Below are 55,215 nucleotides of genomic sequence, written 5' to 3' on the forward strand. Positions count from 1 at the left end.
GCAGGCGCTCGAGCTCGGCCCCCGCCTCGTCGGCGTCGCTCTCGAGCGACTTGACCTGCTCGCTCAGCCTGCCTGCGTGCGTGCGCGCCTCGTGGGCCACCTTCTCGAGGTGCTCCGCGTCGGGGGCTCCGGCCTTCTTGGCCTTCTGGAAGGCGCCCATCGCGGCGCCGACCGACTTGCTGACGGTCTTCTGCTCGGCGCGCAGCTTCTCGAACTCGCCGAGGGACGATCGACGGCGCTCGTCGGCAGCGAGGATCGCGTCCACGATCCCCGGGTCCTCACCACGGGCCTGTTGCGAGGCGCGGACCCGGTCGGGTTCGTCGCGCACGAGCTTGATGTCGATCACGCGCGCCAGCCTATCGGCGCGCTGCCGCGCCCCACGACCGAGATACCCCCGCGCCCGACGGCCGCCCGCTCACTCGGGCCGGATCAGGGCGTATGCCGTCACGGCGTCCCCGGGGAGGCCGCGGACGTCGATCTGCACCCTGCCTGCGGGCAGGCCGAGGTGGACCGTCCGCTGGACCGCACCGTCGCACGGGAAGGGCTGGGAGTAGAGCGGCTCGCCGTGCCCCCACGTGCCGGGCGCCGCGTCGTAGACGGCATAGCTCGTGCCGGTCGACGGGCGGCCGGCCGCGCAGGCCACCTCGACCGTGTAGGTGCGGCCCGCGGCGACCGGCACCCCCGGCACGTTGCGGAAGGCCTTGCCGGCGCCCTGCCTCGTCACGACGACGCGCGCCACCTCACCGGCCACGGGCGCCGGGACCGTCACGACCGGCGGGGGCCCGGGGTCGATCGGCGTCAGCGACACCTCCGGTGTCGGAGCAGGCCCCGGCGAGAACCAGCCCGTCTCCGCGGCGGCCTGCGGTTCGCTGCTCGTGCACCCGGCGACCGAGGCCGCAGGGCCCACGCCGAGCAGCACGGCGAGCGCCACCGCCCGACTCCCAGCGACACGCTGTCTCATGCGCCGACTCTAGGTCTCCCCCCGGTCAAGTGGGTATGGCCCTTACTCCGACGTCGAAGGAGCAGACATGAGCGAAAGCACGCAGTCACGCGAGTCGATCGAGACGGCACCGAGCACGGAGGCCGAGCTCGGCTCGCACACCGAGACGGGCGCACCGGCACCGAGCGACCGCAACTCGCTCACCGTCGGCCCGGACGGCCCGATCCTGTTGCACGACCACCACTTCACCAACCAGATGGCGCACTTCAACCGCGAGCGCATCCCCGAGCGCAACGTGCACGCGAAGGGCTCGGGCGCCTTCGGCACGTTCGAGACCACGGAGGACGTGACGGCATACACCAAGGCGGCGCTCTTCCAGCCGGGCGTCAAGACCGAGATGCTCGCGCGCTTCTCGACGGTCGCCGGCGAGCAGGGCAGCCCCGACACGTGGCGCGACCCGCGCGGCTTCGCGCTGAAGTTCTACACGACCGAGGGCAACTACGACCTCGTCGGCAACAACACGCCCATCTTCTTCATCCGCGACACGATGAAGTTCCCGCACTTCATCCGCAGCCAGAAGCGCCGCGGCGGCTCGGGCCTGCGCGACAACCACATGCAGTGGGACTTCTGGAGCCTCAACCCCGAGTCGGCGCACCAGGTCACCTACCTCATGGGCGACCGCGGCATCCCCAAGACCTTCCGCCACATGAACGGATATGGCAGCCACACCTACCTCTGGATCAACGCGGCGGGCGACAAGACTTTCGTGAAGTACCACTTCCACAGCAACCAGGGCGTCGAGGGACTGACGGGCGAGGAGGCGACCCGCATCGCCGGGCAGGACGCCGACCACCACCGGCGCGACCTCTACGAGGCCATCGACGCGGGCGACTTCCCGAGCTGGACATTGTCGATCCAGGCCATGCCCTACGAGGACGCGAAGACCTACCACCTCAACCCCTTCGACCTGACGAAGGTGTGGCCGCACAGCGACTACCCGCTCATCAAGGTCGGCACGATGACCCTGAACCGCAACCCCGACAACTTCTTCGCTCAGATCGAGCAGGCGGCCTTCGAGCCGTCCGCGATCGTCCCGGGCATCGGCTTCTCACCGGACAAAATGCTGCTCGGGCGCGTCTTCGCCTACAGCGACACGCACCGCTACCGCATCGGCCCGAACTACCTGCAGCTGCCGGTCAACCGTCCCCGCGTCGAGAACCTCAACACGTACACGCAGGACGGGCCGATGGCGTACGACCACCGCGGCGACGCCCCGGTCTACGCGCCGAACAGCGAGGGCCGCGGCTACGCCGACCACGTCGGCGAGGTCGAGGAGGGCTGGGAGACCGACGGCGCCATGGTGCGTCAGGCCTACACGCTGCGCGAGGACGACGACGACTTCGGCCAGGCCGGGCGGCTCGTCCGTGAGGTGTGGGACGACGCCCAGCGCGAGGCCTTCACCGAGACGGTCGCCGGGCACCTGCTCGGGGGCGTGAAGCCGCCGGTGCTCGAGCGCGCCTTCGACTACTGGAAGCAGGTCGACGCCGAGACCGGCAAGCAGATCGAGGAGCTCGTCCGGGCCGGCCTCGGCGGCGCCAACCCGGGCGGCGACGCCGACGACGCCAAGGTGGTCACCGACCCCGTCGTCGAGACGGACACGAACGCCGAGCACTGACACCGCCCCGAAGAGGTATGCCGTGTGCCCCCGTCGGGCACACGGCACACCTCTCGTTCGTGGTGGACCGTCGAAAGGCCACGTGTGGCCGGGTCCGGCCAGTCGAGAGGCCACGCCGTGTCGCGAGGATTGGCCTCTCGACGTGCGCGAGGCGACCACACGCGGCCTCTCGACGGTTGGAGCGGGGGGTGGGCTACTTCACCTCGGCGCGGGTGAGGCGCCAGATGCCGACGGCGAGCGGCGCGACGACCCAGAGGGCGACCGACGTGGCGAGGTGCGCCCACTGCTGGCTGGTCAGCGACCCCTGGAAGAGCGGGTTCATCGTCTGGTTCAGGTCGAGCCACGTGGCGGCGTCGCGCAGCCACGAGACCATGGAGCCGAGGATCGACCACGCGGTCGGCAGGACGAAGAAGACGACGACGGCGGCCGGCGTGTTCTTGAAGAGCATGCCGAAGCCGACGCCCTGGGCGATGCCGAGCAGCACGTAGCCACCGGCGCCTAGGAGCACGAGCGCGTCCGTCGACCAGTCGCCGGTGATGCCGCGGAAGGTGATCGCGGCCTGGTGCGCGAGGGCCGCGAGGACGAGCGCGAGGGCGAAGGCGCAGACGCCGACGACGAGCGCCGACAGCAGCTTGGCCCAGGCGATGCGGATGCGGCGCGGCTCGAGCCCGAAGGTGACCAGGCCCGTGCGCTGGCTCCACTCCGACGTCACGGCGAGGATGCCGACGACCGGCAGAATGAGCGCCATCGGCATCGTCGTGGCCTGGAGGTACTCACCGAAGGCGTGCTGGCCGCCCTCGTTGAAGAACATGATCGTCAGGGCGATGGCGATGATCGCGCCGATGCCGATCAGCAGCCAGCGGCCGGCGCGGGTGTCGAGCATCTTGCGCAGCTCGACGTGGACGAGGCGGCCGAAGGGCACCCCGGTGGTGGGGCGTGGGCCGTCGATGCGGCTCGGGACCTTGGCGTGGGTGGGGAGCGCCGACTCGGCGTTCTTGGAGACGGGCGCGGTGGGCGTCGCGGGTGTGGTGGTGGTCGTGGTCGCGGTCATGCCGCCACCTCCTCTCGGGCAGCGTCGGCCGTGAGGTCGAGGAACATCTCCTCGAGACCCCGGCTGTCGGCGCCGCGCAGCTCGGTCAGGACGATCTGGTGGGCGACGGCGACGCGGCCGACGGCGATCGGCTCGGCCTCGACCTGCAGGCCGCCGGTCGGCGTGCGCTGCGCGACGATCGACTGCTCGGCCAGCGCGGCCATGAGCGCGTCGTCGTCGGTGGAGCGGGTGAACGTGCCGGCGCCGGCGAGCAGCTCGTCCTTGGTGCCCTGGGCGACGATCTTGCCGTGGCCGATGACGATGATCTCGTCGGCGACGCGCTCGATCTCGTTGAGCAGGTGCGAGGACAGCAACACCGTGCCGCCCTCGTTGGCGTAGCCCCGCAGCAGGTCGCGCATCCAGCGAATGCCGGCCGGGTCCAGGCCGTTGGCCGGCTCGTCGAGGACGAGGACCTCGGGGTCGCCGAGGAGCGCGTGGGCGATGCCGAGGCGCTGGCGCATGCCGAGGGAGTAGTTGCGGACCCGGCGGTTCGCCTCCTTCTCCGTCAGGCCGACGAGCTCGACCATCTCGTCGACGCGGTGCTTGCCGACTCCCATGAGGATCGCGCCGAGGGTCAGCACCTCGCGGCCGGTGCGGCCGGCGTGCTGCGCCGACGCGTCGAGCAGAAGGCCGACGTGGCGGCCCGGGTTCGGCAGGGCGGCATACGGCCTGCCGAGCACCGTGGCCCGCCCCGAGGTGGCGGGGGTGAGGCCGGCCATGACGCGCATCGCGGTCGTCTTGCCGGCACCGTTGGGTCCGAGGAAGCCGGTGACGAGGCCCGGCTTGACCTCGAACGAGACGTCGTCGACGGCCGTGAACGGGCCGTAGCGCTTGGTGAGTCGCTCCACTGTGATCATGGGCTCCACCCTCCCGAAGGCGGGCGGGGTCGCACATCCGTCACAAGCCTGATTCCGACCCCTAGCAAGGTCGCACCCGACCCTGACCGGAGTCAGGGTCCGTGCTCAGGGTCGGCGGCCCCTGTCGGGTGCGAGAGCAGACCTTGGTCGTATGCCGTCCCGCCGCGTCCGCGCCCCACCCCTCCCACCGACCGCAACAACTCCGCCCCGGCGGACTTATGGCGCCTGAACCACCCCTCCAGGCCTCAACAACTCCGCCCCGGCGGACTTATGGCGCCTGAACCACCCCTCCAGGCCTCAACAACTCCGCCCCGGCGGACTTATGGCGCCCGAACCACCCCTCCAGGCCTCAACAACTCCGCCCCGGCGGGGTTCCGGCGCGGGGGAGCCGGAAAGTGGTGGACGCGCCCGGGGGACGCCCCTTAGGGTCGCTCCCGTGTGGATCTCCTGATGCCTCGAGCCCGCCCGCCGCTGACCCGTCGACCATCGTCCGACGTCACCCGCGGGGCCCTGCCGACCATCAAGGACCTCTCATGTCTTGCACGCTCACCCTCTCCGGCCTCGACGTCGCCTTCGGCGCGCGCACCCTCTTCTCCGGCCTCGACCTGACGCTCGCCGACGGCGACGTGACGGCCGTCGTCGGCCCCAACGGGTCGGGCAAGTCGACGCTCATGCGCACCATCGTCGGCGAGCTGCCCGTCGAGGCCGGCTCGATCCGCCTCGCCCCGCGCGACGCGACGATCGGCTGGCTCCCGCAGGTCGCGCCCGACCCGTCCGAGACGCTGCTGACGTATGCCCGTCGGCGCACCGGCGTCACCGCGGCGGACGCCGAGCTCGAGTCTGCGTCCGCAGCCATCGCGGCCGGTGACGAGGGCAGCGAGGACCGTTACGCCACGGCGCTCGAGCGCTGGCTCGCCCTCGGCGCCGCCGACCTCGACGAACGCCTGCCCGAGGTGGCCGCCCGGGTCGGGCTGCACGTCGCCACGGACCGTCCGCTCGGGACCCTCTCCGGCGGGCAGGCCGCTCGGGCCTGCCTCGTCGCGGTGCTGCTCAGCCAGTACGACGTGCTCCTGCTCGACGAGCCGACCAACGACCTCGACGCGCGGGGCCTCACCCTCATGGCCGACTTCGTCCGGACCCACGAGGGACCGATCCTCATCGCGAGCCACGACCGCACCTTCCTCGACGCGGTGGCGACGAGCGTCGTCGAGCTCGACGTCAAGCAGCAGCGCATCGGCCACTACGCCGGCGGTTGGAGCTCGTTCGTCGAGCAACGAAAGCTCGCCCGCGCGCACGCGTGGGAGGCCTACGAGGGGTATGCCGCCGAGCGCGACTCGCTGCTCGCGCAGTCCCGGCAACGTCACGACTGGGCCGACAGGGGCCGGCGCAACGTCGCCCTCGGCACGGAGCCGGACAAGCACATCCGCGAGAAGCACAAGGCCCGGGCCGACCGTCAGGCCGCCAAGGGCGGCCGACTCGAGCGGGCCGCCGACCGGCTCGACGCCGTGGAGCAGCCGCGCAAGGAGTGGCAGCTGCGCTACGCCATCACCGAGGGGCGCCCCTCCGCCGACGTCGTGGCGACCCTGTCCGACGCGGTCGTCGAACGGCACGGCTTCCGGCTCGGCCCGGTCAACCTCGTCGTCGGTCGGGGCGACCGCATCGCCGTCGTGGGCGAGAACGGCTCGGGCAAGACGACGCTGCTGGGCGCCCTGCTCGGTGACCTGCCGCTCGTCTCGGGGCGTCAGTCCCTCGGCACCCGCGTCGCCGTCGGGGTCATCGACCAGCGCCGGCACCTGCTCGACGACGACGCGACGGTCCTCGACGTCGTGCGGCGCGAGCTCGGTCCCGACCCGAAGACGTCCAGGGAGTGGCCGGTCGCCGACGTGCGCACGCTGCTCGCGAAGTTCGGGCTCGGGTCCGAGCACGTGCCACGGCCCGCGCGGAGCCTGTCGATGGGCGAGCGCACCCGGGCCCTCATGGCGCTCTTCCAAGGCCGCGAGGTCAACGTCCTCGTCCTCGACGAGCCGACCAACCACCTCGACGTCGACGCCATCGAGCAGCTCGAGGCCGCCGTCGCAGCCTTCGGGGGGACCGTGCTCGTGGTCAGCCACGACGAGAGCCTGCTGGACGGCATACGCCTCACCCACCGGTGGGTGGTCGCACGGGGCCGCGTGCGCGTCGAGACGCTGTGAGGCCGGCGACAGCGGTGGCCGCTCGAACGCTGGGGGCGCTCGCCCGACGTCTCAGCGCGTCACGCTGCGGGTGCGGCTCCAGCGCCACACGCCCGTGACGATCACGGCGCCGACGATCGAGCCGATGATGCCGCTCGCACGCAGCTGGATGCCGTCACCCGCGAGCAGGCTCGCGAGCAGGCCGCCGACGAACGAGCCGACGAGGCCCGCGACGATCGCCATCGTCCAGTCGATGCTCTTGCCCTCCCGGCCCAGGAGGAGCTGGGCTGCGGCGCCGACGAGCATGCCGAGGAGGATCATGCCGATGATGAGCATGCTCTGAGCCTAGGGCTGCATCTCCTCCCGGCACAGGTGTTCGGCGAGAAAGCACCTCCCGCTGGCGCCCGATCTGGGCCACTCTGGACCCATGCCAGCCACCACGGTCGTCCTCTTCGGCGCCACGGGAGACCTCGCCAAGCGCAAGCTGCTCCCGGGCATGCTGCACCTGCACGAGTCGCAGCTGCTCGAGGGCCTGCGGGTCGTCGCGACGTCGCTCGACGAGCTGAGCCGTGACGAGTTCCTCGACCTCGTATTCGCCTCCATCCGCGAGCACTCGAGCCACTCCGTCACCGACGATGACCTGCGCGAGTTCGCCGACCGCATCCACTGGGTGCCGGGCAGCGCTGGACCGCAAGGGATTCGGGCTGCGGTCGACGAGTCCGAGGCCATCCTCGGAGAGGGCGCGCGACGTCTGCACTATCTCTCGGTGCCGCCCAAGGCGGCGCTGACGGTCGTGCGCCAGCTCGCCGCCGGCGGCCTGGTCGAGCGCAGCCGGATCATCATGGAGAAGCCGTTCGGCACCGATCTCGCGAGCGCCCGAGCGCTCAACGCCGAGCTGCACGAGGTCTTCGACGAGGAGCAGATCTTCCGCATCGACCACTTCCTCGGCAAGGAAGCGGCGCAGAACATCCTCGCCTTTCGTTTCGCGAACGGGCTCTTCGAGCCGATCTGGCACCGCAACCACATCGACCACATCCAGATCGACGTGCCCGAGACGCTCGGCCTGGCGCAGCGGGCCGACTTCTACGAGAGCACCGGCGCCTACCGCGACATGGTCGTCACCCACCTCTTCCAGGTCCTGGCCTTCACGGCCATGGAGCCACCGACCGCGCTCGAGCCGGCGGCCATCAGCGAGGAGAAGAACAAGGTCTTCCGGTCGATGTCACCGATCGAGCCGCACGACGTCGTGCGCGGACAGTACGTCGGCTACCGCGACGTCCCGGGCGTCAGGCACGACAGCCAGACCGAGACGTTCGTCGCGCTCAAGTGCTTCGTGGACAACTGGCGCTGGGCCGGCGTGCCGTTCTACCTGCGCACCGGCAAGCGACTGGCCGAGGGTGCGCGCATCATCTCGATCGCGTTCAAGGAGCCGCCGCGCTCGATGTTCCCGGCGGGCTCGGGCGTCGGGGACAACGGCCCCGACCACCTCACCTTCGACCTCGCCGACCGGTCGCGGATGTCCCTGTCGTTCTACGGCAAACGTCCCGGCCCGGGGATGAAGCTCGACAAGCTGTCGATGCAGTTCTCCATGGGCGAGACCGACTGGGCCGGAGCGGTGCTCGAGGCCTACGAGCGACTCATCTACGACGCCGCCCGCGGCGACCGCACGCTCTTCACCTCGGCCGAGGGCATCGAGCGGCTCTGGGAGATCTCCCAGCCGCTCCTCGACAACCCGCCCGTCGTGCGGCCCTACGACCCCGGCACGTGGGGCCCCAACCAGATCCACCAGCTCGTCGCCCCGTTCACCTGGCGACTGCCGTTCGAGCGCCGATGGCGGGACCCGAACCTCGCCGGGGCCTGAGCTGCACCGACCGAGGGCGTATGCCGTGAGGCGTGGTCAGCGCGGCCCGTCGACGGCGCGCTGCAGGGTGAATCCCCTGAACGGGTAGCGCTCCATGCTGTTCATGCCGAACATGTGCACGACCCCCTGACGCGCCGGGCCGGTCGCCCGTGACGGCTGGCAGGGTGCGACCCCTCGGGCCCGCACGGGCGGCCTGCGGTCTCGCAGATCGCCCACGTGGTCGGTGATCCTCGTTCGACAGCCGGACACGCCTGCTGTGCCGGATAGTGGGTGGTGGCTTCTCGAGGGATCGCCTGCCCGGCAAGGCGTGGCGACCGGTGCGAGTGGAGACCCGTTCCAGAGGAGGCGGGAGCATGTCGGGGTCGGAGACCGTCGGGCGGGACGTGGAGCGCGCGTCTGTCTCCGCGTTCGTCGCCGGGGTGCCCGACTCACCTTCCGCGCTGGTGCTGGAGGGTGAAGCGGGCATCGGCAAGTCGACGCTCTGGCTCGAGGGCGTGGCCCAGGCTCGGGCTCGGGGGCTGAGGGTGCTCTCGTCGCGGCCGGCCGAGGCGGAGCGGACCCTTGTCCATGTCGGCCTCGGCGATCTGCTCGAAGAGGTCCTCGACGAGGCGCTGCCGACCTTGGCGGCCCCCCGGCGCAGTGCGCTCGGCGTCGCGATGCTCCGAGACCCGGGCTCCGGCGCCCCGGTGGACCACCGTGCCGTCGCCCTCGCGGTGCGCGATGTGCTCCAGCAGCTCGGCGAGCACGCACCGGTCCTGGTTGCCGTCGATGACGTCCAGTGGCTGGATGCGTCCTCATCCGCCGCGCTCGCCTTTGCGTTCCGCAGGCTCCGGACCAGTCCGGTTCTGGTGCTGCTCACTCGGCGGCTGCTCGACAGTCCGCAGCCCCACCCGGTTGAGGACGCGCTCCCTCCAGAGCACCTGCTGCGCCTGCCGGTCGGGCCGCTGAGCGTCGGAGCCCTGCACCGTCTGCTCCTCGACCGCCTCGGGACCAGCTTCGGCCGGCAGACTTTGCTGCGTATCCGTGAGCAGTCGCGCGGGAACCCGTTCTTCGCCATGGAGCTGGCCCGGGTCCTGAGTACGGACCGCACCCCGTCAGAGCCGTTCCCGGTGCCGAAGACGCTCGAGGACCTGCTGGGTGCGAGGATCGCCGGGCTGCCCGGCCCGACCCTGCAGGCCTTGTCCTTCGTGGCGGCGTTCGGCTCGCTCCCGGAGTCCATGCTGCAGCGGACCGGGATCGAGCCCAGCGTCGTCCAACCTGCCGTCGCTGCGCACGTCATCGAGCTGATCGACGGGACGATCCGGTTCACCCACCCGCTGCTGGCCTCGGTCGTGTACCGCGACCTCGGCGAAAGCCGGTGGCGAGTTCACGCGACGGTGGCTCGACTGTCCGAGGACCCTCTGGTCCGGGCCCGCCACCTGGCCCTGTCACAGGACCACGCGAACGCCGAGGTGGCGTGCGTGCTCGACGAAGCGGTGGTGCTGGCGCGCGAGCGCGGGGCGGTGGCGGCCGCGGCGGAGCTCGCCGAGCATGCCCTCAGGCTGACCCCGTCGGACGAGCCCGAGGCACGATGTCGCCGAACGCTGGCTTCGGCTCGGACCCATCAGGTCGCCGGGGAGTGGACGCGCGCGCGGACCATGGCCACCGACCTCATGGAGCAGACGGAGCTGGGCTACTGGCGCGCGGAGGCCCTGGTTCTTCTGGCCGAGCTGAGCGTCGACAGGGTCGCCGAGTTCCTCCTCGAGGCGTTGAGGGAGACGAGCTCACCCGCGCTCCAGTCGATGATCCACTGCCGGCTGGCCTGGGCGATGCGCTTCCAGCCGGGATTCGACCATGCGGCTGCGGCCCTCGAGCTCGCCGAGGGGTTGGGCGACGCTGGGCTTCGATCGCGGGCCCGGGCTGTCCAGGCGATCCTCGACTGGTTCGCCGGCCCCGCACCGACGCCGGCCGATCTGGTATCCCTCACCCAGCACCTGCCGAGCTCCCTCGGCGGAGAACGGCTGGTGCAGGAGGCGACGCTGGCGATCGTGCACACCCTGGCGCCCGTCTCGACAAGAGGACAGGCCCGCGCCCTGTTCGACGGCGAGTACGCCGCGTGGTCGGAACGGGACGAGCCACGGAGTGCTCGCGCGCTGTGGGGACTCGCCTGGGTCGAGTTCTGGGCGGTGCACTGGGAGCTCGCTGGGCAGCATGCCGCCCACGCCCACGAGATCGCCAGCCAGTACGGCCACGAGGTGCCGCAGGACCACCTGCCGATCGCCGTCATCGCCGTGCATCGAGGTGAGCTGGAGCTGGCCCGCGAGCACACCGAGCGCGCGATGGTCCTGGCCGACGAGCAGTTCGGCTTCCACCCGCCCCAGCACGTGGCGGTGCTGGGCATTGTCGCCCGGTGGAGTGGGGATCCTTCCGCCGCTCTCGGTCATCTCGCCCAGGCCGACCGGACGGCGGCCGTGCTGGGCTGGAGCGAGCCGAGCGTGCGGTGGTGGACGCCGGACCACGTCGAGCTCCTCCTCGAGCACGGCCGCGTCGACGACGCCGTCGACCTCCTCGACCTCTGGGCCACGGACGCAACCCGCACCGCACGTGAGTGGACGCTGGCTCACGTGACCCGATGTCGCGGATTCGTCGCGGCGGCCATCGGGGACGTCGAGGGTGCCCTGGCGCTGCTGGGGCAGGCCGTCACCGAGCATGGTGCCGTCGGTGATCCCTTCGGCCGTGCCCGCGCGCAGCTGATGCTCGGCACGGTCAGGCGGCGCGCCCGGCAGAAGAGCCCGGCCCGAGCGGCGACCGCGGACGCCCTCGAGACCTTCGAGGCGCTCGGCGCCGGCTGCTGGGCCGAGACGGCCCGCGCCGAGCTCGGCCACATCGGTGGGCGCACGCGCGCCGACGGACTGTCACCGGCCGAGCAGCGCGTCGCCTCGCTCGTGGCCGAGGGTCGGACCAACCGCGAGATCGCAGCCGCCCTGTTCCTCGCGGAGCGCACCGTGGCGAGCCACCTGACCCACATCTACCTCAAGCTCGGCGTGCGGTCGCGCACGGAGCTCGCCGGCCGGTTCCACACCGCTGACCAGCCATAGAGCGCAATGTCGAGGGGTTCTGACGATTCCTCCCGACCGGCCACCGCCCTACCGTCAGGCATGCCGAACTACGTCGTCGAGACCTACCTCTCTCGGGAAGAGACGCGAGAGCGCCGTGCCCGTGAGGCCCGGGTCCGAGCGGCTGCGGCGAAGCTGACGCGGGAGGGCACGACCGTCCGATTCGAGTTCGTGATCCACGTCCCCGAGGACGAGACCTCCTTCTACGTCTTCCGCGCGCCGTCGGCACACCACTCTGCGCTGACCGCGCAGGGCGCCGGGCTCGACCCGATCCGTGTGGTCGAGGCCCTCATGTCGAAAGGGACGGAACAATGAGACGGAAACTGATCGTGGCGGCTGTTCTGGGGCTCTCGGGCGCCGCCCTCTACGGCGGGGCCGCCAGTGCGACCCCACCCTCGGGCGTCACCAACCCACCATGGTCGCCGGTCGTCGGGCGTTTCCAGGGCGGGATCGATGTCAAGGCCAAGACCGACGTGGACCCCGGTGCCGCCAAGGAGTTCTGGAGGGTCAGGATCTCTGCCCAAGGAGCCACCGATGTCCACATCCTCGAGAACATCATCGCGCCGGGAGGCACCTTCGGCTGGCACAGCCATCCGGGACCCAGCCTGGTGATCGTCAAGTCAGGCATGCTGAGCGTCTACCACGCACCCTCCTGCAAGCCGCAGCTGTACGGGCCCGGGTCCCCGCTCGGATCGACCTTCGTGGACGAAGGTGGGGACCTGCACGTCGTGCGCAACAACACCAAGGTCGTTGACCACGTCTACGTGGTCTCGTTCGTGCCGGCGGGCTTCCCTCGACGCATCGACAAGCCGAATCCCAACCCGGCCGTCTGCCCCAACTGAAGGCCTGACGCAAGGCACGCGGGCACGCGCAGTGGTCGCGTGCCCGCGCCTGGTGGACTCCCCGTCAGGGGCGGCCGTGGTCGCGGGCAGCCGAGGCCCGCCCGCTGAACATGGTCCGTTCAGCCTCGCTCCGTGTCAGCCCGGCCGCACGCTCGAACGCGTCGCCCGCTTCCGTATGCCGTCCGCCGCGGTCGAGCAGGTCGCCGCGCACCGCGTGCAGGTGCGGGTAGCCCGCAAGACGCCCCGAAGCCACGACCGCGTCGATGATCGCGAGCCCCGCGTCTGGCCCTGACGAGAAGCCCACGGCGACTGCGCGGTTCACCTCGACAACCGGAGACGGCCAGATGGCGGCGAGCACGGCGTAGAGATCCGCGACGCGCCTCCAGTCCGTGTCCTCTGCGCTCAGGGCGCGCGCATGGCACGCGGCAATCCCGGCCTGGACCGTGTAGGGCCCGAGCGGCCGCTCGAACTCCTCGGCGCGCCTGAGGGAGGCAAGGCCGCGCCTGATGAGGAGCCGGTCCCACCGGCGGCGGTCCTGGTCGGGTAGCAGCACCGGCTCTCCCCCCTGACCGACGCGGGCCGGCAGTCGCGATGCCTGCAGCTCCATGAGCGCCAGCAGGCCGTGCACCTCCGGTTCCTCGGGCGTGAGGACGGCGAGGAGACGGCCGAGGCGCATCGCCTCCTGGCAGAGCGCAGGCCGCACCCAGTCCTCTCCGGCCGTGGCGGCATACCCCTCGTTGTAGACGAGGTAGACGACCTCGAGGACGGACGAGAGACGAGTGGCGAGCTCGTCGCGTGACGGCAGCTCGAAGCGGATCTGCTTGTCGCTCAATGTCTTCTTGGCGCGAACGATGCGCTGAGCCATGGTCGCCTCGGGGACGAGGAAGGCTCGGGCGATCTCGTCTGTCGACAGCCCGGCGAGGCAGCGCAGCGTCAGGGCGACCCGCGACTCGAGCGACAGCACCGGGTGGCACGCGGTGAGGACGAGTCGCAGCAGGTCGTCACCGATGTGGTCGTCCAGGGCGTCGACGTGGCCGTCCGAGTCGACGCCGGACTCATCGGCCGTGAGGTCCCGCGCGAGGACGGCAACCTTGCGCTCGTGGGTCGCCGTGCGACGGTGGGCGTCGATGGCCCGACGCCTGGCGGTCGTCATGAGCCAGCCCCCCGGGTTGGGTGGGATGCCGGAAGCCGGCCACTGCTCGAGCGCCGCGACCAGCGCCTCCTGGGCGCTGTCCTCCGCGAGCGCCACATCGCCGGTCACGCGGGCAAGGCTCGCGATGAGGCGACCGGACTCGATGCGCCAGACCGCCTCGACGGCGCGCCGCGCGGCAGCCTCACCCCCGGTCTGGCCCGACGCGTCCGTCACCCCTCGACCCTAGGCCGCGGACCCACCCCGAACGGACGAGCTGACGTCACTGCGGCGGTCCGAAATCCTCCGGCCCCATGATCTTGATGACGTCCGACTCGCCCTGCCATCCGGGCCACAGGTCGGCGTGGAGCTGCATGAAGCGCGACGTCCACTCGACGGCCTCCTCCTTGGAGCGCACGTCGTAGACGGCATACGAGATGTATTCCTTGGCTTCCGTGAACGGGCCGTCCATGACGGACAGCTCACCTCCGGCGACGGTGACGCGCGCACCTGCGGCGCTGGGCGCCAGGCCGGCGTTGTCGAGCAGCGCACCCGACGCCGTGGCCTCGCCGCCGAGGTTCATGATCGCCGCCATGAGACCGTCGGGCGGCGGACCGGCTGGCTGGGTGCCCTTGAGGACGCTGATGTAACGCATGGGAATCTCCTTGTCGTCTGGGTCTGGTCGGTCAGGACCGCGTGGGTGCGGGTCCGTCGGCGAGCGAGCGGTAGAGGTGGACGGCGACGACGGCGAGCCAGGAGAAGACGAGGACCACCGCACCGGTGAAGAGCAGGTTGGCTGCGACGCTACCCGCGCCGGAGGCCACGCAGAGGAAGCCGCCGATGAAGACGACACCGGTCACTCGCGAGAAGAGGGAGACCCGACGTCCGCCCTCGGCCCTGAACCGACGCCCGAGCACGAAGCACGCGGCTGCGATCGCGACGAAGCCGACGCCTGCGGCCGCGAAGTGCCCGATGCCGTGGGCGGTCACGACGCCGACGCCCTCCGGCGTCCCGACAGGGAAGCCGAGCGCCGGGTCCGCACGCAGGAGGCCGGCAGCCACGAGACCGGCGCCGAAGACGCTGGTGAGCCGTGGAGCCCACCGGTCGCCAGGCCCACCCGCAAGCGCGCGCCGCAGACCGACCGCGAAGGCGAGCAGCATCAGGCCGGTGAGGACGAAGTTGCTGACCTGCACCCAGCCGAGGTCGCCGTTCTCGAGGAGGCTCCACTCGTGGCGGGTGAGGTCGAATCCCGGGCGGGTGACGGCCTGGCCCAGCGAGACGAGGACGTAGAACGGACCAGCGACGGCGCCCCAGCCGAGCAGGCTGCGGGTGACGTGCATCGGCGTCCACCCGTCGCCGCACTTGGCCACGCTGGGGATGGTGCCGGTCTGGGTGTGTCGAGATTCGGTGGTGGTCATGGTGCCCTCCCGGGTCAGGGGGCGCCGGCCTGGTGCCGTGCGCCGTCACCCCTTCCACGAGTGGGACGACCCCCGATCGACATCCGCGACGAAGAAGTTTCCGGACGGCCCGACCCCGGCATCACTCCCCGGGGTAGACGACCCCGGTCTGACGGCGTACGTCGTCCATCGTCTCCATGACGCGCAGCGTCGTCGCGTGCGGCAGGAGCGGTGACTCGGTCTCGCCGGCGACGAGGCAGCGGGCGAACTCGGCCGCCTCGTAGGAGAAGCCGCGCACGTCGTCGGTGAGCCCGCCTGGCCGCTCGTCGAGGACCTCGTTGGTGCGGCTCACGAGCCGGATCGTCGAGCCGGCGCCGTAGAACGTGCCGGACAGCTCGAGCCGCGCCTCGGTGCCCGCGACGACGGCGGTGCACGGCGTCACGCCGGCCATCGTGCAGGACAGGACGCCGTGGCCTCCCCCGGCTCCGGTGACCGTGATGGTCGTCGTGGCATCGACGCCGAGGTCGGTCAGCGTGCCGGCCGCCGACACGGACGTCGGGGCGCCGAGCACGAGGTCGGCGAACGACACGGGGTAGACGCCGAGGTCGAGCAGCGCCCCGCCCGCGAGCTCCGGCTGCGAGAGCCGGGCCGGGCCGTCGGGGTAGAGCCGCTGACCGTGGTCGGCGAAGACGCCGACGAGCCCGCCGATGAGGCCGGTCTCGACGACGTGGCGCACGACGTCGTAGTGCGGCAGGAAGCGGCTCCACATGGCCTCGACGACGAGCAGCCCCTGCCGGTCGGCGGCCGCGAGCACCTCGCGGGCCTCGGCGGCGCTGCGCGTGAAGGCCTTCTCGACGAGGACCGGCTTGCCGACCTCGAGGGCGAGCAGTGCGTGGTCGCGGTGCTCGGAGTGCGGCGACGCGACGTAGATCGCGTCGACCTCCGTGTCGGCGACGAGCTCCTCGTAGGAGCCGTAGGCGCGCGGGATCGCGAACTCGTCGGCGAAGTCCTGGGCGCGCTCACGGCTGCGCGAGCCGACGGCGACGACCGAGGAGGCCGTGCCGACCGCGACGGCGTCGGCGAAGGCGTGCGCGATCCCTCCGGGCGCCAGGACGCCCCAGCGGATGGCCGGCGCGTCGTGCGGGTCGGGCGTGCGCGGCTCGGGCAGCCGGAGGGCGACGTCGATGGGCAGGGTCATGCGATCACGTCCCAGAGGTGGTGGCGGATGTCGTGGGCGAAGTAGAGCGAGAGCGTGCGGGCCGTGAACGTCGACCCGTTGCTGCGCAGGGCCGGCCACTCCCACTGCGTACCCGTCGGGAGGGCGTATGCCGTCGCCGCCCTCTCGAACGCGACCGTGACCTCGCGTGCCACGACGTCCGGGTCGCACCGCCAGTACTGCCGCTCGAGGGCCGTCTCGTCCTGGTCCCAGTTGGCGAAGTGCACGAGGGAGCCACCGGCACCGAGGATCTGCTCGAGCCTCGCGCGCATGACGTCGCAGACGTCGCGCACGTGGCAGACGTACTCGAGCGGCGACCACACGCCCTCGGCCGGGCGGGCGCGCACGTCGTCGCGGCGCAGCGCCGCGGCATACCTCTTCCCGGCGTCGCGGAGGATCGCGGGGACGTCGGCGGGATCGGTGGCCGTGGCGTCGAAGCCGCAGTCGGGGCACGGCCGGGTCAGGACCCACGTCCAGTCCGCGTCGTCGGGCGTCGAGGGCCCGGGGTCGGTGATCGGCTCGCTCATGCGCTCAGGGTATGGGGAGCCGCGGGCGTTTCCGACGTCTGTTCAGGACCCGTTCACGCTCGGGATACCGTATGTCTTCGTGCTCAAGGACTACCTGCCGTGGATCATCGCCGGCCTCGTCGTGCTGGCGCTGGTGGTCGGAGGGCTGGTCCTGACCCGCGTCGTGCCCGAGGCGACCGCGACGCGACGACGCCGCCCGCGCCCTCACCGGGACCACTTCCGGGCCGGCGACGAGGCGCCGGCGCCGCTCAAGCGCGCCGGCGTCGTCATCAACCCCACGAAGTTCCCCGACCTGCCCGCGGTGCGCGCGCGGATCACTGCCGCGTGTCTCGCGAACGGCTGGGGCGAGCCGCTCTTCTACGAGACGACCATGGAGGACCCCGGCCAGGGGCAGGCCGCGCAGGCCGTGCGTGACGGCGCCGACATCGTCTGCACCCTCGGCGGCGACGGCACGGTGCGCAACGTCGCCGGCGCGCTCGTCGGCACCGAGACGGCTCTCGGCATCCTGCCCGCGGGAACCGGCAACCTGCTGGCCCGCAACCTCGACCTGCCCGTCGCGCTCGAGACGGCCGTCACCGTCGCCCTGACGGGCCGCAACCGCCGCATCGACGTCGGCGAGCTCGTCATCGGCGCGGCGCCGATGGACGACGCCCCCGACGAGTCGGGCGACCCCGAGACCCACTCCTTCCTCGTCATGGCCGGCATCGGGATGGACGCGCAGATCATGGCCGGCACCAACGAGAACCTCAAGGCCAAGGTGGGCTGGCCGGCATACATGGTCTCCGGGCTCAAGCACCTCGTGTCGCCCGAGTTCCGCATCTCCGTCAAGGTCGACGACGAGCTCGAGTTCCGCCGCCGTGCCCGCATGGTCGTCATCGGCAACTGCGGACGTCTCCTCGGCGGTCTCGTGCTCATGCCGAACGCGCGCGTCGACGACGGACAGCTCGACGCGGTCATCGCGTCACCGCGTGGCGTCGTCGGCTGGGTGCCGGTCGCGACCCGCGTCGCCACCCGTCAGCGCAAGGGTCACCCGACCCTCGACCACAAGGCGTGCAAGGAGGTCCGGGTGCGCACCGACCGTCCGGTCCCCGTCCAGATCGACGGTGACGTCATCGGCGAGGCGAGCGAGGTCAGTGCCACGGTGCGTCCCGGCTGCCTCACGGTGCGCGTCAGCCAGTAGCGGCCAGAGCGGCGTGCTTGCCCGACCACCTGCCGTCGGTGCCAGAGTTGCCACATGAGCACGCCAGCCTCCTTCTCCGGCTTCCCGGCCGGTGCCCTGTCGTTCTATGCCGAGCTCGAGGACCGCAACTCCCGGGACTGGTGGCTCGCCCACAAGGACGTCTACGAGCGCGACGTCCGTGAGCCGATGCTCGCCCTCCTCGACGGCCTCGAGGAGGAGTTCGGTGAGGCCAAGCTCTTCCGGCCGAACCGCGACGTGCGCTTCAGCGCCGACAAGTCGCCCTACAAGACGCACCAGGGTGCGCTCGTCGGATCCGGCACGGTCCTCGGCTACTACGTGCAGGTGAGTGCGGACGGCCTGCGGGCCGGTGGCGGCTTCCGTGCGGCGAGCCCCGCACAGACCGCGCGCTTCCGCGCCGCCGTCGACGCGCCGTCGAGCGGTTTGGAGCTCGAGTCCATCCTGGCCGCCCTGCGCGGCAAGCGTTTCGACGTGCTCGGCGAGCAGGTGAAGACGACACCGAGGGGGTATGCCGCCGACCACCCGCGCATCGAGACGCTGCGTCACAAGGAGCTCATGGTCATGCACGACTTCGGCGCGCCGGCCTGGCTCGGCACGAAGCGGGCCTTGACCGAGGTTCGCAACACCTGGCGCTCGGTGCGCCCGCTGACGGCCTGGCTGGAGGAGCACGTCGGCGCCGACGTGCCGGTCCGCCTCCACTGAGGTGTTCGCTCGGGTCATCCGACCTTGCGCGCGACGACGCCGAACATCGTCACGGAGAAGAACGCCGTCCCAGCGCTGGCGGCTGCCATCGCATCGGCCAGGAACTGGTCGGCCTCCGCGCGGGACAGTGCCCCCTCCTCCACCGCGGCATCGGCGTTGCGGTGGATCAGACCGCTGCCGAGCAGGGCACGCGGCGGCATGACGAGCGCTGCCGAGCCGATGTCGTCGTCGACGACCAGCCCCGCGACGCGGAGCTGGCTCGGCAGGTGCCGGGCCGCGAACGGGTTGGCCATGCGCCGCCAGTTCGCCTCGGCGTAGCGGCGGACGAGGTCGGGGTCGCCGGGGTGGCTGATGACGGTCCCCCAGTCGCTGTCCAGCACGGCCACCCGTCCGTCGGGTGCGAGGACGCGCGCGAACTCGTGGGCCGCGGCCTGCGGGTCGGGGAGGTGCTGGAAGACGCGTTCGCACCGCAGCACGTGGACGGCGCCGTCGGCGAAGGGCAGGTCCGCGGCGTCCCCGTCCATGAGGGTCGCGGCCGACCCGGTCAGGGCCGCCCGGCGCGACCCCTCCTCCCGGAGGCCCGGGTTCGGCTCGATGCCCACCGCACGCCCGTCGGGGGCCACCGCCTCGGCGAGGCGCCGCAGCTCGGTGCCGGTGCCGGCGCCGACGTCGACGACGGACTCCCCCGGCTGAGGCGCGAGGGCTTCGAAGGCCCAGTCGCGCAGCCGGCGGACCGCCGGCTGCTGCTCCTGCGCGTCGAGGAGCGCGACGAGGGTGGCGACGCGGGCCGCGCCGCCCTCACCGATCCGCTCGCGCGTGAACATGCTCGGCGCGGCTCCCGACCCTTCCTGGTGAGGAGTCGGGACCGACGAAGGGGTCACGCCTCCAGCATGCTGCTCGGCCCCCGGGTCGAAGCCCCGTTTGCGGATAACCGTCGGGGTGGGCGCTACGTTGGCCCGGTGACCCAGCGCAGCGTCCCGGTCGACGCGTACATCATCGGTGCCGGCCCGGGCGGGCTGGCCACGGCCGCCGCCCTCGAGGCCCGTGGGTTGCACGGCGTCGTCCTCGAACGGAGCAACGGCGTCGGCACGTCGTGGCGCGGGCACTACGACCGCCTGCACCTGCACACGCCGCGTGAGCTCTCCGGCCTGCCCGGCTTCCCCATCCCCAAGGAGATGGGCCGCTGGGTCTCTCGCGACGACGTCGTGCGCTACCTCGAGCTGTATGCCGCCCACCACCGACTCGATGTCCGCCTGAACACCGAGGTGCGCCGTGTCGACCGGTCCTCGGACGGCGACTCGTGGACCCTCACCCTCGCGGACGGGACGACCCTGACCGCCCCGTACGCCGTCGTCGCGACCGGGTTCAACCACACACCGCGCGAGCCGGATACGCCTGGGCTGCAGGACTATTCCGGTGAGGTCGTGATGGCCCGCGACTACCGCAACGGGTCGGCACACGCCGGCAAGGACGTCCTCGTCGTCGGCACGGGCAACACCGGCACCGAGCTCGCCGTCGACCTCGTCGAGCACGGCGCTGCGCGCGTGCGCCTGGCCGTCCGCACCGTGCCGCACATCCTGCGCCGCAACACCGGGCCGTATGCCGCGCAGTACACCGGCATCGCCGTGCGCCATCTGCCCACGGCCCTCGTCGACCGGGTCGCGCCGGTCGTGGAGCGCATCCAGACCCCGGACCTGTCGGCGCAGGGGCTGCCGCGCCCGGACACCGGCCTGCTGACCCGCGTCGAGCGCGACAACGCGATCCCGGTGCAGGACGTCGGCATCATCGACGCGATCCGGTCCGGGGCGGTCGAGCCGGTCGCCGCGCTCCGCGAGTTCGACCGCGACAGCGTCGTGCTCGCGGACGGCACGCGCCTTCGGCCCGACCTCGTCGTCCTCGCGACCGGGTACGCCCAGGGACTCGCGCCGCTCATCGGCCACCTCGGCGTCCTCGACGACAAGGGCCGCCCCGTCGAGCGCGGGGGACGCACGGCGCGGGGCGCGAAGGGGCTCTGGTTCACCGGCTACACCAACCCCATCTCCGGGATGCTGCGGGAGATCTCGATCGATGCCCGCAAGATCGCCCTCGCCATGGCCCTGCGCAAGCGCCAGGAGATCAAGGCCCTGCGCCGCCAGGCCGCCTGACCCGGGACTACTCAGGGGCGGTGCTGGCCGCCGAGGTTGAGGAAGGCGGCGGCGACGTCGTCGGTCTCGGCGACGGCGCGGGCGAGCGCCTCGTCGCTCGGCAGGCCGGACGCCAGCAGCTCGTGGTGTCGCGTCATCGTGGACGCCGCGACATCGTCGGGCACGGGCGAGACCGCCGCGACGACTGACCGCGCCCCGAGGGAGAGCAGCGACACGGCGAGACCGAGGGACTCGTGACCGGGGCGAGCAGACGTCAGGCCGACCTCGCACGCCGAGAGCACCACGTGGTCGGCGCACACGCCGGTGGGCTGCAGTTCGTGGGCGAAGACCGGCCCGTCGTGGAGCACGAGCGACGAGAACAGGGGCGACTCGACCTGGTGCGTGCCGTGGGCGGCGACGTGGACGACGCCGGGCCGGGACAGGGCACCGACGAGTTCGTCCCGCCGGGAGGGCTCCACGAGGCGGGCCCCGTCGCCCCACGTGCCGACGATCGCCCGACCCTCGCTCGACGCGCGCGGCACGGAAGGGCCGACGCTGACGTGGACCTCGGAGGCACCGGAGGCACCGGGCGCGTCGTCACGTGCGACACCCCGCCGCGCGAAGGAGGTCAGCGACAAGGCAACGGTGAACGGCCGCCCGACCATGGAGGGCAGCAGCGCCCACGGGAGCGCTGAGAGCTCGGGACAGGTCACGACGACGAGCCCGCGGTCGGAACGCCACGGCCGAAGCAGGGCATCGTCGAGCTCGGCCGCGCTCGCCCGAAGCGAGGACCAGACGGCTCCCGCGAGCGGACCGAGGTGGTGCGTGGCGGCAGCACGGAGGTCGACGCGTACGCGCTGGGCCAGCTCGGCGGCGCGGTCGGCCGCCATGAGCTCCCGCATGGTCGCCCGGCCGCCCACGATGCCGACCGCACCGATGCGGCCGCGGTGCCGGAAGAACCACACGAGGTCGCGGTCGACCCGCCCGAGGTGCTCGCGAGCCTCGCGCACCCGCACCGGGGCAGCACGGGTCGTCCCGACGGTGCGGCTCAGGGCCCAGTCACGGTCGCGGATCTGCCGTTCGAGGCGCGAGGCGTGGTCGTGCAGCTCCCGGACCTGCGCGGGGTCGTTCTCACCGCGCAGGTGGCCGCGTACGGACCGCAGCTGTTCCGTGAGCTGGGCGAGCTGCTCGTCGTCGGGTCGCCCGAGGGACGGGAGCCGATCCGTCGCGCTGCGCCACCGTTCGAGGGCCTCCAGCACTGAGGCGCTGCCGCGCGGCACGGCGAGCTCGAGGTCCAGCTCGGACAACCGGGCGCCGTGCACCGCGCGAGCCGTGCGCAGGTCGAGGCTCGCGCTGCCCTGCTGGCCGGCCGCGAGCCGGCGGGACGCCCGCACGAGGATGCGCCGGGCCGGGGTGACGTCGCCCGTGGCCACGAGCGTCATCGCCGTCACGACCGCCGCGTCGAGCTCGTCGGACAGCGAGCCGGTCGAGACCCGCTCGAGGCTGAGCAGGCGGGTGTTCGCGGCCGCCGCGTCCCCGGCGAGCAGGAGCGCCTGCGCCGCGACGACGCGAGCGCTGTCAGCGAGCTCCGGGTCTCCGAGCTCCGCCGCCGTCTCGGTGAGCTCGTCGGCCGTCGCGGCCGCAGCGAGAGCGCCCGTGGTGTCGCCCGTAGTGTCCCCCACGAGAGGCGGGACCGGCTCGGCCTCTGGCTGTCCCTGCGCGCGACGCGTCCTCCGCTGCCGGTCGAGGTCCACGAGCAGCTCGACGAGTCTCGCCTTGGCGGCCCACGCGGTCGCCCCGATGCGCCCGTAGGTCTCGCGGGCCGACACCGCGGCACCCGTGGCGAGGTCCAGGTGCCCGAGGAGCCGGTGGGCGCGGGCCAGGGCGAGCTCGAACTCCGCTCGCATCTGGTCGTGCCCGTCGCCGGCGAGCTCGGCAAGTCCCGCGTGCAGTGCCTCCACGGCCTCCTTCACGAGCCCGGCCTCGAGCAGGACCTGGGCGCGGTCCAGCCGTGCCGGCCCCTTGAAGACGTCGGCCTCGAGCTCCTGGGCGCGAGCCATGCCGGCCAGCGACCGCGGGATGTCACCGAGGAGGTATGCCGCATACCCCTCGTTGTGACGAGCCATGAACTCCTGCTCGGCCCCTCCCAGCTGGTGCGCGAGGCGCGCCGCCTCCGCGAACGACTCGAGCGCCTTCTGCGGCCGCAGCAGCTCGAAGGCCAGCATCCCCCGGCTCAGGTGCACCGAGCACTGCTCGCGCTCGGTGAAGGCATCGAGCCGGCGCACGGCCCCCTCGAGTCCGTCCCAGGCCGAGGCGAGGTCACCGACGCGGCCGTGGATGTTGGCGCGCTGGTAGTCCAGGCGCGCCCGGAGCCGGTCGTCGCCGAGGTCCTCGACGAGCTCCTCGGCCTCCGCGAGCCGCGCTGACGCCGTCTCGAGCCCCGACAGCATGAACTCGGTCAGGGCCAGCGTGATGAGCGTCTTGCAGCGCAGCTCCAGCCGCTCAGCCGAGGGAGCCGATCCGGCCACCCGGTCGATCTCGTCCAGTGCCGCCGTCAGCGAGCGCGCGGCGTCGACCGGCCTCCCGGCCATGTTGTCCGCGGCGCCCTGCTCGCGCAGGGCGCGGGCACTGTCGAGCAGATCGATGGCTCCCGCCCGGCCTCTCACTCAGGGCCGGTCACCACGTGTGTCGGGATCGTCAGATCTGGATCGTCGGGGTGATGACCGGTCTCGTGTCCTCGTTGCCCGGGTCGGTCACGACGAAGTGCACCGGCCCATGGGGTAGATCATCCAGAACGAAGCGGCCGTTCGCATCCGAAATCACCGAGCTGCTCCCCTCCGCCGTCACGGCCTGGACCCGGGCGCCGGGTGTCGTGACCCAGCCATCGACGCGGACGCGGTCCTCGAGCTCGTCGGAGTCCATCGGGCCGGCCGAGACCATGAGGCTCAGCGAGGCAGCCGTGAAGGTCACCGACTCCGTGGGAGTCGGCTCGACCGTGACCTCCGCGCCCCGCGTCGTCAGCAGCGCGGAGTCCATCAGCTCGGCGACCTCGGCGTGCAGCGCGTGCACCGTGATCGCGAACTTGACCCGCTCGGCGAGGTCGCTCGGCACGGGGTCGGCGTGACCGAAGAGGTCCCGCACGTGGCCCAGGTTGGCGATGTCGCGGGCATCGATGGCGTCCGTGTGCGATGTCATGTCAGACCGCCCATCCGGGGTCGGAGCCGAGGGTGGTCCTCAGCTTCTGGAGGCAGCGGCCGCGGGTCGGGCCGATGCTGCCGACGGGCATGCCCAACGACTCCGCGATGGCGGCATAGTCAGGACGGTCGGCGAACGCGATGACCCGGAGCAGCTCCTGGCACCGCGGGGTGAGGGTCGAGACGTGCCTCCACAGCACGCGCTGGCGCTCGGAGAGGATCGACTGCGCCTCGGGGTCGAGCTGTTGCGCCGGTGGCTCCGGCACCTCCTCGACGCCGAGCTCGCGCCGGGCCCCGCGCGCCAGGCGCCAGACCTCGCGCTTGACGACGACGACGAGCCAGCCGAGCACCGCCGCCGGCTCGTTGATCGAGTCGGCCCGGTCGACGAGCTGGAGGAAGGCGGTCTGGATGGCGTCCTCGCACGTCGCCGGCGCGCCGCCCTGGGAACGCGCAGCGTTCCACAGCACGGGCGTCACGAGGTCGACAAGCTCCGAGAGCCGCTCCCGGTCACCAGCGCGGTAGGCGGAGAACGCTTGACCAGCGAGGGTCCCGAGGCCGTCGGGTGCGGTGGGGGTGGGTGTCATGACCGCGTCCTCGCGATGCAGGTGCGCAGCGCCCGGATGGCCCGTTTGCGCATGGTGGACGACGAGACGTCGGTGAGGCCGCCCTCGTCGATGAGGGCCGCAGCCAGCTCGGCCGCGAAGACCGGAGTGGCGAACGACGTGCCGCTCCACACGCCGAAACCCCCCGTGTAGTCGTCCGGGTCGACCGTGCAGCGGACCGTGCCGTCGGACGAGTCCTGGGCCGAGGGCTGACCCATGCCGTTCGTGAGGGGCAGGGTGCTGACGACGGAGACCCCGGAGCGCACCGCGCTGACGACCGTGAGGTTGTTGGAGAAGAGCGCCACGGTCGTGCCGTCGGGGTTGGTCGCGCCGACGCTGGCGAGCGGCGGCACCGACGCCCGGGTGATCCGCTGCGGAGGGGCGGCCGCGAGCGCTGCCGGGACGAAGGGCGCGTCGGTGCCGTCGTTGCCGACGCCGGCGACCACGAGGACCCCGTTGTCGGCGAACCGGTCGAGCAGGTCGGCTACGGGTCCGGACGTGTAGGTGCGGTCCTCGGCGTAGTAGCCGAGCGACAGGGACAGCACGTCGACGACCTCAGCCGCGTCGTCGTTCTCCTGTCCGTGCACGTGCCGGTCGAGCAGGGCCTGCAGGACGTCGAGCATGACGCTCTCGTCGACGACGCCGTCGTCGCCCATGACCGGGATCGACAGGATCGTCGCCTCGGGGCAGCCCTGCCGGACCAGCCCGGCGATGAACGTCGCGTGTCCCTGGAGCAGCCCGACGGGCTCGGCCGGCGCCGGCGCCGAGATCGGCGACTCGCCGGGCCCCGTGAGGAGGGGCACGAGCCGGCCGTCCTTGAGCTCCATCCGGACGACTCCCTCGTCGTCCGTGAACCACGGGTGCGCGGCGATCGCCGTGTCGGGGACGACGACGACCGGTCTGCGATCGACGGGGCGTGCTCGCAGACGCGGGTCGGGCAGCGCGAGGGCGACCGGCATACGGCCTCCGCGCCCCGGCACGGCGTACTCCTGGAGGGCCGACCCCCCGACGCCACCCCAGTAGCCACCCACGCCGCCCCAGTAACCGCCCACGCCACCCCAGTAGCCGACCCCGCCCCAGTAGCCCACGCCACCCCAGTAGCCGGCCGGGCGGAGCACGTGCTCGAGACTCAGCTGCTCGGCGACCGGGTCTCCGGCCTGGCGCAGTCGCTGGAGCACGCTCCACGCGTCGACGGGGTCGATCGAGCGGGTCGGCGTCAGCGTGATGCTCGTGCCCCACGTGGGCTGGTCGAGGTCACGCGGGCTCCCGTCGGGCCGCGGCGTCACCCGGAAGTCGAGCTCGAGCCTGGCGAGGGCCGCGCGCAGCTCGTCGAGTCCTCGGGGCCGTCCGCCACCCGTCGCACTGCGCACGAGCAGGCGGTCGGAGAGGTAGAGCGCGGGAAGGGGCGGGCGGCCGTCGGTCAGGCGCATCGCCGTGGCCGGGTCGAGCGCACGGACGGGCGGTCGCTCGGGGCGACGTGAGCCGTCGCCTGCACCGTCGCCGTTCGCGCCCTGCGGGACGTCGGGACCCGACTCTGACATCGACAACCTCCTGAGGGGCGGGCTGGTGTTGAAAGACCCTTACACCCGACTGAGTGTGCGTATGCGGTTTCCTGATACATCCAGCCCTCCGAAAACTCTTTGTCCGGGGATGTATCACCACGGGAGCCGGTGACTCTGGGTGTTCAGGGGAACGGTCATCGGGTGCCTCGGGGGCGCTGCGGAGGGGCAGCAGGCCCGGTGACTGCAGGGACCGGGACTTCCATGGGGGCGGTCCCGTCGTGGGGCGTCGGGCCTGGCAGCACCGGCGCCCCCTCCCCCTGCCCACAGGAGGGGACGAACCGCAGAACGGGGGCGTATGCCGTTGCCGCGCGTCGCGCCCCTGGGCTCGCCACCCGTGGCGCATACTGGGCGGACGTGAGCGGACGTCGGGGCCGCCGCGTGAGTTCGGGGAGTCAGATGCAGGTCAGGGCAGGCGTTCGCAGCACCGGAAGCCGGCGGGGCGGATTCGCCTCCGTCGCAATGGCGGTCGTCCTGGGCATGACGTTGTCGGCGTGCAGCACGGCACCGCAGACCACGGCGACGGGGTCGTCGACGGCGCAGCAGACGACGCCGACCCCCGCGGCGACCACACCGGCCGGTGACGACACGACCGGCCCCATCCCGACGGTCACGGCCGACCCGCTCACCCCGACGAAGCCGACGCCGAGCGCGCCCGTCACTGCGAGCGCCACGCGCACCACCACCGTGCCCACCCCGACGGTGACGACGCCGGCCCCGGGTCCGACGACCGATCCCGGCAGCGTGGCGGGCTCGTGCGAGCGGACCCTGCCGGGATACCCCGTGCTCGAGCCCGGCGCGAAGGGGGCGGCGGTGCGGACCCTGCAGTGCTTCCTCGACGACGGCGCCTACGGGCCCGTGGCCGTCGACGGCGTCTACGGCGCCCAGACGCGAGCGGCCGTCAAGAAGGTCGAGGCGAGCTTCGAGGGCCCGCGGCCCGCACCCGGCCGCATCGACGCCAGCATGTGGGTGCTGCTCATCTCACGCTCGCTCGGCACCCAGACCCTCAAGGTCGGGTCGAAGGGCGCCGAGGTCGTGACGCTCCAGCGGGCGCTCCGCGCAGCCGGCGGCACCATCACCGTCGACGGCGACTTCGGCGCTGAGACCAAGAAGGTCGTCCAGCGCTTCCAGCAGGCCAACCGGGTCGGGGACGACGGTGTCGTCGGCGAGGAGACGCTCTTCCTGCTCAAGATGGGCGCGACGATCGGCTGACCCGGCCGTTCGGGCGCGACGTCGGACGGCTCAGGCCCGCAGGTCGTCGAGCCAGGCCCGGGCCTGGTCGAAGTCCTCGTCGGAGGTGCCTGGACGCGCGTCGGGGCGACCGCCGTCGGCCCGCGGGTAGGACCCGAGGAAGCGCACCTCGGCGCAGACCCGGCGCAGACCCATCAGCGTCTCGCCGACCCGGGCGTCGAGGAGGTGGCCCTCGAAGTCGATGGAGAAGCAGTACGACCCCATCGCCGCCCCGGTCGGTCGCGACTCGAGCCGCGTCATGTTGACGCCGCGGACCGCGAACTGCTCGAGCAGCTCGAGCAGGCCACCCGCGTGGTCCTCGCGCTGGAAGAGCACGACGGTGGTCTTGTCGGCGCCGGTCGGCTCGGGCAGCGTGCCCGGGCGCGCGACGAGGACGAAGCGCGTGACGGCCGACGCGTTGTCGCCGATGTCCTCGGCGAGGACCTCGAGCCCCTCGTTGTGCGCGGCGACGGGAGCACACACCCCGGCGTCGAACATGACCTCGCCGGGCTGGCCCAGTGCCGCCGCGCTCGCCGCCGTCGACAGTGTCGGGACGTACTCCGCGCCCGGCAGGTGCCCACTCATCCAGCCCCGCACCTGGGCCCAGGCGTGCGAGTGGGTGCCGACGGTGCGGACCCGGTCGAGCGGCATACCCGGTCGGGCGCACAGCACGAAGGTGATGGGGACGAGCACCTCGCCGATGACGACGAGCGGCTCGCCCGTCGCGAGCGAGTCGAGGGTCGCGGAGACGCCGCCCTCGACGGAGTTCTCGATCGGCACCATCGCCGCGTCGATGTCGCCGGCGCGCAGGGCCGACAGGGCGGCGTCGACAGACCCGAAAGGCAGGTGATCCCGCCCCTCGGCGGCGTCCCACGCGTCGAGCGCCATCTGCGTGAACGTGCCGCGGGGACCGAGGTAGCCGAAGCGGTGCAGCTCGGCGGGCGTGCGGGGCGGCGTCACGACGCGTCCTTCGTCAGGTCGGGCCGGCCGGCCGGCCGCACGGAGCGGCTCGAGCCCGGCTCGTCCTTGGTGGCCGAGGCCAGCGCCTGCTGCTCCTCGGGGGTCAGGGTGATGCTCGACCGGCCGCCGACGATGCCCTTGGCATACGTGCGGGACTCGCCACGGGCGTGGATCGAGCTGAGGACGATGCCGTCGCCGAGATCGTCGACGATCGCGGCGGAGAACGACAGGCGCCCACCCATGTCTCCGAACGCGTCGTAGCGCACGACGGCGACGTTGCGCAGGCTCTGGCGCACGTCGTCCTCCGCGCTCGCGACGTGCTCCCGCAGCGCGGCCAGCTCGGCCGTGAGTCGGTCGATGCGGTGGTTCTGGGTGGCGGCCACGCGCGCGATGTCGGTCTGTCCGCCGTCGTCGAGCGCGGCGAAGTCGCGTCGCACCCCAGCCAGCCGCTGCTGCGCGGCGACGGCGAGCGCGAGGGCGAGCAGCGCGACGGCGACGGCCACGATGGCCAGGGTCGTCAGCGTCGAGGCGTCCACGATCGGCAAGGGTAGCCGCGCAGGTGGCGCGGGGCCCGTCGGTTCCAGCCCGTGACCGTGCCGGGGGCCGACAGGCCCGGTTTGTAGTCTGTCCCCCGTGATCCGCCGCCACCCCGTCAAGACGCTCGTCGTCCTGCTCCTGGCACTGGTGGCTGCTCTCACCCTCGCCTATGCCGGGCGCACCACCGTCCCCGTGCCGCCCACGACGCCGCCGCAGCCGGGCCAGTCGCTCGTCGTCGTGGGGCTCGGGGGCCTGTCGTGGGACGACGTCTCGGCCGAGGACACCCCGATCCTCTGGGGACTGCTCCGCGACGGCTCGGCAGCCTCGGTGTCGGTCAAGAGCCTGCGCCTGACGACGTGCCCCACCGACGGCTGGGCCACGGTCTCCGCCGGTGAGGCGGCCGGACCGGACACGACCGAGGCGCGCCCGCAGTGCTCCCCGCTCCCCTCGGTCACGGGCGACGCCGCCTCCGGCTTCCGGATCAGCGGCTTCAGCGCCCTGGCGACCGCGTCCCGCGAGGCGGAGTTCCGGGCCCAGCTGGGCCTGCTCGGCGACAGCTTCGCGGCCCAGAAGACGTGCATCCAGGCGGTCGGACCGGGGGCCGCCCTCGCCGCCGCGACCTCCGACGGCAAGGTCGCGAAGTACTCCCCGTTCCAGGCGACCACCCTCGTGTCCGACCTCGCCCAGTGCCCGGTCAGCATCGTGGACGTCGGCGGCATCGACACGACCGACCCCAACCCGACGCGACACCTCGAACGGATCAACGGCCTCGAGCGCCGCATCGAGTTCGTCATGGACGCCATGCCCAGCGGCGCCGACCTCGTGGTGGCGGGGCTCGCCGACCGCGACCAGCAGGAACGACTGCGGCTGCTCACGGCGAGCGGTCCCCACTACGGACCGGGTCTGCTCGCGTCCGCCTCCACCCGACTCACCGGCGTCGCCCAGCTGTCCGACATCACGGCCACGATCCTCCAGCGTGGAGGCGTCGAGGCGAAGTCCGAGATCGGCGGCCGGGCCCTGAGCGTCGTCCCCTCGGCGAACAACAGCGAGTCGACCGCCGCCAGCAAGCTCACGGCGCTCACCGACATCGACACCAAGGCCGACGCGATGCACCGCATCGTCGCGCCCTTCCTCATCCTCTGGCTCGCCGGCACCGTCGTCGCCATGTTCGTCCTGTGGCTGGTCGTCCGACGGGCCCGACCGTGGAACCGACGGTTCACGCGGGCGCGTGTGCTGCGCCTGGCGCGGCTCGTGGGGCTCGTCTCGGCGGCGATGCCCGCCGCCACCTTCCTGGCGAACCTCGTGCCGTGGTGGCGGGCGTCGACGAACACCGTCGCGCTCGTCGCGATGCTCCTCGTCCTCGTGCTCGTCGTCAGCGCCCTGCTCGCCCTCGCCTGCCTGAAGGGCCCGTGGAGCAGCTCGGCTCTCGGTCCGCTGGCGGCGATGTCGGCCATCACCGCGGGGGTCATCGGCATCGACCTGCTCACGGGGTCGCGCCTGCAGATCTCCTCGATCTTCGGGCTCCAACCGCTCGTCGGCGGTCGCTTCTACGGCATGGGCAACGTCGCCTTCGCGTTGTATGCCGCCGCCGTCCTGCTCCTGTGCGCTGCCCTCGCGCACGCGCTCGTCCGCCGGAACGCGCCGCGCCTCGCCGTGTTCGCCGTCGTCGTCGTGGGCGGCGTGGCGCTCGCCGTCGACGTGCTCCCGGCGTGGGGGGCCGACTTCGGCGGCCCCATCGCGCTGGTGCCCGCGCTCGGCTTCCTGCTCATGGGCGTCGTGGGGTGGCGCACCTCGGTGCGCAACGTCTCCATCGTCCTGCTCGTCGCCGGCCTCGTCGTCGGACTCGTGTGCTACCTCGACTGGCGACGGCCCGAGGCGGAGCGCTCGCACCCGGGGCGCTTCCTCCAGACGGTCATCGACGGCGGGGCCTGGGACGTCATCTCCCGCAAGCTGTGGGCCAACGTCTCCCTCTCGGTGCACCTGCCGGTCCTGCTCGTCCTCGTCGTCGCGCTCATGGTCGTCGGGGTCATCATCGTGCTGCGGCCCGGCACCTTCGGCACGGAGCCGCTGCGGCGCCTGCTCGAGGAGGCCCCGATCATGCGCCGCGGCCTGCTCTCGGTCATCGTCATGGCCGTCATCGGTTTCCTCACCAACGACTCCGGCGCGGCGATCCCGCCGGTGGCCGCGATCTTCACCGTGCCGCTCGTCGTCTCCGCGGTCATGCACTTCCTGTCCATCGAGGCACGCAACGCGCCGGTGCGCCGACGTCGCGACCGCCACCTCTGACCCGTTCCGGGGCCATGGAGCCGGTCAAGGCCGCCCTCGCGGCCCGTTCAGCCCGGGCCGAGGCGACGGCGCAGCCGGCGGACGCCGAGGGCCAGGGCGACGTCGCGATACTGCGCGGCGCGGTGCACCTGGGCGCGCCAGTCGGCGCCGGTGACCCGGTGCTGCAGGTCGCACGGCACCTCGAGCACGGTCAGGCCGGCATCGAGCACGTCGACGGTCATGCCCACCTCGACGCCCCAGCCGCGGGCGAAGGGCGTCGCGGCAGCGATCGCGGCCGGCGAGAGGCAGCGCATCCCCGAGAGGGGCTGCTTCGCGGACCAGCCGGTCAGCTCCTCGATGCCGCGCCGGGCGAGGCCGACGACCAGTCCGTGCCCTCCGGCGCTGCCCTGCTGCGCAGGCAAGGTCGCGATGGTGAGGTCGGCCTCGCCGCGGGCGACGGGTCCCACGAGCGCGCCGACGGCCTGGGCTGATGCCTCGAGGTCGGCGTCGACAAAGAGCACCGCTGTGCTGTCGTCGAGCCGCCCGACGCGGCGCAGCCCGGTGACGCGACCGAGGCCGCTCATCATGGCGTCTGCCTTGCCGTGGTTGCGCGGGAGGCGGACCACCTCGGCACCCGCGCGGGCGGCGATGGCGGCGGTGCCGTCGGTCGAGCCGTCGTCGACGACCACGACGACACGGACGCCGGGGATCGTTCGCACCCCGCAGATCGTGGCGGCGATCCGCGCCGACTCGTCCTTGGCCGGGATGACGACGGCGACGGACAGGGGCGGGGTCGTCATCGTCACCCGTCCTCTCAGCGCAGGGTGACCTGGCGGTTGGTCAGCCCGGCCCTGGCACCGCGCTCGGCGGCCGTGAGCGGCTCGGTGGCAGCGGCGGCGGCGTCGATCTTCGTCCTCATGGCCGCGACGGGAGCCTCGAAGTCGGCGGCCTCGGACTCGGGGTCGACCTCCCACACCGGGATGAGCAGACCGCTCGAGCGGAAGCAGCCGAGCAGACGGCCGTTCTCGCCGAGGTGGCTCTCACCGGCCGCGTGCAGGCGAGCCAGGGCGCCCGTGGCCGCGTCCTCGTCGAACGGCAGCACCCAGCGGACGTAGGTGCGTTCGCCGATGCGGCACCAGAAGGCCGACGGCGCGGCCTCGAGCTTCACGGTCGGGATGGCCGACTCGTTGGCGCGCTCGAGGGACTCCTTGCCGTCGGCGTCGAGGTCGGCGTCCGCGACCCAGAAGTCGAAGCCCTCGTGCAGCTGCATCTCGAAGGGCGCGTCGGTGTCGAGGACGTCCTGCAGGCGCGGGGTGTCCGCCATCGAGACCGGCAGCGTCGCGACGGGCGAACCGGCCTCGGCGACGGCTGCGAGCGCGATGGCCTGCGCGATGTCACGGCTCGTGTCGCCACTGCCGTTGCCGGACTGGATGCCGACGACGACCTCACCGCTCTCGCGGTGCAGGCCCGGCCAGGCGAGCGGGAGCACGGTCGCGATCGTCACCTCGTCGGGAGCGCCCTCGGGCGCCTTGCCCTTGGCGAAACGCACCGTCGCGGTCGCGGCCGGGACGATCTCGCGCATCGCCACCCAGTCGGTCTCGTTGGGCAGGCCCTCGAAGGGACGGGCCACGAACGGGGCCGGAAGCGGACGTGCGGAACGGTCAGCGCGCTCGCCGCGCGGTCGACGTGATGCCTTACCCATGCGCGCCACCCTAGTGGCCGGACCGTGGTCAGCCGAACGCGGTCGCGAGCGGCGCGAGTGCCAGCACGTCGTCCGGTACGTCGAGCCCCACCGGGGCGATGAACGCCGTCGTCACACCCCGCTCGGCGAGGCCGGCGAGGCGGACGGCGTGCTCGGTCGCGGTGCCCGCGTGGTGCCGGGCCGCGAACGTCGCTGCCGGGTCCCGGCCGCGGTGGCGCTCGACGCGTGACCAGACGTCGTCACGGTCCCGGCCGACGAGAGGCAGGTCCAGGACCGTCGCGTGGACCGTCGACGGGTCGCGGCCGCCCTCTCGCACCATGGCGAGGTAGCGCTCGACCTTGGCGAGCCCCACCTCGTCGGACGGCACGTTGCAGCCGTCCCCGAGACGAGCCGCGATGCGCAGCGTGCGGTCACCCCCACCGCCGACGATCAGCGGGAGGTCACCGACCGGCCGGGGGTACGACGTCGTCTCGGGGAGCGAGACCCGCTGTCCGGCATACGGCTTGGTGCCCGGCGCCCAGAGGGCCCTCATGGTCTCGATCGACTGCTCCAGCGCGTCGAGGCGCGCTCTCGCAGAGGGAAACCCGAGGCCGTATGCCGCGTGCTCGCGTTCCCACCAGCCCGCACCGACCCCGACGAACGCTCTCCCGCCCGTCAGGGCCGACAGCGTCGCCGCGGCCTTGGCCGTGATGCCGGGGGCCCGGAAGGTCACCGGCGTCACGAGCGTCCCGAGCTGGAGCCGCGTCGTCGAGGCGGCCAGCGCGCCGAGCGTCACCCACGGCTCGGGGATCGGGTCCCAGGCGCGCCCGACCTGCGGGATCTGGATGAGGTGGTCCATGAGCGCGATGCCGGCGAGCCCGGCCTCCTCGGCGGCAGCCGCCATGTCGCGCAGCCATGCGAGGAGGTCTCCGTCGGCCGGGAAGCGTGACAGCTGGAGCACGACCCCGCGCAGGCCGGATCGGATGAGAGGGTCCGCGAACTCCGGGCGGCGTGCCGTGTCGCCAGGCTCGGATGGGTCCGGCGTGGGTTCATCGGGTGTCACCCGGACGACCTGCCACCCCTCCGCCTCGAGCAGGTCCGCGGTGGCGGCGACCGAGGCGAGCTGGCTCGTGAGGACGCGGGCCGGGACCGGGCGCTCACGAGCGGCGTTGCGCGAACGGCATACGGCCGCAGGCGTTTCGAGGACGACGGCGACGGCCGGAAGACCGGCGGTCCGGGCTGCGGCCAGCCAGCGGCGGCGCCTGACCACGTCGGTGCCGAGCGTGTCGACGACGGTGGTCAGCCCGCGCCCGACGCGGGCCGAGACGACCTGCTCGAGAAGGGCGAACGCGTCGACCGTGGCGTCGAGGTCGTGCTCACCGCTGCCGACGACCCCGCGCAGCAGGTCCGAGGAGACGACCTCGGCAGGGCGGTAGCGGGACGACGCCCAGGTCGACTTGCCCGAGCCCGACGCACCGACCAGCACGACGAGGGCCGGGTCGGGCAGCAGCACGGCGGCGGGTCTCCGCGCCAGTCAGTGCGAGCGGCGTCGGGAGGGGCCGCCGAGCGAGGCCCACACCGTGCGCCCGTGGGGCTCCTCGATGACACCCCACTCGTGGGCCAGGGACCGGACGATGCGCAGGCCGCGGCCGCCGGGCGCCCAGGTCGTGGGCGGGGCAGGACGAGGGACGGTCGGGCCGCCGCCGTCGGAGACCTCGACCTCGACGACGTTGTTCTTGACCTTCCAGTGGATGCGGATCGCACCGTCGGACAGCGGCCTGGCGTGGCGGATGGCGTTGGCGACGAGCTCACTGACGACGATCTCGGCCTCGTCGATCACCTGCGGCACCACCTCGCGGGCCACGAGGTCCTCGACGAGCTCCTTGCGGATGCGCGGGGCCGCGGACGGCGCCCACTGGATGCGGACCGTGCGCTTGTCGCCCAGCGGCGCCGCTGGGACGTTGCTCATCGTGGATCTCCTCGCGATCGTCTCGGCTCGTCCGACACCGCCACCGGCTGTGCCCGCCGAACCGTCCCCCTGTGTGCTCGCCACGTCACGTCCTCCTCACGAGCGCGCCGCGTACCGCGGTCGACGAACCGTAACCAAACCTGTGCCGTACCTCAATGGAGTGTGACTTTTTTCCGTGGCACGTGTCCGGCGATTCCGTCAGATCGGGTCATCTAGTGCATTGCCTAGAAGTGCCGATACGACGTCATCGCCGTCAGCCCAGGCGGCATGTCATTCGCTCCTTACCCGATCCAGAACCCCTTGCACATGAGACAGTCGCGATATATCGTCGACCTATCGCGACTGTTCGTGAGTCGCGTTCGGACAAAGGAGAACCACCATGCACGGACACCGACACACCAGACGAGAATCCGGCTGGGACGGCGGCTGGGGAGGTGGCTGGGGAGGTCAGGGCAGCGGCCCCGGCTTCGGACCCGGCCGCGGCCCGTGGGGCGGTCCCGGAGGACCCGGCGGCCGTGGCCGCCCCGGCCCTCCCCCGTGGGTCGCCGACCTCGTCCGCCACTTCGGCGGCCCCGGCGTCGGCCCGGAGTTCGGCGGTCGCCGCGGACCCCGCGCGCGTCGCGGGGACGTCCGCGCCGCCATCCTCGACGTCCTGGCCGGCGACGAGATGAACGGCTACCAGCTGATCCAGCAGATCTCGGAGCGCACGGGCGGGGCCTGGAAGCCCAGCCCGGGGTCGGTCTACCCGACCGTCCAGCAGCTCGAGGACGAGGGCCTCGTCGAGGGCCGCGACGTCGAGGGCCGGCGACTGCTGCGCCTCACCGACGCGGGCCGCGCCTACGTCGAGGAGAACGCCGACGAGATGGCCGCGACCTGGCGGCCCTTCGAGGAGCAGCCCGACGAGGAGGCGCCCCGACCCACCGGCGGTGCAGGCGACCTCATGCCTCTCGTCGGCCAGGTCATGGGCGGCATGTGGCAGGTCGTCACGACCGGCACCTCGCAGCAGCGGGCCGAGGCCGCGGAGATCCTCACGGAGACCCGGCGCAAGCTCTACCGCCTGCTCGCCGACGGCGACCCCGAGTGAGCTGACCCTTCGGCCGCCGCACCCCGAGCGCGTCAGTCGCGCTCGGGGTGCAGCACGAAGAAGCCGAGGTCGCGGCCCCCGGCGCGCTCCTCGTAGGCCGTGTAGCCGCGGTAGAACTCCAGCGCCGCCTCGCGCACGCGCTCCCGGTCGGGGCCCTGCACCTGCTCGGCCCGCACCCGGTGGACCACACCGTCGACCTCGAGGGAGGCCTGCGGGTGGGCGCGGAGGTTGAAGTACCACGCCGGTGGCCGCTCGGAGCCGTAGTGCGAGGCGATGACGCCCCACCCGTCCTCGAGCGGGGCGAGCATGAGCGGCACGGTGCGCGGCTGCCCCGACCGGGCGCCGGTCGTCGTCAGCATCCCGACCGGGACGGCGGCGAGCCACTGGCTCGGCAGGGTGCGGCCGGGGGCGAGGCGGTGCCCGAGCCCGTCGAGCCGGTGGAGCACGCGCTTGGACACCCAGGCCCCGGGGCGCGACGCCACGAGCCCGCGCAGCGATCGCTGGACCGGGTTGGCCTCGTCGACACGGCGCAGCTGCATGCCTGCAGCGTAGGACCGACCCGGGTGCGGCGGGCCGTCCGGCAGGATGGTCAGGTGCTCTCGTCCGCGCCCTCCGACCGCTCCGGCCCGTCTGGCCTCCTCGTCGCCGGCACGTCGTCCGATGCCGGGAAGTCCGTCGTCGTCGCGGGTCTGTGCCGGGCTCTCGCTCGGCGCGGGGTGGAGGTCGCGCCCTTCAAGGCGCAGAACATGTCGAACAACTCGATGGTCTGCCTCGACGGCGGCGAGATCGGCCGGGCGCAGTACCTCCAGGCGCAGGCCGCCCGCCTCGAGCCCACGACGGCGATGAACCCCGTGCTGCTCAAGCCGGGCACCGACCGCCGGGCGTTCGTCGTCGTGCGCGGCGAGCCCGCGGGCACCCTCGAGGCTGGGCAGTATGCCGCCGGGCGCGCCCACCTGGCCGAGGCCGCCTTCGCCGCCTACCGCGAGCTCGCCGACTCCTACGAGCTCGTCGTGTGTGAGGGCGCGGGCTCGCCGGCGGAGATCAACCTCCGCGCGGGTGACTACGTCAACATGGGCCTGGCCCGCGAGTTCGGCCTGCCGGTCGTGGTCGTCGGCGACATCGACCGCGGCGGCATCCTCGCCTCGCTCTACGGCACGTGGGCTCTGCTCGACGAGGACGACCGCGCGTTGCTGAAGTCCTTTGTCATCAACAAGTTCCGGGGCGACGCATCGGTGCTCGAACCGGGGCTGGAGGCGATCACGGAGCGCACCGGAGTGCCGTTCCACGGCGTCATCCCGTGGCTGCTCGACGTGTGGCTCGACAGCGAGGACACCCTCGAGGTCGCCCACTGGCGCGCCTCCACCGCCTCGTCCACGTCGTCGCGCGAGCGGCTCAAGGTGGCCGTCATCCGGCTACCGCGCATCTCGAACGCGACCGACGTCGATGCGCTGGCCATCGAGCCGGGCATCGACGTCCTCGTGACCATCGATCCGGCTGTCGCCGAGTCCGCCGACCTGCTCGTCCTGCCCGGATCACGTTCGACTGCAAGCGATCTCGAATGGTTGCGCGTGCGCGGCCTCGCCGAGGTCGTCGCTCGCCGGGTGGCGACCGGTCGGCCGGTCCTCGGCATCTGCGGGGGCTACCAGATGCTCGCTCACGAGATCGAGGACGATGTCGAGGGACGCGTGGGCGTCGTGCCGGGCTTGGGCCACCTTCCGGTGCGTGTCGAGTTCCACGGGAGCAAGGTGCTCGCACGTCCGGTCGGCTCATGGTCGGGACACCTCGTCGACAGCGCCTACGAGATCCACCACGGGATCGCCCGACGCATCGCGCCTGCCACTGGTGACGACGCGGATTCGCTTGCGGTGCAACCTTTCCTCGACGGCTGGAACGTCGGCTCCGTCTGGGGGACGATGTGGCACGGAGCCTTCGAGAGTGACGACTTCCGCCGGGCGTGGCTGGCCGAGGTTGCACGTGCGGCCGGGTCCCGGTGGCAGCCCGAGTCGGGCGCCCCCGGCTTCGCGGAGCGGCGCGAGCGGATGCTCGACACCCTCGCTGACGCCCTCGAGGAGCACGTCGACGTCGATGCACTCCTCTCCCTGACGCGCGTCCTCGAGCTGAGGGGTGGGGGGAGATGATCGAGCGGATCCGCGTCATCGGGGTCGGTCCCGGTGATCCCGGTCAGGTGACCGGCGATGCCGTCCGGGCCCTCGCCACGGTCGACGTCTTCCTCGTCCCCGATCCGGGTGACGAGCCCTCCGACCTCGCCGCCGCACGGCAGGCGGTGTGCGACGCCCTCATCCCTGCAGACCGTGCGTACCGCGTCGTGGAGGTCCGCGACCCGCGAGGAGAGCCGGACGCCGAACGCGACGACCCGGCATACGACCGCGGGATCGTGGACACCTACGCCCACGTCATCGACGGACTCGCCGCCGGTGAGACGACGGTCGGCTTCCTCGCGTGGGGTGACCCGGCGTGCGACGAGGCGACGATCCGGGTCGTCGACGCCCTCGTCGAGCGGTATGCCGAGAGCGGTGTCGCCCTCGACCATGACGTCATAGCCGGGATCAGCGCACCGCAGCTGCTCGCCGCGCGCCACCGCATCCCGCTGGGCCGCGCCGACGTGCCTCTCCACATCACGACCGGGCGTCGCCTCGGCAACGAGTACGACCCGTCCCTCGGCGACGTCGTCGTTCCGTTCGACGGCCGCCTCGCGTGTGCCGAGCTCGCCGGCGCCTTCCCCGACCTCGAGCTCTACTGGGGCGCCTACCTCGGCACGCCCGACGAGCTGCTCGTGCACGGGAGGCTTGGCGACGTCATCGACGAGGTGGGCCGTGTGCGTGCTGCGGCACGTGAACGCCACGGGTGGGTCACGGACTGCTACCTGCTGCGTCGGCCGCAGGGTGCTTCGCCAGCCCCCACGCCGCAGGCCTTCCCGGAGACGGGCGCGTTGACGGACGGCGTGCTCACGCTGCGTCCCGTCACCGCCGGCGACTGGAAGGTCGTGCGCGACGAGCACAACGACGAGGAGTCGCTGCGCTGGGACTTCGAGGGGCGGCGACTGACCGACGACGACGCCCGCCGCCAAGCAGCACGCGCCGCTCTGGAATGGCGTCGAGGCCGCGCGGCTCGCTTCGTCATGGTCGACGTCGACTCCGGCGAGGGTGCCGGCGTCATCGGCGTCCTGCGCATGGGACCACCAGGGACCGGCCTCGTCGGCTACGGCGTGCTCCCGGCCTTCCGTGGACGAGGGTTCACCACGCGCGCGCTGCGGCTCGTCTCGAGCTGGGCGTTCGAGGAGGCGGGCCTCGCGCGACTCGAGCTCGGGCACAAGGTCGGCAACGTCGCATCCGGCAAGGCAGCCGCCAAGGCCGGCTTCCGGATGGAGGGGCACCTCAGCGCTCGACTGCCCAACCCCGACGGCACCCGGTCGGACGAGGTCTACTACTCCCTGGTCCCCGGCGGCCCTCCCGGCTGACGACCGGTGCCGGCGTCAGACTCTCGCGAGGAAGTCGAGCACGCGCTGTTGCACGAGAGCGGCCGCCTCCGGGTCGTAGGCCGTCGCACTGGCGTCGGCGAAGAGATGGCCGCAGCCGGGGTAGGTGAAGAGCTCGCCGTCCCCGGCGGCCGCCACGACGGCCCGGGCCGCGTCGACGTCGCCCTCGTCCATGAAGAACTCGTCGGCCTCGCCGCCGTGGATCTGCACCGGGACCCCTTCCGGCCAGCCGGGGGCGAACTCACCCAACGGGATCGCCGAGTCGAGCAGGATGGCGCCGCCGGCTCCGGCAAGGGTTTGCGCGAGGCGCTGGGCGGCCATGACGCCGAGGGAGAAGCCGGCATACACCGCGCCCTCGGGCAGCCCCTCGGCCGCTGCGACGCCCTGCTCGAGCAGGGTGCCGAAGCCGATCGACCGCGCGTTGGCCATGCCCTCGTCGAGCGTCACGAAGCTCCGGCCGGCGTAGAGGTCCGGCGCGTGGACCGTGTGCCCGGCCGTCCGCAGGGCGTCGGCAAAGGCGAGGAAGCCCGGGGTCTGTCCCTGGGCGTGGTGGAGGAGGAGGACGTCGGCCATGCTTGCTCCTGTGCTCGAAGGTTCCCGTGCTGTTGATCCAACAATCTAGACTGATCCAACAATGTCGATCAATAGCCAGCAGCTCCCCGACTACGAGCTCCCCAACGCGGTGGAGCTGACGACACCTGCCCAGCTGCGAGCCATCGCCGACCCCCTCCGGTCGTCGATCCTCGACCTCGTGCTCGAACGGGCCGCGACCGTCGCCGAGCTGGCCACTGCCGTCGGCCGGCCCAAGAGCACCGTGGCCCACCACGTCGCCGTGCTCGTCGACGCCGGCATGCTCCGCGTCGTCCGAACTCGCAGGGTCCGGGCCATCGACGAGCGCTACTACGGACGCACCGGCCGCACCATCACGATCGGCATCGCGCGCCGACCCTGCGACGAGACGACCCCCGTATGCGTCAACGCGCTGTCCGTCGCCGCCGCCGAGTCCGTGCCAGCCCACGAGGACGACACGCTCTACTCGACGCTGCGCCACGCGCGGATCCCACGCGAGAGCGCCTCGGAGTTCTGGCGCCGGGTCGAGGGCCTCGTGCGTGAGTTCACCGCACTCCCCCGCTCGGGCGACACGGTCTACGGCCTGGCCGTCGGTCTCTACCCCACGGACCAGCCGGTCCTGCCCGAACGCGACGACGCCTGACAGCGCGCGAGATCGGAGCGCCAGGTCACGACGGAGACGACGGCGCCCTTCGACGCCTTCCGCCGCGCCGGCTGCCATATTGACGTCATGGAGCTGGAGTTCAGCGGTGAGGTCTGGGAGTGGCGAGGACCCGCGCCCTACTACTTCGTCACCGTGCCCGATGACGAGGCGCAGGCCCTGCACGACGTCGCCCACGTCAGCTACGGCTGGGGCATGATCCCGGTCACCGCGTGTATCGGCGGCACGAGGTGGGCGACCTCGCTCTGGCCGAAGGACGGCAGCTACGTCGTGCCGCTCAAGCTCGCCGTCCGTCGTGCGGAGGACGTCCAGGAGGGGGACACGGTCTCGGTGGGCCTCGACGTCCGCGCCGAGCCGTGACCTCTGGCGTCTGACCGTCGGCCACACCGACCGCGCCGACTCGGACTCGACTCGCCCTCAACCCGACTCGACTCGACTCGACGCAAAACGCCGCCACGATTCGTGGCCGTGCCCCATGATGGGCACCGAGCCCAGCACGGGGGTGGGCTCGTCAAGGGGAATTCCCGGGGGGGACGGGTTCAGACGGCATGCAGACGAACAGCTGGACCATGGCTGCGGGTCGACCGCAGACACCGCACTTCGACGCGTCCACCGGCCGCCTCCACGCCGACGTCGCAACCGTGCTCGCCCTCGTCGACCTCCATGTCGACGAGCGGAACGGGCTCAGCGCCGGTCAGCGCGAATCCCTCGCGCGCGCAGGTGTTTTCGTCGACGGGCGCCTCCACCCGGCCCTGCGTGAGCGTCTCGACGCCGTGGCTCGTCCGTCCGCACGGCTGGAGGTCGAGGTGGCCACCCCGAGCTCGACCCGGCTGCACCAGGGCTGGGTCCACCGCGTCAGTGCGCTCGTCGTCGACCACGGCGACGAGGTGGCGGACCTGCTCGAGATCGAGGCGGCGTTCCTACCCGCCACCATCGCGCACCTCACCCACCTGCAGCCACGCCCCCGGCTCGACGGCCGGGGCGGGCCGGTGGACGGTGGCGCCTGTGACGCTCTCTTGAGCCCGAGCGGGTCGCGGCGAAACGACGCCGCCGCAGAGCTGGCCGCGGCCGCGGCACCCTGGCCGGCCGTCGCGGCGTGTCTCCGGACCGGGTCGTGGCGCTCGTGCGGCCTGGACGTGGCACACCGCCACAGTGGCAGCACGTCGACCCAGCGGGTCGTCTGGCTCGACACCCCGGCAGGGGCGCTCCGCGTCGAGGACGACGCTGCCGGGCCGGTGCTCTCGGGCACCACCACGGGCAGCATCTGGCAGGAGGTCGTCGCGGCGCTGCCCGCCGACCCGGTCCACACTCGGGAGCAGACCTCCGCATGACGTGATGGGGAGCGCTCCCCATCGCGGGTGCCCGCACCCGCACGTAGGCTCTGCACCGCCGACGACACGTCACACTGTCACCGACACCGTCGTCCGGCCGACAGACCAGAGGAGCCGAGGGTCCGCGCCAGGACCGACAGGGGGAGCGATGGCCATCTATCGCAAGGGCGCCGACCCGGATGCACTCGACCGGTCCGCCGAGCTGCTCGTGAACTACGCGCGTGAGGCCGCCGCCTCACGACAGGCCGTCAGCGGCGTGCTCGGTGCGCTCAAGGGCAACTGGGGTGGCGAGAACCTCCAGTCGCTGATCTCCCAGTGGCCCGCGATCGAGACCCAGATGGACAGGTTCGGCACGGACCTGGGTCGCCTCGGTGACCGGCTCTCCCGCAACGCCGAGGCCCAGCGCGGCACCAGCGGCAACGGGGCCTCGATCACCTCGGCGGCGTTCGTCACCGCTGGTCTGCCCGGTGGTGGCGGACCTGCTGGCGGCGGACCCGCTGGCGGCCCCGGCGGGGACTCCTTCTGGGAGAAGCTGCTCACGCAGTCCAACCTCGCGCCCGACGACTCGGCGTCGTTCCTCGCCTGGCCCGGGCTCGTCACGGCGAACACGATGTTCGGCACGAGCGTGCTCGCCTCCTACCTGCAGCGCAACCACTTCGGGCGCTGGCAGCCCCGCGGCTACATGGCCAACGGGCGCTACGGCTACCTCCCGCGTCCCACCGGCCGCTGGGCCTCCGCCTGGTCGATGAACCAGGCGCGCAACTGGCAGGCCAACCCGTATCGCGCGGCCACTGTCGCCAAGTGGGGCACCGCCTCGAAGTGGGCCGGACGGGCCGGCACCGTGACCTCGTTCGCGACCTCGGCGTTCGGGCAGTGGAACAAGGACTCCGCCGACCCGACGATGGGCACGACCCAGCGGGTCACGCGTTCGGCCACGGCCGGCGCCGTCACGGCCGCCGGCTCCTGGGCGGGGGCCTGGGCCGGAGCCCAGGGCGGCGCCCTCGTCGGCGCGGCCGTCGGAGGTCCCGTCGGCGCCGTCATCGGTGGAGCCATCGGCGGCTTCGTCGGCGGCGGTCTCGGCGGCGTCGTCGGCGGCTGGGTGAGCGACCAGGTGGTGGGTCCAGTGGGAGATGCCGCCGAGTGGGCGGGCCACACGATCAGCGACGGGTTCGAGTCCGCCGGCCACTTCATCGGCGGGCTGTTCGACTGATGCCGACCCGCCCGTGCCGTCCAGTCCTGGTCCTTGGCCGTGGGTAGAGTCGTGGCCGTGTCCGCCCTCCTCGTCGTCGTCGCCGTAGCCATGCTCGGGTTCGTCGTCTGGTCGCGCCTGGGCCGGACGGAGGGGGCGCGCTGGTGGGTGGGTGACCGCCTCCAGGAGTCCGCAGTGCTCTTCTGGCTCCCCGGACTGGCCCTCGTCCTCGCTGCCACGGCGGGACTCCGCGGTTACGGCAACGGCGCCCACCCCGGCGCCCTCGCCTTCGTCCCGCTCCTGCTCGTCGGCCTCGTCGTGAGCCTCTGGGGTGGCCTCTTCCTGCCCGTGCCGCGCTGGTACGTGCCGCACTGGTCGCAGCAGGCCCGGGCGCCCCGCCTGCAGGTCCGCGTCATCGGCGAGTCACGCCGCGACCGAGGGCGTCGTCGATGAGCCTGCCCGCCCCGGGGGACCCTCGTCGCGAGGTCGTCGCCGACGGAGCCGTCTCGCTGCTCGTCCCCGATGCGTGGGAGACCGTCCACCACCCGCACGACGGCGTCGAGCTCGTCGCCGTCGAGCCGGAGCAGGAGGGCCTGTTCCGCGCCAACCTCGTGCTCACCGTCACCGACGTCGCGATGTCGTTGCGCGACTGGCAGATCGGCACGGAGTCCTACCTCGCCGCCCACCTCGCCGACTACGTCCCGCTCGATGCCGAGCGTCTCGCGGTCGGCGGCCAGCCCGGCCTGCGCCGTCTCGCGACGTACGCCACCGAGGACAACCGCTCGGTCACCGTGGAGCAGCGCTCCACGGTCGTCGACGGCGTGGGCGTGACCCTGACCGCCACCACGAGCACGCTGGCCTGGGCGGCGCAGGCAGAACTGCTCGCCCACGTCTTCTCGAGCCTCGTCGTGGCACCCGCGGGAGCACGGGGAGGGACCGCGTGACCATCCAGTTCGACCCCACCGTCGGTCGGGTGCGGCTCGACCCGCGCGCCTTCGAGGCCCTCGTCGACCTCGAGGCAAGCGCCGCCCGGTCCGCAGGGGCTGACCGATCCGCCGCGGCCGACCTGTCTGCCGCGGGAGTCCTCGTCGACGGCCGCCCGCACCAGGTCCTGGCCCCCGGTCTGGCAGCGGTCACCCGTCCGCTGGCGCGGCTCGAGGCGGTCGTGTCCTCACGTCAGGGCCTGCTCGTCCACCAGGGCTGGATGTCGGTCCTCTCCGCCGTCCTCGCCGACGTCGGTGACGGCACCTACGACTTCGCCGGCGTGGCAACGGAATTCGTGCCCACCACCATCGCACGGCTGGTCCGGCTCCGTCCGCGCCCACGGCTGGACCAGGGCACGGTGACCGTGACCGCTGAGCTGCTGGACGCGCTCATCGACCCGGAAGACCACCGACGAGCACGCGCGGCCGACGACCTCGCCTCGGTCCTCACCCCGCGATGGGGCGAGCCGGCAGAGCTCGTCCGGGCCGGTGCATGGTGCTTCTGGACGGCAGAGGTCTCATGGGCTCCTCCCGGCCGGCCCGTTCGGTCCGACGCCGACCTCGTGAGCCGCCGCGTCTGCGTGCTCGACACCGCGGCGGGCATGCTGGCGCTCGAGAGCGCGGCCGACACCAGCACCGATGACCGCCTGACGCTGGTGCCCACCACCCCGACCGACATCTGGTTCCTGCTGTCGGGCATCCTGCCGTCGGACGCCGAGCTAGGCGTCCCGTCGCCGTCAGTCTGACGGGGAGAGATCGACCTCTTCACCGACGCTGATCGTGCCGGACGACAGCAGCCGGAACACCGTCCCGGCCCGCGCATGCAGCGCCCGGGCGGCACCCGGCCCGAGGGTGTCGTCGAGGAGCCGGCACGGGGCAGCGATGCGCACGACCTCGAGCTCGACGCCGCCGATCGTGACGCGGGCGCCGGGCTTCGTCGGGATCGTGCCGCCGGAGATGGTGAGGTTGCGCCGGGTCAGCCCCGGATCGACCGGTCGACCGAGGTCAGTGGCGCCCGCCTCGAGGTCGGGCAACGACTGGATCGTCACGTGTCGGTGCCTGCTCCCGTGGTAGCGGTCCCCGACGAGCCCGGCACCGGCCTCGGCCTCGACGCTCGGCACCGAGCGCATCGGCAGCCGACGACCCTTGGCGACATGGATCGCGACGACTGTCGGCGTCAGCTGGTCGGAGTGCATGCCGGTCAGGCTAGGCCTCCGGCTCGGGCTGCCCCGGCACGGGAGGGATGCGCAGCCCCGGGGGACCGAAGCCGTGGGCGCGCTCGTACCACGCGGCATACGCGGCGACGGCCGTCGGAAGGGTCGGGAAGATGAGGTCGGCCCCCACCTTCTCGACGAACCCCCCGGCCTCGAGCGACTCGCGCAGGTCCTGCTTGACGCGGGCCATCGCGAAGACGATGCCGCGACGGTCGAGCGTGTCGCGCAGCAGCTCGAGCGCGTCGACGGCGGTGAGGTCCACCTCCGTGTTCGCCTCCGCGTTGAGCAGGAACCACTCGACGCGCTCGGGCGCCGACACCCGGTCGACGACCGCGATCGCGCGCTTGGTGAAGTCGTCGGAGTTGGCGAAGAAGAGCGGCGAGTCGTAGCGGTAGACGATGAGGCCGGGCACCTGCTGGGCATTGGGGTGGTCGTCGATGTCGTGCATGCCGGCGACGTCCGGCACGTAGCCGAGGACCCCGTCGTGCGGGTGGACGATGCGCCGCAACAAGTCGAGCACGGACAGCGCGATGGCCGCCCCGATGCCGGGGAGCACACCGAAGAGCAGCACCGCGGCCGTCGTCGCGAGCGCCAGGACGAGCTCGCTGCGCCGGAAGGCCGCGATCCGCCGCAGCTCCGCGACGTCGACGAGCCGGATCGCGGCGAAGACGACGACGGCGCCGAGGGCCGCCGTCGGGAAGGCTGCGATGACGGGGCCCAGCCAGAGCAGGGTCGCGACGACGAGGACGAGGGAGACGAGCGAGTGCAGCTGGGTTCGGGCGCCCATCGTGTCGGCGATCACGGTGCGGCTGCCGCTCGAGCTGATCGGGAAGCCCTGGAAGAGGCCGGTCGCGACGTTGGCAGTGCCGAGCGCGAGGAACTCCTGGTCGCTGTCGATGGACTCGCGGCGCCGGGCGGCGAAGGCACGGCCGGTCAGGACGTTGTCGGAGTAGCCGACGACGGCGATGCCGAGCGCCGCCGGCAGAAGAGCCCACAGGTCCACGTCGCCGACGTCGGGCAGCGTCAGGGCCGGCAGACCCTCCGGCACCGGACCGACGACGTGGACGCCGGCCCGGTCGACGAGGTCGAAGACCGCGACGACGACCGTGGCGCCCAGCATCGCGATGAGGGGACCGGGCCAGGTCGGCGCGAAGCGCTGGAAGGCGAAGAGGACGGCGAGGACGCTGAGCGACAGGAAGAGCGTCGGCAGGTGCGTGTCGCCGAGATGGGTCAGGACGTACTTGACCTCCTGGACAAACGACTCGCCCTCCACGGTGATGCCGAAGACCTTGCCGATCTGGCTGACGACCATGAGCGCCGCGATGCCCGCCATGTAGCCGACGAGGACGGGCTTCGAGAGCAGGTCGGAGAGGAAGCCGAGCCGCAGGACGAACCCGGCGAGACAGATGAGCCCGACCACGATCGCGAGCAGCGCCGCCGCCTCCTGGCGCATCGCCATACCCCCCGCGGCCGTGACGAGCGCCCCGATCCCGGCGGCCGTCATGAGCGCCGTCGTCGACTCGGGGCCGACCGAGAGCTGGCGCGAGGAGCCGAGCAGCGCGTAGACGAGCAGACCCGGACCGGCAGCCCACAGGCCGGTGACGGCGGGCAGCCCGGCCACCTCGGCGTACGCGAGGACCTGGGGCACGAGGTAGGCGGCGACCGTGATGCCGCCGAGCACGTCACCGCGCAGCCACACCCGGTCGTACCGGCGCAGCACCGCGACCCCGGGGAGCCGCCGCTCCCACCGTGCCGGCTGCTGCGGACCCGCGGTCACGCGACGAACGTACGCGACGGCGTATGCCGTGAGGTAGGTTTCGCGAAGACGTGGGCCTGGGCTAGGCGGGGACGCGCAGCCGCCGCATCATCTCGCCGACCGCGACGGTGATCGAGTGGCCGAGGTGCACGCAGGTGCCGTTGATCTCGTTCTGCTGGCTGCCGCCGAGCCCGATGACGACCTCGGGGTGGGTGCGGCTCACCGTGTCGACGATCTCCTGGGCCGTGGCGATGTCGATGTTGCGCGGCACGGCCATGACCATGCCGGCGGCGCGCCGGGCCTCGATCGCCCGCAGCCAGTCCTCGACCGGCAGGTCCGCGCCGACGTAGACGGTCGCGAAGCCGGCCCGCCGGGCGGCCACGGCGAAGGCGAGCAGCCCGAGCTCGTGGCGGGCGCCGGGCGGGAGCCCGACGAGCAGGGTCGGGCCGTCGCCGCGCACCGACGCGACCTCGTAGGCGGCCGCGAGGCGCCGCTGGACGGCATACGACACGAGGTGCTCACCGGCCACGGTGAGCCGGCCGTGCGCCCAGGCCTCACCGACGAGCGCGAGGGTCGGCATGAGCCAGTCGTCGACGACGTGCTCGAACGTGCCGAGGGCGAAGCGGGCGTCGAGGACCGCCGTCGCCGACGCGGAGTCGAGACGCTCGGCCGCGCGGATGAACGCCTCGGCGTCCTCCGACTGGTAGCGACCGCCGGGTCGCAGCGGGGCGACCCGACCGCCACGGACCTCACGGTCACCCCGCCCGAAGGGGGCCTCACGGCCGGCGGCGTCGCGGCTCGAGAGCCGACGGGTCGTCTCGGCAGCGGCCTCCCGGGCGGACCACCCCTCGTTGACGAGGGAGTTCATGATCGCGAGGGCGCGGACGTCCTCGGGGCCGTAGAGGCGATAACCGCCATCGGAGCGCTGGGGGCTGACGACCCCGTAGCGGCGCTCCCAGGCGCGGAGGGTGGCGACGCTGATCCCGGTCAGCTCCGCCGCACGCTTGATGGTGTACATCGGCTACCCCAACCTGCCCAAGGCGTCTCGCATGCCCTGCTCGGCCTCGTCACCGAGCTTCTTGAAGGCCGGCGCGAACAACGGGGCGACGAGCTTAGCCAGCCCCTTGAACTCGAACTCGGCGCGGTAGGTGACGGTCGTGCCCTCGGACGCGGGGTCCGCCGATCCCTTGGTCGTCCGCACGAACGTCATGGTGTCCTTGGCGACGACGGTCGCGTTCTCGCCGCGGAGCGCGAACTTCTCACCGGTCACGTGCTCGACGACGAGGTAGTCGAGCTCCGTCTCACGGCCGAGGAACTTCGACACGTTGTGGTAGCGCGTGCCCACTCCCCCGTCCCCGGCCACCCGCTCGGTGCGCACGGTGCCGGGATCCCATTCGGTCGTGTTCGTGAAGTCGCTGAGGTAGGCGAAGACTCGGTCGACGGGCTGGCCCACGGTGACGCTGCGCTCGATCTCCATACCTTCTCCAACCTTTGACAGACCTTGAACAGCCACTCTACGGTGTGGACGAAGGATGGACAACGCACCCCACCGCACCCCGTCCTCCCGGCAATCCGGTCGGAGCTCCGCGCCGAACCACACGGGACCACATCAGCCAGGAGGCCTCGGTGACTCGACCGAACCGAACCGACACACCCGCCGGATCCGGCGCGGCCCGACCGACCGCAGCCGTCATCGGTGCGGGCGTGTCCGGACTGACCGCCGCCCACGTCCTGAGCGCGACCCACGACGTCACCCTCTTCGAGAGCGACACGCGTCTCGGCGGGCACGCACACACCCACGACGTCCGCGGGCGCGACGGAAGCCTGCGCATCGACAGCGGCTTCATCGTCCACAACGAGAAGACCTACCCGCACCTGCTGCGCCTCTTTCGCGAGCTCGACGTGCCGACGCAGCCGACCGAGATGAGCATGAGCATCACGTGCGAGGGCTGCGGGCTGTCGTATGCCGGCGGGCGCGGCCCCAAGGGGATGTTCGCCCAGAAACGGCGCCTCGCCGACCCGCGCTTCATCCGCATGCTCAAGGACGTCCCGCGTTTCCACCAGGCCGCCCGCGCCCTGCTGGCTGACGAGTCGCAGGACCCCACATGGGGCGAGTTCCTTGCCGCACAGGGCTTCTCCGCCTACTTTGTGCGCCACTTCGCCATCCCGCTGGTGGCCTGCGTGTGGTCGTGCGGCGACCTCGACGCGTCGTCGTACCCGGCCCGCCACCTCTTCCGGTTCCTCGACCACCACGGCATGCTGACGGTGACGGGTTCGCCGACCTGGCGCACCGTCACCGGCGGGTCGGCCACCTACGTCGACCGGCTCGTCGAGCGCCTGCCCGACGTGCGCAAGGAGAGCCCGGTGACAGCCGTGACGAGGCATGACGACGGTGTCGACGTGCTCGTCCGCGACGGACGGACCGCGACCTTCGACCGTGCCGTCGTCGCCACGCACGCCGACCAGGCCCTCGACCTGCTCGCCGACGCGACCCCAGACGAGAAGCGCGACCTGTCGGCGATCCGCTACTCCCGCAACGAGACCTGGCTCCACCGCGACTCCTCGGTCCTGCCGAAGCCGCGCCAGGCCAAGGCCTCGTGGAACTACCACATGCACGCCTGCGACGCTCCCGCGCCCGACGTCACCGTCAGCTACTGGATGAACCGTCTGCACGGCATCACCGACGCCGAGGACCACGTCGTGACGCTCAACCCCGGCGGCGCCGTCGACGAGTCGCTCGTCACGGCGCGGATGTCCTACGAGCACCCCGTCTTCACACGCGAGGCCGTCGAGGCTGCGTCCCGGCTGCGCGAGGGCGGCGGCGACCGTCTGGCTTTCGCCGGCGCGCACCTCGGGTGGGGCTTCCACGAGGACGGGTGCCGCTCCGGCGTGGAAGCCGCCGAGTCCTTCGGGGTGCGCTGGTGACGGCCGTCCTCACTCCGCCGCAGGTGCCTGCGCTCGTCGACGGCACCGTGGCACACTCGCGCCGCACGCCGCTGCACCACAGCTTCACCTACGGCCACTACCAATGGCTGGTGGACCTGGCCGACCTGCCCCGACTTCCTTGGCCGGCAAGGTTGCTCGCGCGTTTCGACGCCCGTGACCACCTCGACGGCGGTCGGCTCGGCGGCGGCATCCGGGGTGACGTCGAGCGGTTCCTCGCGGCGCGCGGTGTGACGCTGACCGCCGGTGACCGGGTGCTCATGCTCGCCAACGCCCGCATGCTCGGGCACACCTTCGACCCGCTGTCGGTGTTCTGGTGCCTGCGGCCCGACCACTCGCTGCTCGCCGTCGTCTTCGAGGTGCACAACACGTACGGCGAGCGCCACGCCTACCTGCTCGACGTCCGGGACGACGGCACGGCGACCGTCGACAAGGCGTTCTACGTCTCGCCGTTCAACGACACGAGCGGGGAGTATGCCGTCCGCCTCGTCCTCGAGCCCGACACCGTCGCCGTGACCGTGGGACTCGACCGCGGTGGTGAACGCATCATGACCGCGGTCACCCGCGGCACCCCGGAGCCGGCCACGACCCGTGCGCTGCTCCGTCTCGTCCGACGTCACGGTCTCGTCACCCAGAGGGTGACGGCTCTCATCCGGGTACACGGCATTCGACTGTGGTTGCGCCGCCTACCCGTCATGCCCCGCCCCCGCCACCCCAAGGAGGCCGTCCGATGACCGCCCAGTCCGCCGCCACGTCACCGACCATGGCATCCCCGCTGTGCCTGCGCCGACCCACCCTGCGCGTGCTGTGCGTGCGTGCCCGTCTGGCCCGCAGCATCCTCGCCCAGGTCGCCAAGCGCGTGCCCGTCGACGTCGTCATGCCGGACGGCATGCTGCTCGGCGGCGGCACCCGCCGGGCCGACCGTCCCGGTCTCGAGATCGTGCGCCCGACGGCCCTCTTCGAGCGGCTCGCGCACCACCCCAAGATCGGGATCGGCGAGGCCTACATGGCCGGCGACTGGAAGGCCGCCGAGGGCACCGACCTCGCGGAGCTGCTCATGCCGTTCGCCGAACGGATGACGACGGCCGTGCCCGAGGGCTGGTTGCGGCTGCGTGGTTTCGTCGACCGCCGCATCCCGAGCATCCAGAACAACTCGCTGCTCGGCTCGCGCCGCAACATCGAGGCCCACTACGACCTGTCCAACGACCTCTTCGCCACCTTCCTCGACGAGACGATGAGCTACAGCTCGGCGATCTTCGACGAGGACCAGCCGCTGCGCACGCAGTCCTTCGAGCAGGCACAGCTGCGCAAGGTGCACGCGATCCTCGACATGGCCAAGGTCGGCCAGGACAGCCGGGTGCTCGAGATCGGCACCGGCTGGGGCACGCTCGCCCTCGAGGCGGCGCGGCGCGGCGCCACGGTCACGAGCGTCACCCTCTCCAAGGAGCAGGCGGCGCTCGCCCGGCAGCGCGTGGCCGACGCCGGCTTCACGGACACGGTCGACATCCGCATCCAGGACTACCGCGAGGTCGAGGGTGTCTACGACGCCGTCGTCAGCGTCGAGATGATCGAGGCCGTCGGCGAGGAGTACTGGGAGACCTACTTCCGCACCATCGACGAGCGCCTCGCCCCGGGTGGCATCGCGGCCGTGCAGGCGATCCTCATGTCGCACGAGCGCCTCATGGCCACGAAGCACTCCTACGGCTGGATCCAGAAGCACATCTTCCCCGGCGGCCTCATCCCGAGCCTCCAGGCGATGAGCGAGACGACCGACGCCGCCACGAGCCTGCGCATGACGGCGGTCGAGGCCTTCGGCGCCGACTACGCAGAGACCCTGAGGCGCTGGCGTCAGACCTTCCTCGCCCGCTGGCCCGAGGTCCACGCACTGGGCTTCGACGAGACGTTCCGCCGCAAGTGGGAGTTCTACCTCGCCTACTGCGAGGCCGGCTTCGCGACGGGCTACCTCGACGTCGCGCAGGTCCGGTTCGAGCGGGAGGGCGCCGCAGCCGCGGCCGCCTGATGACAGCGGCCACGACGTCGATCCTGTGGTTCCGGCGCGACCTGCGCCTGAGCGACCACCCGGCGCTGCTCGCGGCCATCGACTCCGCCACCCACGTGCTGCCCGTCTTCGTCCTCGACCCCCGGCTGCTCGAGAACGACACGCCGCGCACCCGGCGGCTGCTCGCCTCGGTCGCGTCGCTGTCGAAGGACACCCGGGGCGCGCTCGTCATCCGGCGCGGCAACCCCGTCGACGTCATCCCGGAGCTCGCTCAGGAGGTCGGCGCCCAGCAGGTGCACGTCTCGCGCGAGACGACCCCCTACGGCCGCCGCCGCGACGAGGCCGTCGAGAAGGCCCTCGCCGACGACGGGCGCGAGCTCATCGGCACCGGCACGCCGTATGCCGTGGGGCCGGGTCGCATCGTCAACCAGTCCGGCTCGCCCTACAAGGTGTTCACGCCGTTCGCCAAGGCCTGGCACCAGCACGGGCGCCCCGCCCCGGCCGAGCGCCCCAAGCGCATCCCGTGGCTGCGCGACGACGTGCGCAGCGACGCCCTCCCCCGGGGCGCGCCGGCCTCGAAGCTCGAGGCCGGCGAAGCCGCCGCGCTGAAGCGGTGGGAGAGCTTCCTCCACGACGGGCTGACGGCATACGACAAGGAACGCGACCGACCCGACCTCGACACGACCTCGCGACTGTCGGCGCCGCTGAAGTACGGCGAGATCCACCCGCGCACGATCCTCGCCGACATCGCGGCGCACTCCGCCGGGCGGTCGCAGGCGGCAGGCACCTACGTCACCGAGCTCATCTGGCGGGAGTTCTACGCCGATGTCCTCTGGCACCAACCCGACTCGGCGTGGCACGACCTGCGGCCCGAGCTCGCGAAGCTGCCCTACGACTCCGGCCCCGAGACCGACCGGCTCGTCGACGCGTGGCGCGAGGGCCGCACCGGCTACCCGATCGTCGACGCGGGCATGCGCCAGCTCCTCGAGGAGGGCTGGATGCACAACCGGGTCCGGATGATCACGGCGAGCTTCCTCACCAAGGACCTCCACGTGTGGTGGCCGGTCGGGGCGCAGCACTTCCTCGACCACCTCGTCGACGGCGACATCGCCTCCAACAACCACGGCTGGCAGTGGGTCGCGGGCACCGGCACCGACGCCTCGCCCTACTTCCGGGTCTTCAACCCGGTGACCCAGGGGAAGAAGTTCGACCCCGACGGCGAGTACGTGCGCCGGTGGGTGCCCGAGCTGCGGCACCTGTCGGGCGCCGCGGCCCACGAGCCGTGGAGGCACGACAACGGGTACGACGAGAAGTATCCCCAGCCGGTCGTCGACCACGACGACGAGCGCAAGGAGACCCTGGCCCGCTACGAGCGCGCGCGACGCTGAGACGATCAGACCCGAGGAAAGCGAGGAGGAGAGCACGTGAGAGGACCCGTCGCCGAGCTGCGCGCCTTCCTCGACGCCGCCCTGCTCGAGCCGGTGCGCGAGCAGCACGTCGACCCACCAGAGGCGCGAATGCGGCGTCGCGTCGTCGTCGCCGTCACGCTCGTCGTGGGATCGGTCGTGCTCGCGTGGGCGCTGCGCGTCCCCGCGGGTGACCCGCTCTTCTACACCGCCTCGATCGCCCTCGCCGCGGTGTGGGGCATCGGCGCGATCGCGTCCGGCCCGCTCCACTTCGGTCGTGGCCACACCCGCTCGGGCGAGCGAGAGTCCCGGCCGGTCGTGCAGTCCCTCGCCCTCGGCGCCCTGCTTCTCCTCGTCTTCCTGGTCGGCGCCCTCGTGGTCGCGCGCGTCCCGTTCCTGCGCGAGCCCGTCGACCAGCTGCTCGACCATGCCCGCTTCGGGTCCCTGCCCGTCGTGCTCGCCATCACCATGGTCAACGGCATCGTCGAGGAGCTCTACTTCCGCGGCGCGCTGTATGCCGCCCTCCCGTCCCACGCGGTCGCCATCACGACCGTGCTCTACGCCCTGACGACCGTCGGCAGCGGGATCCCGCTCCTCGTGCTCGCGGCCGCCATCATCGGTCTCGTCACCGCGCTGCAGCGACGCGTCACGGGCGGCATCCTCGGGCCGATCATCACGCACGTGACGTGGTCGACCGGGATGCTCCTGCTCCTCCCACCCGCCCTCGAGCTGACCAGGTGATCCCATGACCCCACCCCGCAGGGCCCTCGTGACCGGAGCCTCCGGCTACGTCGGCGGCCAGGTCGTCCCCCGGCTGCTCGACGAGGGCTGGACGGTCCGCGTCCTGACCCGGCGCCGCGCCTCGATGGACGGCAAGCCGTGGGTCGACCGCGTCGAGGTGGCCGAGGGCGACGTGGGGTCGGCCGACGACATGCGCCGGGCGCTCGAGGATGTCGACGCCGCCTGGTACCTCGTGCACTCGATGGACGACCAGCCCGACTTCGCCGAGCGCGACCGCGAGGCCGCGACGCACTTCTCCGAGGCGGCCACGTCGGCCGGCGTCTCGCGCATCGTCTACCTCGGCGGCCTGCACCCGGACGACGAGATCCTCTCGCCGCACCTGGCCTCGCGCGTCGAGGTCGGCCGCATCCTGCTCGACTCGGGCGTGCCGACGGCGGTGCTCCAGGCCGCCGTCGTGCTCGGCGACGGGTCGGCGTCCTTCGACATGCTCCGCTACCTGACGACGCGGCTGCCAGCGATGGTCGCGCCGAAGTGGCTCGACAACAAGATCCAGCCGATCGCGATCGACGACGTCGTCACGCTGCTCGTGGGCGCCGGCAGCCTCCCGCCCGAGGTCAACCGCACCTTCGACATCGGCGGCCCCGAGGTGCTCACCTACCGCGAGATGATCGCGCGGTTCTCCGACGCCACGGGTCGCCGCCGGCCGCTCGTCGTGACCGTGCCGGTGCTGACACCGCGCCTCGCGAGCCACTGGGTCGGGCTCGTCACCCCGATCTCGGCCGGGCTGGCCAAGCCGCTCGTCGGCAGCCTCGTGCACGAGGTCGTCGCCAAGGAGAACGACCTGCAGGAGCTCTTCGACGTGCCGGGGGGCTTCACCGACTTCGACACGGCCGTCCGTTCGGCGATGCGCACCGTGAAGCCCGACACCGCGATGCGCAACCTCGCCCTGACGAGTGCAGCGACCGTCGCGACCGTCGCCGTGGGCTCCCTTGCCACCAAGCCCGATTCGACGTGGTACCGCT

55 protein-coding genes (2 of these 55 cut by a window edge) are annotated in these 55,215 nt (G+C 72.3%); 27 read left to right on the forward strand and 28 right to left on the reverse strand.

Annotated elements, in window-relative coordinates; all coding sequences use genetic code 11:
- Together serS and AC1DIW_RS05470 are read right to left on the reverse strand one after the other, a co-directional pair.
- Positions 1-346, reverse strand: partial view of a serine--tRNA ligase gene (serS, locus tag AC1DIW_RS05465; protein ID WP_478106760.1) — the beginning only. The gene continues 980 nt to the left of window position 1, outside the view; the window shows 346 of its 1,326 coding nt (coding positions 1-346); it begins with the start codon at positions 344-346; the stop codon falls past the left edge of the window.
- Between the two features lie 69 nt (positions 347-415).
- Positions 416-961, reverse strand: a complete 546-nt coding sequence (locus AC1DIW_RS05470) for a hypothetical protein (protein ID WP_478106761.1) — start codon at positions 959-961, stop codon at positions 416-418.
- Between the two features lie 67 nt (positions 962-1,028).
- Here AC1DIW_RS05470 and AC1DIW_RS05475 point away from each other — a divergent pair, with 67 nt between their 5' ends.
- On the forward strand, positions 1,029-2,615 hold the full coding sequence (locus tag AC1DIW_RS05475; protein WP_478106762.1) for a catalase: 1,587 nt from the start codon (positions 1,029-1,031) through the stop codon (positions 2,613-2,615).
- A 193-nt stretch (positions 2,616-2,808) separates the two neighbouring features.
- On the opposite strand, the gene AC1DIW_RS05480 is transcribed toward AC1DIW_RS05475, so the two are convergent.
- Complete coding sequence (locus AC1DIW_RS05480) at positions 2,809-3,666, reverse strand: ABC transporter permease (RefSeq protein WP_478106763.1); 858 nt, start codon at positions 3,664-3,666, stop codon at positions 2,809-2,811.
- Positions 3,663-4,562 carry an ABC transporter ATP-binding protein gene (locus AC1DIW_RS05485; protein ID WP_478106764.1) on the reverse strand — a complete coding sequence of 300 codons (900 nt, stop codon included), beginning with the start codon at positions 4,560-4,562 and terminating at the stop codon, positions 3,663-3,665. Before AC1DIW_RS05485 ends, AC1DIW_RS05480 begins: the two co-directional genes overlap by 4 nt.
- A 533-nt stretch (positions 4,563-5,095) precedes the next feature.
- Here AC1DIW_RS05485 and AC1DIW_RS05490 point away from each other — a divergent pair.
- Positions 5,096-6,754: an ABC-F family ATP-binding cassette domain-containing protein gene (locus AC1DIW_RS05490; RefSeq protein ID WP_478106765.1), complete on the forward strand. Its 1,659-nt coding sequence runs from the start codon at positions 5,096-5,098 to the stop codon at positions 6,752-6,754.
- Positions 6,755-6,805: 51 nt separating this feature from the next.
- Here AC1DIW_RS05490 and AC1DIW_RS05495 read toward each other — a convergent pair whose 3' ends face one another.
- Positions 6,806-7,069, reverse strand: a complete 264-nt coding sequence (locus AC1DIW_RS05495; protein WP_478106766.1) for a GlsB/YeaQ/YmgE family stress response membrane protein — start codon at positions 7,067-7,069, stop codon at positions 6,806-6,808.
- 91 nt (positions 7,070-7,160) lie between these two features.
- On the opposite strand from AC1DIW_RS05495, the gene zwf reads away from it, so the two are divergent.
- Entirely contained in the window at positions 7,161-8,594 is a 1,434-nt protein-coding gene (zwf, locus tag AC1DIW_RS05500; RefSeq protein WP_442278720.1) for a glucose-6-phosphate dehydrogenase, read from the forward strand.
- 36 nt (positions 8,595-8,630) lie between these two features.
- Here the strand turns inward: zwf and AC1DIW_RS05505 are convergent, their stop codons facing one another.
- Positions 8,631-8,810: a hypothetical protein gene (locus tag AC1DIW_RS05505; protein WP_478106767.1), complete on the reverse strand. Its 180-nt coding sequence runs from the start codon at positions 8,808-8,810 to the stop codon at positions 8,631-8,633.
- Between the two features lie 137 nt (positions 8,811-8,947).
- Between AC1DIW_RS05505 and AC1DIW_RS05510 the strand changes: the two genes are divergently transcribed.
- From AC1DIW_RS05510 to AC1DIW_RS05520, 3 genes are read left to right on the forward strand one after another with little or no spacing between them, the layout of a single operon-like run.
- Positions 8,948-11,671, forward strand: coding sequence for a helix-turn-helix transcriptional regulator (locus tag AC1DIW_RS05510; protein ID WP_478106768.1), 2,724 nt, complete (start codon positions 8,948-8,950; stop codon positions 11,669-11,671).
- Positions 11,672-11,731: 60 nt separating this feature from the next.
- Positions 11,732-12,004 carry a hypothetical protein gene (locus AC1DIW_RS05515; RefSeq protein WP_442278718.1) on the forward strand — a complete coding sequence of 91 codons (273 nt, stop codon included), beginning with the start codon at positions 11,732-11,734 and terminating at the stop codon, positions 12,002-12,004.
- Entirely contained in the window at positions 12,001-12,531 is a 531-nt protein-coding gene (locus AC1DIW_RS05520) for a cupin domain-containing protein (RefSeq protein ID WP_478106769.1), read from the forward strand. Before AC1DIW_RS05515 ends, AC1DIW_RS05520 begins: the two co-directional genes overlap by 4 nt.
- Before the next feature lie 64 nt (positions 12,532-12,595).
- Here the strand turns inward: AC1DIW_RS05520 and AC1DIW_RS05525 are convergent, their stop codons facing one another.
- The 5 genes from AC1DIW_RS05525 to AC1DIW_RS05545 all read right to left on the reverse strand — a co-directional run bounded on the left by AC1DIW_RS05525 (position 12,596) and on the right by AC1DIW_RS05545 (position 16,800).
- Positions 12,596-13,897 (reverse strand): RNA polymerase sigma factor, encoded by a 1,302-nt coding sequence (locus AC1DIW_RS05525; RefSeq protein WP_478106770.1) that lies wholly within the window; start codon positions 13,895-13,897, stop codon positions 12,596-12,598.
- Positions 13,898-13,943: 46 nt separating this feature from the next.
- Positions 13,944-14,315 carry a YciI family protein gene (locus AC1DIW_RS05530; RefSeq protein WP_478106771.1) on the reverse strand — a complete coding sequence of 124 codons (372 nt, stop codon included), beginning with the start codon at positions 14,313-14,315 and terminating at the stop codon, positions 13,944-13,946.
- Between the two features lie 31 nt (positions 14,316-14,346).
- Positions 14,347-15,078: a DUF998 domain-containing protein gene (locus tag AC1DIW_RS05535; protein ID WP_478106772.1), complete on the reverse strand. Its 732-nt coding sequence runs from the start codon at positions 15,076-15,078 to the stop codon at positions 14,347-14,349.
- 121 nt (positions 15,079-15,199) lie between these two features.
- Positions 15,200-16,255, reverse strand: a complete 1,056-nt coding sequence (locus AC1DIW_RS05540; protein ID WP_478106773.1) for a Gfo/Idh/MocA family protein — start codon at positions 16,253-16,255, stop codon at positions 15,200-15,202.
- Complete coding sequence (locus AC1DIW_RS05545; RefSeq protein WP_478106774.1) at positions 16,252-16,800, reverse strand: DinB family protein; 549 nt, start codon at positions 16,798-16,800, stop codon at positions 16,252-16,254. Before AC1DIW_RS05545 ends, AC1DIW_RS05540 begins: the two co-directional genes overlap by 4 nt.
- Before the next feature lie 79 nt (positions 16,801-16,879).
- Here AC1DIW_RS05545 and AC1DIW_RS05550 point away from each other — a divergent pair, with 79 nt between their 5' ends.
- A complete protein-coding gene (locus AC1DIW_RS05550; protein WP_442278711.1) occupies positions 16,880-17,980 on the forward strand; it encodes a diacylglycerol/lipid kinase family protein in 1,101 nt (366 codons plus the stop codon).
- A 54-nt stretch (positions 17,981-18,034) separates the two neighbouring features.
- Entirely contained in the window at positions 18,035-18,700 is a 666-nt protein-coding gene (locus AC1DIW_RS05555; RefSeq protein WP_478106775.1) for a DUF2461 domain-containing protein, read from the forward strand.
- Positions 18,701-18,714: 14 nt separating this feature from the next.
- On the opposite strand, the gene AC1DIW_RS05560 is transcribed toward AC1DIW_RS05555, so the two are convergent.
- Positions 18,715-19,581 carry a methyltransferase domain-containing protein gene (locus AC1DIW_RS05560; protein WP_442278709.1) on the reverse strand — a complete coding sequence of 289 codons (867 nt, stop codon included), beginning with the start codon at positions 19,579-19,581 and terminating at the stop codon, positions 18,715-18,717.
- Between the two features lie 78 nt (positions 19,582-19,659).
- Between AC1DIW_RS05560 and AC1DIW_RS05565 the strand changes: the two genes are divergently transcribed.
- Positions 19,660-20,844 carry a flavin-containing monooxygenase gene (locus AC1DIW_RS05565; RefSeq protein WP_478106776.1) on the forward strand — a complete coding sequence of 395 codons (1,185 nt, stop codon included), beginning with the start codon at positions 19,660-19,662 and terminating at the stop codon, positions 20,842-20,844.
- Positions 20,845-20,855: 11 nt separating this feature from the next.
- Here the strand turns inward: AC1DIW_RS05565 and AC1DIW_RS05570 are convergent, their stop codons facing one another.
- From AC1DIW_RS05570 to AC1DIW_RS05585, 4 genes are read right to left on the reverse strand one after another with little or no spacing between them, the layout of a single operon-like run.
- Positions 20,856-23,489: a CHAT domain-containing protein gene (locus tag AC1DIW_RS05570; protein WP_478106777.1), complete on the reverse strand. Its 2,634-nt coding sequence runs from the start codon at positions 23,487-23,489 to the stop codon at positions 20,856-20,858.
- Positions 23,490-23,520: 31 nt separating this feature from the next.
- The gene (locus AC1DIW_RS05575; RefSeq protein WP_442278706.1) at positions 23,521-24,018 is read right to left on the reverse strand and encodes a peptidase associated/transthyretin-like domain-containing protein; all 498 of its coding nucleotides are present in this window, start codon (positions 24,016-24,018) and stop codon (positions 23,521-23,523) included.
- A gap of 1 nt (position 24,019) precedes the next feature.
- Positions 24,020-24,601: an RNA polymerase sigma factor gene (locus AC1DIW_RS05580; protein ID WP_442278705.1), complete on the reverse strand. Its 582-nt coding sequence runs from the start codon at positions 24,599-24,601 to the stop codon at positions 24,020-24,022.
- Positions 24,598-26,160, reverse strand: a complete 1,563-nt coding sequence (locus tag AC1DIW_RS05585; protein ID WP_478106778.1) for a S8/S53 family peptidase — start codon at positions 26,158-26,160, stop codon at positions 24,598-24,600. The genes AC1DIW_RS05580 and AC1DIW_RS05585 overlap by 4 nt, the downstream gene beginning before the upstream one ends.
- Positions 26,161-26,640: 480 nt before the next feature.
- Between AC1DIW_RS05585 and AC1DIW_RS05590 the strand changes: the two genes are divergently transcribed.
- The gene (locus tag AC1DIW_RS05590) at positions 26,641-27,390 is read left to right on the forward strand and encodes a peptidoglycan-binding domain-containing protein (RefSeq protein WP_478106779.1); all 750 of its coding nucleotides are present in this window, start codon (positions 26,641-26,643) and stop codon (positions 27,388-27,390) included.
- A gap of 30 nt (positions 27,391-27,420) precedes the next feature.
- Here AC1DIW_RS05590 and pheA read toward each other — a convergent pair whose 3' ends face one another.
- Both pheA and AC1DIW_RS05600 read right to left on the reverse strand, forming a co-directional pair.
- A complete protein-coding gene (pheA, locus tag AC1DIW_RS05595; protein WP_478106780.1) occupies positions 27,421-28,368 on the reverse strand; it encodes a prephenate dehydratase in 948 nt (315 codons plus the stop codon).
- Complete coding sequence (locus AC1DIW_RS05600) at positions 28,365-28,904, reverse strand: DUF4446 family protein (protein WP_478106781.1); 540 nt, start codon at positions 28,902-28,904, stop codon at positions 28,365-28,367. The genes pheA and AC1DIW_RS05600 overlap by 4 nt, the downstream gene beginning before the upstream one ends.
- Before the next feature lie 97 nt (positions 28,905-29,001).
- On the opposite strand from AC1DIW_RS05600, the gene AC1DIW_RS05605 reads away from it, so the two are divergent.
- Positions 29,002-31,191, forward strand: a complete 2,190-nt coding sequence (locus AC1DIW_RS05605; RefSeq protein ID WP_478106782.1) for a hypothetical protein — start codon at positions 29,002-29,004, stop codon at positions 31,189-31,191.
- Between the two features lie 47 nt (positions 31,192-31,238).
- Here the strand turns inward: AC1DIW_RS05605 and AC1DIW_RS05610 are convergent, their stop codons facing one another.
- From AC1DIW_RS05610 to AC1DIW_RS05625, 4 genes are read right to left on the reverse strand one after another with little or no spacing between them, the layout of a single operon-like run.
- Positions 31,239-31,970: a glycosyltransferase gene (locus AC1DIW_RS05610; protein WP_442278699.1), complete on the reverse strand. Its 732-nt coding sequence runs from the start codon at positions 31,968-31,970 to the stop codon at positions 31,239-31,241.
- A 14-nt stretch (positions 31,971-31,984) separates the two neighbouring features.
- Positions 31,985-32,872, reverse strand: a complete 888-nt coding sequence (locus AC1DIW_RS05615; protein ID WP_478106783.1) for a DUF5926 family protein — start codon at positions 32,870-32,872, stop codon at positions 31,985-31,987.
- A 28-nt stretch (positions 32,873-32,900) separates the two neighbouring features.
- The gene (locus AC1DIW_RS05620; RefSeq protein WP_478106784.1) at positions 32,901-34,364 is read right to left on the reverse strand and encodes an LLM class flavin-dependent oxidoreductase; all 1,464 of its coding nucleotides are present in this window, start codon (positions 34,362-34,364) and stop codon (positions 32,901-32,903) included.
- 21 nt (positions 34,365-34,385) lie between these two features.
- Positions 34,386-34,820 carry an ATP-binding protein gene (locus AC1DIW_RS05625; RefSeq protein ID WP_442278696.1) on the reverse strand — a complete coding sequence of 145 codons (435 nt, stop codon included), beginning with the start codon at positions 34,818-34,820 and terminating at the stop codon, positions 34,386-34,388.
- A gap of 379 nt (positions 34,821-35,199) precedes the next feature.
- On the opposite strand from AC1DIW_RS05625, the gene AC1DIW_RS05630 reads away from it, so the two are divergent.
- Positions 35,200-35,904, forward strand: a complete 705-nt coding sequence (locus tag AC1DIW_RS05630; RefSeq protein ID WP_442278695.1) for a PadR family transcriptional regulator — start codon at positions 35,200-35,202, stop codon at positions 35,902-35,904.
- Positions 35,905-35,936: 32 nt separating this feature from the next.
- Here AC1DIW_RS05630 and AC1DIW_RS05635 read toward each other — a convergent pair whose 3' ends face one another.
- Positions 35,937-36,443, reverse strand: a complete 507-nt coding sequence (locus tag AC1DIW_RS05635) for a nitroreductase/quinone reductase family protein (RefSeq protein ID WP_442278694.1) — start codon at positions 36,441-36,443, stop codon at positions 35,937-35,939.
- A 54-nt stretch (positions 36,444-36,497) separates the two neighbouring features.
- Here AC1DIW_RS05635 and AC1DIW_RS05640 point away from each other — a divergent pair, with 54 nt between their 5' ends.
- On the forward strand, positions 36,498-38,042 hold the full coding sequence (locus AC1DIW_RS05640) for a cobyric acid synthase (protein WP_478106785.1): 1,545 nt from the start codon (positions 36,498-36,500) through the stop codon (positions 38,040-38,042).
- Positions 38,039-39,382, forward strand: a complete 1,344-nt coding sequence (gene cobF, locus AC1DIW_RS05645; RefSeq protein WP_478106786.1) for a precorrin-6A synthase (deacetylating) — start codon at positions 38,039-38,041, stop codon at positions 39,380-39,382. Before AC1DIW_RS05640 ends, cobF begins: the two co-directional genes overlap by 4 nt.
- A gap of 15 nt (positions 39,383-39,397) precedes the next feature.
- On the opposite strand, the gene AC1DIW_RS05650 is transcribed toward cobF, so the two are convergent.
- The gene (locus tag AC1DIW_RS05650) at positions 39,398-39,973 is read right to left on the reverse strand and encodes a dienelactone hydrolase family protein (protein WP_478106787.1); all 576 of its coding nucleotides are present in this window, start codon (positions 39,971-39,973) and stop codon (positions 39,398-39,400) included.
- A 61-nt stretch (positions 39,974-40,034) separates the two neighbouring features.
- Between AC1DIW_RS05650 and AC1DIW_RS05655 the strand changes: the two genes are divergently transcribed.
- From AC1DIW_RS05655 to AC1DIW_RS05685, 7 genes are all read left to right on the forward strand, one after another.
- Complete coding sequence (locus AC1DIW_RS05655; protein ID WP_478106788.1) at positions 40,035-40,613, forward strand: ArsR/SmtB family transcription factor; 579 nt, start codon at positions 40,035-40,037, stop codon at positions 40,611-40,613.
- Positions 40,614-40,700: 87 nt separating this feature from the next.
- Positions 40,701-40,991, forward strand: coding sequence for a DUF1905 domain-containing protein (locus AC1DIW_RS05660; protein WP_478106789.1), 291 nt, complete (start codon positions 40,701-40,703; stop codon positions 40,989-40,991).
- A gap of 188 nt (positions 40,992-41,179) precedes the next feature.
- Complete coding sequence (locus AC1DIW_RS05665; RefSeq protein WP_478106790.1) at positions 41,180-41,962, forward strand: ESX secretion-associated protein EspG; 783 nt, start codon at positions 41,180-41,182, stop codon at positions 41,960-41,962.
- Between the two features lie 148 nt (positions 41,963-42,110).
- Positions 42,111-43,172, forward strand: coding sequence for a hypothetical protein (locus AC1DIW_RS05670; RefSeq protein ID WP_478106791.1), 1,062 nt, complete (start codon positions 42,111-42,113; stop codon positions 43,170-43,172).
- Between the two features lie 57 nt (positions 43,173-43,229).
- A complete protein-coding gene (locus AC1DIW_RS05675) occupies positions 43,230-43,604 on the forward strand; it encodes a hypothetical protein (protein ID WP_442278686.1) in 375 nt (124 codons plus the stop codon).
- A complete protein-coding gene (locus tag AC1DIW_RS05680; RefSeq protein WP_478106792.1) occupies positions 43,601-44,095 on the forward strand; it encodes a hypothetical protein in 495 nt (164 codons plus the stop codon). The genes AC1DIW_RS05675 and AC1DIW_RS05680 overlap by 4 nt, the downstream gene beginning before the upstream one ends.
- Positions 44,092-44,880, forward strand: coding sequence for a hypothetical protein (locus AC1DIW_RS05685; RefSeq protein ID WP_478106793.1), 789 nt, complete (start codon positions 44,092-44,094; stop codon positions 44,878-44,880). Before AC1DIW_RS05680 ends, AC1DIW_RS05685 begins: the two co-directional genes overlap by 4 nt.
- Here AC1DIW_RS05685 and AC1DIW_RS05690 read toward each other — a convergent pair.
- The 4 genes from AC1DIW_RS05690 to AC1DIW_RS05705 all read right to left on the reverse strand — a co-directional run bounded on the left by AC1DIW_RS05690 (position 44,872) and on the right by AC1DIW_RS05705 (position 48,581).
- Positions 44,872-45,330 carry an MOSC domain-containing protein gene (locus AC1DIW_RS05690; protein ID WP_478106794.1) on the reverse strand — a complete coding sequence of 153 codons (459 nt, stop codon included), beginning with the start codon at positions 45,328-45,330 and terminating at the stop codon, positions 44,872-44,874. The genes AC1DIW_RS05685 and AC1DIW_RS05690 overlap by 9 nt on opposite strands.
- Positions 45,331-45,340: 10 nt before the next feature.
- Positions 45,341-47,125: a SulP family inorganic anion transporter gene (locus AC1DIW_RS05695; protein ID WP_478106795.1), complete on the reverse strand. Its 1,785-nt coding sequence runs from the start codon at positions 47,123-47,125 to the stop codon at positions 45,341-45,343.
- Positions 47,126-47,186: 61 nt separating this feature from the next.
- The gene (locus AC1DIW_RS05700; protein WP_478106796.1) at positions 47,187-48,122 is read right to left on the reverse strand and encodes a MerR family transcriptional regulator; all 936 of its coding nucleotides are present in this window, start codon (positions 48,120-48,122) and stop codon (positions 47,187-47,189) included.
- A 3-nt stretch (positions 48,123-48,125) separates the two neighbouring features.
- On the reverse strand, positions 48,126-48,581 hold the full coding sequence (locus AC1DIW_RS05705) for an SRPBCC family protein (RefSeq protein WP_478106797.1): 456 nt from the start codon (positions 48,579-48,581) through the stop codon (positions 48,126-48,128).
- 149 nt (positions 48,582-48,730) lie between these two features.
- Here AC1DIW_RS05705 and AC1DIW_RS05710 point away from each other — a divergent pair, with 149 nt between their 5' ends.
- The 6 genes in view from AC1DIW_RS05710 to AC1DIW_RS05735 are tightly spaced (at most 36 nt apart) and all read left to right on the forward strand, a layout consistent with a single transcriptional unit that may run on beyond the window.
- On the forward strand, positions 48,731-50,029 hold the full coding sequence (locus tag AC1DIW_RS05710) for an NAD(P)/FAD-dependent oxidoreductase (protein WP_478106798.1): 1,299 nt from the start codon (positions 48,731-48,733) through the stop codon (positions 50,027-50,029).
- Complete coding sequence (locus AC1DIW_RS05715) at positions 50,026-50,781, forward strand: DUF1365 domain-containing protein (protein ID WP_478106799.1); 756 nt, start codon at positions 50,026-50,028, stop codon at positions 50,779-50,781. The genes AC1DIW_RS05710 and AC1DIW_RS05715 overlap by 4 nt, the downstream gene beginning before the upstream one ends.
- Positions 50,778-52,067, forward strand: a complete 1,290-nt coding sequence (locus AC1DIW_RS05720) for a class I SAM-dependent methyltransferase (protein ID WP_478106800.1) — start codon at positions 50,778-50,780, stop codon at positions 52,065-52,067. Before AC1DIW_RS05715 ends, AC1DIW_RS05720 begins: the two co-directional genes overlap by 4 nt.
- The gene (locus tag AC1DIW_RS05725; protein ID WP_478106801.1) at positions 52,067-53,434 is read left to right on the forward strand and encodes a cryptochrome/photolyase family protein; all 1,368 of its coding nucleotides are present in this window, start codon (positions 52,067-52,069) and stop codon (positions 53,432-53,434) included. Before AC1DIW_RS05720 ends, AC1DIW_RS05725 begins: the two co-directional genes overlap by 1 nt.
- Positions 53,435-53,470: 36 nt before the next feature.
- Complete coding sequence (locus AC1DIW_RS05730) at positions 53,471-54,193, forward strand: CPBP family intramembrane glutamic endopeptidase (protein WP_442278675.1); 723 nt, start codon at positions 53,471-53,473, stop codon at positions 54,191-54,193.
- A 4-nt stretch (positions 54,194-54,197) separates the two neighbouring features.
- Positions 54,198-55,215 carry the 5' portion of a tryptophan-rich sensory protein gene (locus AC1DIW_RS05735; protein ID WP_478106802.1) on the forward strand. It continues 380 nt past the right edge of the window, so the window shows 1,018 of its 1,398 coding nt (coding positions 1-1,018); it begins with the start codon at positions 54,198-54,200; its stop codon lies off the right edge, out of view.

The organism is Terrabacter sp. 01T434 (assembly GCF_056398545.1).

Excerpts from the sequence above, each read along its gene's own strand:
- AC1DIW_RS05470 (WP_478106761.1), bottom strand. The coding sequence starts at position 961 with ATGAGACAGCGTGTCGCTGGGAGTCGGGCGGTGGCGCTCGCCGTGCTG.
- AC1DIW_RS05475 (WP_478106762.1), top strand. The coding sequence starts at position 1,029 with ATGAGCGAAAGCACGCAGTCACGCGAGTCGATCGAGACGGCACCGAGC.
- AC1DIW_RS05480 (WP_478106763.1), bottom strand. The coding sequence starts at position 3,666 with ATGACCGCGACCACGACCACCACCACACCCGCGACGCCCACCGCGCCC.
- AC1DIW_RS05485 (WP_478106764.1), bottom strand. The coding sequence starts at position 4,562 with ATGATCACAGTGGAGCGACTCACCAAGCGCTACGGCCCGTTCACGGCC.
- AC1DIW_RS05490 (WP_478106765.1), top strand. The coding sequence starts at position 5,096 with ATGTCTTGCACGCTCACCCTCTCCGGCCTCGACGTCGCCTTCGGCGCG.
- AC1DIW_RS05495 (WP_478106766.1), bottom strand. The coding sequence starts at position 7,069 with ATGCTCATCATCGGCATGATCCTCCTCGGCATGCTCGTCGGCGCCGCA.
- zwf (WP_442278720.1), top strand. The coding sequence starts at position 7,161 with ATGCCAGCCACCACGGTCGTCCTCTTCGGCGCCACGGGAGACCTCGCC.
- AC1DIW_RS05510 (WP_478106768.1), top strand. The coding sequence starts at position 8,948 with ATGTCGGGGTCGGAGACCGTCGGGCGGGACGTGGAGCGCGCGTCTGTC.
- AC1DIW_RS05515 (WP_442278718.1), top strand. The coding sequence starts at position 11,732 with ATGCCGAACTACGTCGTCGAGACCTACCTCTCTCGGGAAGAGACGCGA.
- AC1DIW_RS05520 (WP_478106769.1), top strand. The coding sequence starts at position 12,001 with ATGAGACGGAAACTGATCGTGGCGGCTGTTCTGGGGCTCTCGGGCGCC.
- AC1DIW_RS05530 (WP_478106771.1), bottom strand. The coding sequence starts at position 14,315 with ATGCGTTACATCAGCGTCCTCAAGGGCACCCAGCCAGCCGGTCCGCCG.
- AC1DIW_RS05535 (WP_478106772.1), bottom strand. The coding sequence starts at position 15,078 with ATGACCACCACCGAATCTCGACACACCCAGACCGGCACCATCCCCAGC.
- AC1DIW_RS05540 (WP_478106773.1), bottom strand. The coding sequence starts at position 16,255 with ATGACCCTGCCCATCGACGTCGCCCTCCGGCTGCCCGAGCCGCGCACG.
- AC1DIW_RS05545 (WP_478106774.1), bottom strand. The coding sequence starts at position 16,800 with ATGAGCGAGCCGATCACCGACCCCGGGCCCTCGACGCCCGACGACGCG.
- AC1DIW_RS05555 (WP_478106775.1), top strand. The coding sequence starts at position 18,035 with ATGAGCACGCCAGCCTCCTTCTCCGGCTTCCCGGCCGGTGCCCTGTCG.
- AC1DIW_RS05575 (WP_442278706.1), bottom strand. The coding sequence starts at position 24,018 with ATGACATCGCACACGGACGCCATCGATGCCCGCGACATCGCCAACCTG.
- AC1DIW_RS05580 (WP_442278705.1), bottom strand. The coding sequence starts at position 24,601 with ATGACACCCACCCCCACCGCACCCGACGGCCTCGGGACCCTCGCTGGT.
- AC1DIW_RS05585 (WP_478106778.1), bottom strand. The coding sequence starts at position 26,160 with ATGTCAGAGTCGGGTCCCGACGTCCCGCAGGGCGCGAACGGCGACGGT.
- AC1DIW_RS05590 (WP_478106779.1), top strand. The coding sequence starts at position 26,641 with ATGGCGGTCGTCCTGGGCATGACGTTGTCGGCGTGCAGCACGGCACCG.
- AC1DIW_RS05610 (WP_442278699.1), bottom strand. The coding sequence starts at position 31,970 with ATGACGACCCCGCCCCTGTCCGTCGCCGTCGTCATCCCGGCCAAGGAC.
- AC1DIW_RS05615 (WP_478106783.1), bottom strand. The coding sequence starts at position 32,872 with ATGGGTAAGGCATCACGTCGACCGCGCGGCGAGCGCGCTGACCGTTCC.
- AC1DIW_RS05625 (WP_442278696.1), bottom strand. The coding sequence starts at position 34,820 with ATGAGCAACGTCCCAGCGGCGCCGCTGGGCGACAAGCGCACGGTCCGC.
- AC1DIW_RS05630 (WP_442278695.1), top strand. The coding sequence starts at position 35,200 with ATGCACGGACACCGACACACCAGACGAGAATCCGGCTGGGACGGCGGC.
- AC1DIW_RS05635 (WP_442278694.1), bottom strand. The coding sequence starts at position 36,443 with ATGCAGCTGCGCCGTGTCGACGAGGCCAACCCGGTCCAGCGATCGCTG.
- cobF (WP_478106786.1), top strand. The coding sequence starts at position 38,039 with ATGATCGAGCGGATCCGCGTCATCGGGGTCGGTCCCGGTGATCCCGGT.
- AC1DIW_RS05650 (WP_478106787.1), bottom strand. The coding sequence starts at position 39,973 with ATGGCCGACGTCCTCCTCCTCCACCACGCCCAGGGACAGACCCCGGGC.
- AC1DIW_RS05655 (WP_478106788.1), top strand. The coding sequence starts at position 40,035 with ATGTCGATCAATAGCCAGCAGCTCCCCGACTACGAGCTCCCCAACGCG.
- AC1DIW_RS05660 (WP_478106789.1), top strand. The coding sequence starts at position 40,701 with ATGGAGCTGGAGTTCAGCGGTGAGGTCTGGGAGTGGCGAGGACCCGCG.
- AC1DIW_RS05665 (WP_478106790.1), top strand. The coding sequence starts at position 41,180 with ATGCAGACGAACAGCTGGACCATGGCTGCGGGTCGACCGCAGACACCG.
- AC1DIW_RS05670 (WP_478106791.1), top strand. The coding sequence starts at position 42,111 with ATGGCCATCTATCGCAAGGGCGCCGACCCGGATGCACTCGACCGGTCC.
- AC1DIW_RS05680 (WP_478106792.1), top strand. The coding sequence starts at position 43,601 with ATGAGCCTGCCCGCCCCGGGGGACCCTCGTCGCGAGGTCGTCGCCGAC.
- AC1DIW_RS05690 (WP_478106794.1), bottom strand. The coding sequence starts at position 45,330 with ATGCACTCCGACCAGCTGACGCCGACAGTCGTCGCGATCCATGTCGCC.
- AC1DIW_RS05700 (WP_478106796.1), bottom strand. The coding sequence starts at position 48,122 with ATGTACACCATCAAGCGTGCGGCGGAGCTGACCGGGATCAGCGTCGCC.
- AC1DIW_RS05705 (WP_478106797.1), bottom strand. The coding sequence starts at position 48,581 with ATGGAGATCGAGCGCAGCGTCACCGTGGGCCAGCCCGTCGACCGAGTC.
- AC1DIW_RS05720 (WP_478106800.1), top strand. The coding sequence starts at position 50,778 with ATGACCGCCCAGTCCGCCGCCACGTCACCGACCATGGCATCCCCGCTG.
- AC1DIW_RS05725 (WP_478106801.1), top strand. The coding sequence starts at position 52,067 with ATGACAGCGGCCACGACGTCGATCCTGTGGTTCCGGCGCGACCTGCGC.